General features: G+C 64.8%; 51 protein-coding genes (2 of these 51 cut by a window edge). 22 read left to right on the top strand and 29 right to left on the bottom strand.

Annotation, left to right across the window (positions count from 1 at the left end):
• The 4 genes from P8R42_02595 to P8R42_02580 all read left to right on the top strand — a co-directional run.
• Window positions 1-1,543 carry the 3' portion of a DUF3604 domain-containing protein gene (locus tag P8R42_02595; protein MDG2303537.1) on the top strand. The gene continues 359 nt to the left of window position 1, outside the view, so the window shows 1,543 of its 1,902 coding nt (coding positions 360-1,902); its start codon lies off the left edge, out of view; its stop codon occupies window positions 1,541-1,543.
• Window positions 1,544-1,552: 9 nt separating this feature from the next.
• A complete protein-coding gene (locus P8R42_02590) occupies window positions 1,553-3,118 on the top strand; it encodes a hypothetical protein (protein ID MDG2303536.1) in 1,566 nt (521 codons plus the stop codon).
• A gap of 42 nt (window positions 3,119-3,160) precedes the next feature.
• Window positions 3,161-4,330, top strand: coding sequence for an acyl-CoA/acyl-ACP dehydrogenase (locus tag P8R42_02585; protein ID MDG2303535.1), 1,170 nt, complete (start codon window positions 3,161-3,163; stop codon window positions 4,328-4,330).
• A gap of 195 nt (window positions 4,331-4,525) precedes the next feature.
• Window positions 4,526-5,290: an SDR family oxidoreductase gene (locus tag P8R42_02580; GenBank protein ID MDG2303534.1), complete on the top strand. Its 765-nt coding sequence runs from the start codon at window positions 4,526-4,528 to the stop codon at window positions 5,288-5,290.
• A 16-nt stretch (window positions 5,291-5,306) separates the two neighbouring features.
• Here P8R42_02580 and P8R42_02575 read toward each other — a convergent pair whose 3' ends face one another.
• Window positions 5,307-6,668, bottom strand: coding sequence for a glycoside-pentoside-hexuronide (GPH):cation symporter (locus P8R42_02575; protein MDG2303533.1), 1,362 nt, complete (start codon window positions 6,666-6,668; stop codon window positions 5,307-5,309).
• 176 nt (window positions 6,669-6,844) lie between these two features.
• Between P8R42_02575 and P8R42_02570 the strand changes: the two genes are divergently transcribed.
• Both P8R42_02570 and P8R42_02565 read left to right on the top strand, forming a co-directional pair.
• Window positions 6,845-8,344 carry a hydroxymethylglutaryl-CoA synthase gene (locus P8R42_02570; protein MDG2303532.1) on the top strand — a complete coding sequence of 500 codons (1,500 nt, stop codon included), beginning with the start codon at window positions 6,845-6,847 and terminating at the stop codon, window positions 8,342-8,344.
• The gene (locus tag P8R42_02565) at window positions 8,341-9,312 is read left to right on the top strand and encodes a diacylglycerol kinase family protein (protein MDG2303531.1); all 972 of its coding nucleotides are present in this window, start codon (window positions 8,341-8,343) and stop codon (window positions 9,310-9,312) included. The genes P8R42_02570 and P8R42_02565 overlap by 4 nt, the downstream gene beginning before the upstream one ends.
• 33 nt (window positions 9,313-9,345) lie before the next feature.
• Here the strand turns inward: P8R42_02565 and P8R42_02560 are convergent, their stop codons facing one another.
• From P8R42_02560 to P8R42_02465, 20 genes are all read right to left on the bottom strand, one after another.
• A complete protein-coding gene (locus tag P8R42_02560) occupies window positions 9,346-11,868 on the bottom strand; it encodes a TonB-dependent receptor (GenBank protein MDG2303530.1) in 2,523 nt (840 codons plus the stop codon).
• Between the two features lie 133 nt (window positions 11,869-12,001).
• A complete protein-coding gene (locus P8R42_02555) occupies window positions 12,002-12,730 on the bottom strand; it encodes an SDR family oxidoreductase (GenBank protein ID MDG2303529.1) in 729 nt (242 codons plus the stop codon).
• A gap of 47 nt (window positions 12,731-12,777) precedes the next feature.
• Entirely contained in the window at window positions 12,778-13,692 is a 915-nt protein-coding gene (locus P8R42_02550) for an amidohydrolase family protein (GenBank protein ID MDG2303528.1), read from the bottom strand.
• A gap of 19 nt (window positions 13,693-13,711) precedes the next feature.
• Window positions 13,712-14,719: a hypothetical protein gene (locus P8R42_02545; GenBank protein MDG2303527.1), complete on the bottom strand. Its 1,008-nt coding sequence runs from the start codon at window positions 14,717-14,719 to the stop codon at window positions 13,712-13,714.
• A 35-nt stretch (window positions 14,720-14,754) separates the two neighbouring features.
• Window positions 14,755-15,264 (bottom strand): VOC family protein, encoded by a 510-nt coding sequence (locus tag P8R42_02540; protein ID MDG2303526.1) that lies wholly within the window; start codon window positions 15,262-15,264, stop codon window positions 14,755-14,757.
• 4 nt (window positions 15,265-15,268) lie between these two features.
• The gene (locus tag P8R42_02535; GenBank protein ID MDG2303525.1) at window positions 15,269-16,321 is read right to left on the bottom strand and encodes a zinc-binding dehydrogenase; all 1,053 of its coding nucleotides are present in this window, start codon (window positions 16,319-16,321) and stop codon (window positions 15,269-15,271) included.
• A 43-nt stretch (window positions 16,322-16,364) separates the two neighbouring features.
• Complete coding sequence (locus tag P8R42_02530) at window positions 16,365-16,829, bottom strand: hypothetical protein (protein MDG2303524.1); 465 nt, start codon at window positions 16,827-16,829, stop codon at window positions 16,365-16,367.
• Window positions 16,826-17,803: a phosphotransferase family protein gene (locus P8R42_02525; GenBank protein ID MDG2303523.1), complete on the bottom strand. Its 978-nt coding sequence runs from the start codon at window positions 17,801-17,803 to the stop codon at window positions 16,826-16,828. Before P8R42_02525 ends, P8R42_02530 begins: the two co-directional genes overlap by 4 nt.
• Window positions 17,804-17,821: 18 nt before the next feature.
• Window positions 17,822-18,280 (bottom strand): hypothetical protein, encoded by a 459-nt coding sequence (locus P8R42_02520; GenBank protein ID MDG2303522.1) that lies wholly within the window; start codon window positions 18,278-18,280, stop codon window positions 17,822-17,824.
• A gap of 21 nt (window positions 18,281-18,301) precedes the next feature.
• Window positions 18,302-19,291: a hypothetical protein gene (locus P8R42_02515; GenBank protein ID MDG2303521.1), complete on the bottom strand. Its 990-nt coding sequence runs from the start codon at window positions 19,289-19,291 to the stop codon at window positions 18,302-18,304.
• Between the two features lie 24 nt (window positions 19,292-19,315).
• Window positions 19,316-20,095, bottom strand: coding sequence for a glucose 1-dehydrogenase (locus tag P8R42_02510; protein ID MDG2303520.1), 780 nt, complete (start codon window positions 20,093-20,095; stop codon window positions 19,316-19,318).
• Window positions 20,092-21,270: an acyl-CoA dehydrogenase family protein gene (locus tag P8R42_02505; protein MDG2303519.1), complete on the bottom strand. Its 1,179-nt coding sequence runs from the start codon at window positions 21,268-21,270 to the stop codon at window positions 20,092-20,094. Before P8R42_02505 ends, P8R42_02510 begins: the two co-directional genes overlap by 4 nt.
• Before the next feature lie 8 nt (window positions 21,271-21,278).
• Complete coding sequence (locus P8R42_02500) at window positions 21,279-23,222, bottom strand: FAD-dependent oxidoreductase (protein ID MDG2303518.1); 1,944 nt, start codon at window positions 23,220-23,222, stop codon at window positions 21,279-21,281.
• A gap of 4 nt (window positions 23,223-23,226) precedes the next feature.
• Entirely contained in the window at window positions 23,227-23,772 is a 546-nt protein-coding gene (locus P8R42_02495) for a hypothetical protein (GenBank protein MDG2303517.1), read from the bottom strand.
• A 17-nt stretch (window positions 23,773-23,789) separates the two neighbouring features.
• Window positions 23,790-24,569, bottom strand: a complete 780-nt coding sequence (locus tag P8R42_02490) for an SDR family NAD(P)-dependent oxidoreductase (protein MDG2303516.1) — start codon at window positions 24,567-24,569, stop codon at window positions 23,790-23,792.
• Between the two features lie 12 nt (window positions 24,570-24,581).
• On the bottom strand, window positions 24,582-25,727 hold the full coding sequence (locus tag P8R42_02485) for a MaoC family dehydratase N-terminal domain-containing protein (protein MDG2303515.1): 1,146 nt from the start codon (window positions 25,725-25,727) through the stop codon (window positions 24,582-24,584).
• Window positions 25,728-25,729: 2 nt separating this feature from the next.
• Window positions 25,730-27,391 (bottom strand): AMP-binding protein, encoded by a 1,662-nt coding sequence (locus tag P8R42_02480; GenBank protein MDG2303514.1) that lies wholly within the window; start codon window positions 27,389-27,391, stop codon window positions 25,730-25,732.
• On the bottom strand, window positions 27,388-29,754 hold the full coding sequence (locus tag P8R42_02475; protein MDG2303513.1) for a CoA transferase: 2,367 nt from the start codon (window positions 29,752-29,754) through the stop codon (window positions 27,388-27,390). Before P8R42_02475 ends, P8R42_02480 begins: the two co-directional genes overlap by 4 nt.
• A 26-nt stretch (window positions 29,755-29,780) precedes the next feature.
• A complete protein-coding gene (locus P8R42_02470) occupies window positions 29,781-31,229 on the bottom strand; it encodes a cytochrome P450 (GenBank protein ID MDG2303512.1) in 1,449 nt (482 codons plus the stop codon).
• Between the two features lie 68 nt (window positions 31,230-31,297).
• Window positions 31,298-32,794: a sigma 54-interacting transcriptional regulator gene (locus tag P8R42_02465; protein ID MDG2303511.1), complete on the bottom strand. Its 1,497-nt coding sequence runs from the start codon at window positions 32,792-32,794 to the stop codon at window positions 31,298-31,300.
• Window positions 32,795-32,920: 126 nt separating this feature from the next.
• Here P8R42_02465 and P8R42_02460 point away from each other — a divergent pair, with 126 nt between their 5' ends.
• The 7 genes from P8R42_02460 to P8R42_02430 all read left to right on the top strand — a co-directional run bounded on the left by P8R42_02460 (window position 32,921) and on the right by P8R42_02430 (window position 39,074).
• Window positions 32,921-33,937, top strand: a complete 1,017-nt coding sequence (locus P8R42_02460; protein MDG2303510.1) for an NADP-dependent oxidoreductase — start codon at window positions 32,921-32,923, stop codon at window positions 33,935-33,937.
• Between the two features lie 8 nt (window positions 33,938-33,945).
• Window positions 33,946-34,377 (top strand): nuclear transport factor 2 family protein, encoded by a 432-nt coding sequence (locus tag P8R42_02455; protein ID MDG2303509.1) that lies wholly within the window; start codon window positions 33,946-33,948, stop codon window positions 34,375-34,377.
• A complete protein-coding gene (locus tag P8R42_02450) occupies window positions 34,374-35,192 on the top strand; it encodes an SDR family NAD(P)-dependent oxidoreductase (protein MDG2303508.1) in 819 nt (272 codons plus the stop codon). Before P8R42_02455 ends, P8R42_02450 begins: the two co-directional genes overlap by 4 nt.
• A gap of 35 nt (window positions 35,193-35,227) precedes the next feature.
• A complete protein-coding gene (locus tag P8R42_02445; protein MDG2303507.1) occupies window positions 35,228-35,881 on the top strand; it encodes a helix-turn-helix domain containing protein in 654 nt (217 codons plus the stop codon).
• A gap of 13 nt (window positions 35,882-35,894) precedes the next feature.
• Window positions 35,895-36,290, top strand: a complete 396-nt coding sequence (locus tag P8R42_02440) for a hypothetical protein (GenBank protein ID MDG2303506.1) — start codon at window positions 35,895-35,897, stop codon at window positions 36,288-36,290.
• Between the two features lie 383 nt (window positions 36,291-36,673).
• Window positions 36,674-37,096 (top strand): hypothetical protein, encoded by a 423-nt coding sequence (locus tag P8R42_02435; protein MDG2303505.1) that lies wholly within the window; start codon window positions 36,674-36,676, stop codon window positions 37,094-37,096.
• A 109-nt stretch (window positions 37,097-37,205) separates the two neighbouring features.
• A complete protein-coding gene (locus P8R42_02430) occupies window positions 37,206-39,074 on the top strand; it encodes a DUF3604 domain-containing protein (protein MDG2303504.1) in 1,869 nt (622 codons plus the stop codon).
• Between the two features lie 82 nt (window positions 39,075-39,156).
• Here P8R42_02430 and P8R42_02425 read toward each other — a convergent pair whose 3' ends face one another.
• Window positions 39,157-42,546 carry a hypothetical protein gene (locus P8R42_02425; protein MDG2303503.1) on the bottom strand — a complete coding sequence of 1,130 codons (3,390 nt, stop codon included), beginning with the start codon at window positions 42,544-42,546 and terminating at the stop codon, window positions 39,157-39,159.
• A 200-nt stretch (window positions 42,547-42,746) separates the two neighbouring features.
• The gene (locus P8R42_02420; protein MDG2303502.1) at window positions 42,747-43,652 is read right to left on the bottom strand and encodes a hypothetical protein; all 906 of its coding nucleotides are present in this window, start codon (window positions 43,650-43,652) and stop codon (window positions 42,747-42,749) included.
• 49 nt (window positions 43,653-43,701) lie between these two features.
• Here P8R42_02420 and P8R42_02415 point away from each other — a divergent pair, with 49 nt between their 5' ends.
• Complete coding sequence (locus P8R42_02415; protein ID MDG2303501.1) at window positions 43,702-44,331, top strand: DsbA family protein; 630 nt, start codon at window positions 43,702-43,704, stop codon at window positions 44,329-44,331.
• A gap of 69 nt (window positions 44,332-44,400) precedes the next feature.
• Window positions 44,401-45,132 (top strand): hypothetical protein, encoded by a 732-nt coding sequence (locus tag P8R42_02410; GenBank protein ID MDG2303500.1) that lies wholly within the window; start codon window positions 44,401-44,403, stop codon window positions 45,130-45,132.
• A 107-nt stretch (window positions 45,133-45,239) separates the two neighbouring features.
• Here P8R42_02410 and P8R42_02405 read toward each other — a convergent pair whose 3' ends face one another.
• From P8R42_02405 to P8R42_02395, 3 genes are all read right to left on the bottom strand, one after another.
• Window positions 45,240-45,596, bottom strand: coding sequence for a hypothetical protein (locus tag P8R42_02405; protein ID MDG2303499.1), 357 nt, complete (start codon window positions 45,594-45,596; stop codon window positions 45,240-45,242).
• Window positions 45,560-45,982 (bottom strand): hypothetical protein, encoded by a 423-nt coding sequence (locus P8R42_02400; GenBank protein ID MDG2303498.1) that lies wholly within the window; start codon window positions 45,980-45,982, stop codon window positions 45,560-45,562. The genes P8R42_02405 and P8R42_02400 overlap by 37 nt, the downstream gene beginning before the upstream one ends.
• A gap of 133 nt (window positions 45,983-46,115) precedes the next feature.
• Window positions 46,116-47,396: an acyl-CoA dehydrogenase family protein gene (locus P8R42_02395; GenBank protein MDG2303497.1), complete on the bottom strand. Its 1,281-nt coding sequence runs from the start codon at window positions 47,394-47,396 to the stop codon at window positions 46,116-46,118.
• A 287-nt stretch (window positions 47,397-47,683) separates the two neighbouring features.
• Here P8R42_02395 and P8R42_02390 point away from each other — a divergent pair, with 287 nt between their 5' ends.
• From P8R42_02390 to P8R42_02375, 4 genes are all read left to right on the top strand, one after another.
• Window positions 47,684-48,589, top strand: coding sequence for an isocitrate lyase/PEP mutase family protein (locus P8R42_02390; GenBank protein MDG2303496.1), 906 nt, complete (start codon window positions 47,684-47,686; stop codon window positions 48,587-48,589).
• A gap of 96 nt (window positions 48,590-48,685) precedes the next feature.
• On the top strand, window positions 48,686-49,327 hold the full coding sequence (locus tag P8R42_02385; GenBank protein ID MDG2303495.1) for a carboxymuconolactone decarboxylase family protein: 642 nt from the start codon (window positions 48,686-48,688) through the stop codon (window positions 49,325-49,327).
• A 522-nt stretch (window positions 49,328-49,849) separates the two neighbouring features.
• Window positions 49,850-50,662 (top strand): coniferyl-alcohol dehydrogenase, encoded by an 813-nt coding sequence (locus tag P8R42_02380; GenBank protein ID MDG2303494.1) that lies wholly within the window; start codon window positions 49,850-49,852, stop codon window positions 50,660-50,662.
• A 141-nt stretch (window positions 50,663-50,803) separates the two neighbouring features.
• Window positions 50,804-50,989, top strand: a complete 186-nt coding sequence (locus tag P8R42_02375; protein ID MDG2303493.1) for a hypothetical protein — start codon at window positions 50,804-50,806, stop codon at window positions 50,987-50,989.
• A 194-nt stretch (window positions 50,990-51,183) separates the two neighbouring features.
• On the opposite strand, the gene P8R42_02370 is transcribed toward P8R42_02375, so the two are convergent.
• Window positions 51,184-51,891 (bottom strand): DUF3313 family protein, encoded by a 708-nt coding sequence (locus P8R42_02370; GenBank protein ID MDG2303492.1) that lies wholly within the window; start codon window positions 51,889-51,891, stop codon window positions 51,184-51,186.
• A 105-nt stretch (window positions 51,892-51,996) separates the two neighbouring features.
• On the opposite strand from P8R42_02370, the gene P8R42_02365 reads away from it, so the two are divergent.
• Window positions 51,997-54,084: an AAA family ATPase gene (locus tag P8R42_02365; GenBank protein ID MDG2303491.1), complete on the top strand. Its 2,088-nt coding sequence runs from the start codon at window positions 51,997-51,999 to the stop codon at window positions 54,082-54,084.
• A gap of 18 nt (window positions 54,085-54,102) precedes the next feature.
• On the opposite strand, the gene P8R42_02360 is transcribed toward P8R42_02365, so the two are convergent.
• Together P8R42_02360 and P8R42_02355 are read right to left on the bottom strand one after the other, a co-directional pair.
• On the bottom strand, window positions 54,103-55,218 hold the full coding sequence (locus P8R42_02360; protein MDG2303490.1) for an acyl-CoA/acyl-ACP dehydrogenase: 1,116 nt from the start codon (window positions 55,216-55,218) through the stop codon (window positions 54,103-54,105).
• Between the two features lie 9 nt (window positions 55,219-55,227).
• Window positions 55,228-56,397, bottom strand: coding sequence for an acyl-CoA dehydrogenase family protein (locus P8R42_02355; protein MDG2303489.1), 1,170 nt, complete (start codon window positions 56,395-56,397; stop codon window positions 55,228-55,230).
• A gap of 104 nt (window positions 56,398-56,501) precedes the next feature.
• On the opposite strand from P8R42_02355, the gene P8R42_02350 reads away from it, so the two are divergent.
• The gene (locus tag P8R42_02350) at window positions 56,502-57,182 is read left to right on the top strand and encodes a GNAT family N-acetyltransferase (GenBank protein MDG2303488.1); all 681 of its coding nucleotides are present in this window, start codon (window positions 56,502-56,504) and stop codon (window positions 57,180-57,182) included.
• A gap of 52 nt (window positions 57,183-57,234) precedes the next feature.
• Window positions 57,235-57,671 carry the start of a hypothetical protein gene (locus P8R42_02345; GenBank protein ID MDG2303487.1) on the top strand. It continues 1,366 nt past the right edge of the window, so only the first 437 of its 1,803 coding nucleotides appear in the window; the start codon lies at window positions 57,235-57,237; its stop codon lies off the right edge, out of view.

Here is a 57,671-nt window from a genome sequence, read left to right as displayed (position 1 = left end):
CGGTCACGACTCACCGATATGCATGGTCTACCGCCGGTGGCCGCGGCTCGCGTTCTTCATGATGAACTCTCGCAGTGCGGAAGGGGCGGACGCGACGCGCTTCAGCTTCTGCGGAGAGAACGACGAAAACTGCCTGAGTGCCGCGGCGACGCCGTGGAAGGAGACGATCGACGCAGCCGAAGAGGCCTACGACCGATCGGAGGAATGCTCCTTCACGAGTTTCATCGCGTACGAATGGACCGGCGCGCCGTTCGCCTCGAACCTCCACCGCAATGTGATCTTCCGAAACACCGACGTTCCGGCCCTCCCAGTAAGCTCGCTCGACGCGACCGTCGTGAGCCAGCTGTGGCGCGACCTCGATGCCAAGTGCACCCACGGGCGGAAGAACTGCGAGGTACTGGCCATCCCCCACAATTCGAACCTGAGCGGCGGACTCATGTTCGGAGACGAGGAAGAAACCGGCCAACCCTTCACGGCGGAGTACGTACGACTCCGGAAGCGAAGCGAGCCGCTGGCCGAACTCATCCAACACAAGGGCGACTCCGAGTGCCGCATGGGCGTCGGCACGAGCGACGAGCTGTGCAACTTCGAATTGCTCCCGTATGGAACTTTCGCCGGCAAGTTCACCGGCCTCGGCTCGGACGACCCCGACCCGACGAATTTCGTGCGAAACGCACTGAAGGACGGACTACTTCTCGAGGAACGCTTCGGGACCAACCCATATCAGTTCGGCCTAATCGGCAGTACCGACACTCACCTCGGCACGCCCGGCTACATCGATGAGACCGCGCACCCCGGGCACGGCGGCGCCGGAACCCCGGCCAAGGAGGGTGGCCCGAAACGCCTCCCCGACGACATCGAGTTCAACCCCGGCGGTCTCGCCGTCCTCTGGGCCGAGGAAAACAACCGGGACTCTCTCTTTGACGCCATGCGCAGGCGCGAAACGTATTCCACCAGCGGCCCGCGCATGGCCGTACGCTTCTTCGGTGGTTGGGGATACGACGCCGGTCTCTGCGACGCCGGCGACTTCGCGGCGCAAGGCTACGCGGGCGGGGTTCCAATGGGCGGAGAGCTACCGACCCCGGTCGGCTCGACGGCGCGACCGACCTTCGCGGTCGCCGCTCTCGCCGACCCCGGTACCCCCGAGGCACCTCCCGTTGCGCTCGAGCGGATTCAGATCGTGAAGGGATGGACGAAAGACGGCGCGACGCACGAGAGGGTCTACGACGTCGCGCGCGACGCGGCGGGCGGCGGCAGCGTCGATCCCCTCACCTGCGAGCGCTCCGGCACCGGCCCGAGCGCCCTGTGCGCCGTCTGGACCGACCCGGACTTCGACCCGGGCGACCGCGCCTTCTACTACGCGCGTGTTCTCCAAGGCCCGACCTGCCGCTGGCACACCTGGACGTGCAACGCAGCCGGTGTCCTCTGCGACGATCCGACCACGGTGACCAACGAACTCGAGCCCTGCTGCGACGAGAGCTACCCACGCACGATCCAGGAACGCGCAGTCACCTCACCCATTTGGTATTCTCCGCGCTCCTGAGGCTCTCCGATGGCTCGAGACCCGGCGAAGCTCCAGGATCGTTCCAACCTGATCATCTCGTCGATCCTGGCGGTCGGGTTCGGCGCCTATCTGTTCCTACATTTCGCCGAGCCCGCGCTTTCGATCACGTGGAGCTTCGCCCACCTCCATCGGCGCCCGTCTCTCCCCTGGATCGGTGCAGCGCTCGTCTTACTGTTGCCGCTCGCCGCCGCGTTGGCCTGGCGCCGCCCGCAGTTCCAACAACCACTCACCCCGCTCTCGCGCGGACAGATCCTCGGCGGCTTCGCCCTCCTGTTCTTCGCCCTTCTCGCGATGAGCATCTTCTTTCCGCAGGAACCTCACGCCGTCGACTCGGCGGAGTTCCTCTTCGGATCGAGTCAGCCCGGGTTCCAGTACAATCCGCGGTGGTACCTGAGCATCCGCACCTATCGGCTGCTGTCGACCGTGCTCGTGCCACCTCTCACCGCCGAACAGTTCGCGCGCGGCGTGAACGTGCTCCTCGGCGCCGTTGCACTCACGGCCTTCGCAGGCTGCGCCCGCCTGCTCGCCAAGACGCGCGGCGAAGCCATCGCGCTGACACTCCTCGTGTGGAGCTCCTTCGGCGTCTTGCAGATCTCCGTCGGCTACCTGGACATCTATCCCGTGCCACTCGCCGTCACCGGCATCTACCTGTGGCTCGCGTTTCGCGTACTGGAGGGCCGCACCCAAATCCTCTGGCCATTGCTGATCGTCGGGGTCGGTCCGTTCTTCTACATTGGGCTCATCCTGCTCGCGCCGTCTGCGCTCTTCCTTCTGTTCGACCGGGTCCGACGCGACAGCGGGATCCAACACGTATGGCGGCCGTGCCTTCTGACGCTCGCCGCGGCAATCTTCGCAACGGTGCCCGGCCACGGCTACCCGCTCGCGTGGGGCCCCTGGTACGCCGAAGCCTCCGAGGCCGCGAGCTGCTCTTGGGGCTATCAAGACGCAAGCTGCCTACTGCCGCTGGATTACATGCTGAGTTGGCCGCACCTCAACGAGATGCTCCATCTCCTGCTGCTCGTGGACGGGATCGGCCTTCTGCTCTTCGCCGTCTGCACCAGCTCGGAGCTCGTTCGCGATTGGCGCAAGATCGATCTCCGGGTATTGGTCCTGGGCTCGATCGCCGCCGGGCACTTCGCGTTCCTGCTCGTCCTCGACCCTCTCTTCGGCCAGTACTCCGACTGGGACGCCTACACGTACCCCGCCGTACCGATCACGCTTCTAGGAGGATGGGGGTTCCTCCTGTGGGGTCGTCGGAGCCCACGCTTCTTCGGCTTTCTTCTCGGCCTCGCCCTAGCCGCCGCTTCGGTCCACGGGCTGGCGCGCCTGAACGCGATGCACATCGACTACCACCGCCACTTGAAGGAATCCCCGTGTCACGTGAACTGCGGACCGCAGGGATCGTACTACGCCACCTGCCGAAACTGCACCTGGGACGGCACCCTGCTGCTGTGCGAATGCCGCACGCGCGGGGGGGAATGGCGCGAAACCGGAGCGATGCAGCACTGCAAGCGCGGCTTCATGAACAACGACGGCTTCCTGCGCTGCCAATAGAACGTCTGGCCCCGGACACCCGTCCGCCGCTATGCTCCGATGATGGATTTCGGCAGCAACGAGGAACTCGACCGCATCGATCGCGAGGCGCGCCGCCTCGCTGAGAACTTCGACGACGACTACTGGCGGGTCCACGATTCACAGCACGAGTTCCCGTGGGAGTACTACGACGCCTTTGCCCAGAACGGCTGGATCGGGGTTCTCGTTCCCACCGAGTACGGCGGCGCGGGGCTCGGCGTGCAGGCCGCCGGCACCCTCTTGCGCGCGGTCGCCTCGAGTGGGGGCGCGATGAATGCCGCGTCGACTCTCCACCTATCGATCTTCGGGATGGCCCCGGTCATCCATCACGGCTCCGACGAGATGAAGCAGAAGTACCTGCCGCCCACCGCGACCGGCGAACTCCACGTCTCGTTCGGTGTCACCGAGGACGACGCCGGAACAGACACCTCACGCATCCGCACGAGCGCGGTCCGCGACGGCGATCGCTGGATAGTGAACGGCAAGAAGGTCTGGAACACCAAAGCGCAGCAGGCGCAGAAGATTCTCCTCCTCGCACGCACCACCCCCCGCGAAGAAGGCAAGCGCCCCTTCGACGGCATGACGCTCTTTCTCGCCGACATGGACCCGAACCACGTCGACATTAAGGAGATCGACAAGCTCGGCCGCAACGCGGTGAACTCGAACGAGGTATTCATCCGCGACCTTCCCGTATCGTCCAACGACATCGTCGGAGAAGTGGGGCGCGGGTTCTACCACATCCTCGACGGCATCAATCCCGAGCGGATCGTCATTGCCGCCGAGGCAGTCGGGATCGGCCGTCGATCGATCGAGTGCGCCGCTCGTTACGCCAATGAGCGCATCGTCTTCGATCGGCCTATCGGCAAGAACCAGGCGGTCGCGCATCCGCTCGCCGATTCCCATTCGGAACTCGAAGCGGCCGACCTGCTCTGGCAGCGCGCGGCCTGGGCGTACGACAACGGGCAACCCGACGTTGGGGCACTTACGAACATGGCCAAGTTCCGAGCCGCCGAGGCCGGGTTTCGCGCTGCGGATCGGGCGCTACAAACCCACGGGGGCTTCGGATACGCCAAGGAGTACAACATCGAGCGCTACTGGCGTGAGGCACGGCTCATGCGCCTCGCCCCCATCTCACAGGAGATGGCACTGAACTACGTCGCCGAGCACGTACTCGGTCTACCCAAGAGCTACTGACGGAGACTCTGGCCGGCCGAGCGCTCTCACTGACACAGGGGGTGGTGTCGGGCCGGAGCGTCTTCGGGCCGTGCATGGCCGTCGAGCCACACCCGGGGGCCTCGGTGCGTCAAGCACTGATCAACCCTCCGCTGGGGCCCGGCGCGATCCTGGGCTATACGACCCGGACCAATTCCAACCAGGAGGGAACTCGCTATGGGCACATTCGCAATGACGGGCGGGGCGACCGGGATCGGCGCCGCGGTCCGGAAGCAACTCGGCGACGCCGGGCATCAGGTCATCGTGGTCGACATCAAGGACGCGGACATCATTGCGGACCTCTCGACTCCGAAGGGTCGCCAGGCGGCGATCGACGGAATTCGCGCTAGGGCACCGGACGGCCTCGACGGCTTCGTTCCGTGCGCCGGCGTCGGCCCCTCGGTCTCGCCACCCTCGCTCGTCACGAAGATCAACTACTTCGGAACGACGGTGCTCGTAGAGGCGATGAAGCCGCTCCTCGCCAAGAAGAAGGGCTGCATGGTCCTGATCTCGTCGAACTCCGCCCCGATGGGTTGCGATGCCGAGTACGTCGAAAAGTGCCTCTCCGGCGACGAGACCGCCGCCACGGCTCGCGCGGACGAAGTCGGTGACGGCCAGAACGCATACGGCGGCTCCAAGCTCGCGGTCACGCGGTGGATGCGTCGCAACTCCACGGCATTCGCGAAGGACGGCGTCCGCATGAACGCGGTCGCCCCGGGAATAACCAGAACCCCTCTCACGGATCACGTGATGGCCGACGAAAAACTCGGCGCCGCGATCAAGGGATTCGGCGACACGATCCCGACGGGATCCATGGGCGTTCCCGAGCAGCTAGCGAACGTCATCACGTTCATGCTGAGCCCGAAGGCCGACTTCATGTGCGGCTCCGTCGTGTTCGTCGACGGAGGCCACGACGCCATGCTCCGTCCGGACGACTTCTAGTGCACCGAAACGCTGCCTAGGCCGAGCGCCCGCGCATCTCCTCGAGAATTGCGGCGTGCTCGGCCTCCGTCAGCGAGAAGCTGCGGAAAAACCAGAGCCCCACGAAAAACAGCAGGAACGGAACGCCGCCCATCAGGAAGCGAATCGCGAACTTCGTACCCTCCGACTGCTCCGCGTTCGGCTCGAACCCCACCACCTGCAGCGTGACACCGACGGTGCCTACCATGACGCCGCCCGCCAGCTTTCCGACGAAGTTCCACGCCGCAAAGTACGCGCCCTCCTTGCGTTCGCCCGTGCGGTACTCGTCCACATCGATCACGTCGGCCTTGAGCGCGTAGCCCACAGTGCTCCCACAGCCACTCCCCACGCCCGCAACGAGCGCGGACCCGAGCATCAAGCCGATGCTTCCCTCGTGCAGGAAGAACAGTCCGCCGAAGCCCAGCCCCGTGAGCCCCATCGCCACGAGCCACAAATCGCGCTTCGGGAAACGGGAGCCCAACCAGACCCAGGCCGGAATCGAGACGAGGGCCGGGACCATGTAGGCGATGAGCATCTTGCTGAGGAGGCTCGGCTCCTTCACCACGTACGTCACGGCGTACGGAGCCAGCGTCCCGATGCTGCCGGTTCCGAGCTGGTCGAGAAAATAGACCAGGAGCAGAAGCCGAGCGTGCGGATTCGTCCACACGTCCCGCAACGAGCGACGGAGATCGCTGCCACCGCGATTTGCGTAGTCCGCTCTCTCCGCCGGAAGCGCGAGAACGGCCCAGACGATGAGCACGACCGTCGCGGCGCCGGCGACGAGCACCATCCAGAACGCGACCTCGCGCGGATTCACCGCGTCCTGCAAGAGCGCGGCGCCAAGCGCACCCGCCACGAACAGCCCGACTGTTCGTAAGATCTGACGCGCGCCGAAGACGCGGATCCTCTCCTTCGGCTCCTCGGTGAGTTCCGCACCCAGGGCCATCTGTGGGACGTCGAACAGCGTGTACGCCGTGTAGAAGAGTACCACCGAAACGCCGACCCAGACCGTGAGCCCCACCCCTTCGAGCGAGCGCGGCGGGGCCCACATGGCGAGGGCAGCGCCCGCGAGCGGAATCGCCGACGCGAGCATCCATGTCTTCCGTCGTCCGAGCCGGGACGACGTGCGATCACTCAGGCTACCGATGAGCGGGTCGGAAACCCCATCCCAGATCCGCGAGGCGAAAAAGATGAGACCGACCACCCCCGCCGCAAGGCCGAGGACGTCAGTAGCGAACTTCATGTACAGGATGAGAACCAGGCAGTAGAGAAAGTTCACTCCCATGCCCGGCAGGCCATAGAGAGTGAGCAACCCCCAGCCCAACTTCCGCGTACGATTGGGCGCGGGCGGTGACGTCATGCGAAGAACAGCTGATCGAGTGACTGCCACATCCGCACCGTACGGTACCCGCAGGCCTACCTAAGGACAACAGAACACCTGTTTCGGTGGCGGGCGGAAAGGGCCGTGCTACCTTGGGTATGGACTCGACGGAGCAGGTCACACCACCGTCGTCTACCCGAAGGGGAACCAAGATCATGACGTCCAGCCAGACTGCCGAATCCAACCGCGCCATGCCCGGCGTCAGCGGAATGAGTCTCTACGTGCCGTCTTTCCGAGTCGATCTGGAGCAGTGGTGTGAGTGGACCGACAACTCGTGGCCCAAGGTTCAGGCCGTCGTCGGCAAGAGCTTCCGCGTCCCCGCCCCGCATGAGAACGTCTACACCATGGCCGCCAACGCGGTCCTGCGCCTGATCGAAGAGAACGACGTCGATCCCTCGCGCGTCGGCTTCCTCGGACTCGGCACCGAGTCGAGCACCGACAACGCGGCCGGAGCCGTAATCGTGCGCGGCATGGTAGACGGGGCTCTCGCGGGCCTCGGCAAGGATCGACTGTCACGCCACCTCGAAGTGCCCGAGTTCAAGCACGCCTGCCTCGGCGGCGTTTACGCACTCAAGAGCGCACTGCGTTATGTGCGGACCGACGGGGCCGGCCGCCAGGCGATCGTGGTCTGCTCGGACATCGCCGAGTACGAGCGCGGCAGCACCGGAGAGCAGACCCAAGGCGCCGGGGCAGTCGCCTTCCTCATCGAAGACGACCCGGAGCTGTTCACGGTAGACCTCGACAGGTCCGGCAGCGCGTCCGACTACCGGGGCCCCGACTTCCGCAAGCCCTTCGCGCGGCACTGGAAGGACCAGTACGCCCGAACCGGTGACCGGATCGCCGACTTCCCGGTCTTCAGCGGCCCCTATTCGACGTTCTCGTATCTCGACGGCACGGTAACGGCCGTCGAAGAAATGCTCCGCCGCCTCGATGTCTCGGCCGGCGGCTACTACGCCGACGTAAAAGCCCTGTTCTTCCATCGGCCTTATCAGCAGATGCCGGTACAGGCGATGTCGTTCCTTTACGCCCGCGGGCTCGCCCGTGGTGATCACCACCACGACGAGCTCCGCACGCTGTGCGACGAAGCCGGCGTCGAGTACGACGAGGTTCTCCGCGAAACGACATCGTCGCCCGACCTTTTCGGAACACTCCTCGCCGATGGCCCGACGAACCCGTACGCCGCTACGAGCGCGATCGCCGCGCTTCTTCGAAAGAAAGCCTCGTTCCGCGAACTCCTCGAAGCCAAGATGAGCCTCGGCGACGCCGTCGTGCGCGACCTTGGTAATCTCTATTCGGCCGCGCTGCCCGCCTGGATCGCCGCAGGCTTCGAAGACGCGTGCGAGCGCAACCTCGACCTCGACGACTACCCCATGGTCGCCGTCGGGTACGGCAGCGGAGACGCCGCGGAATCGATGCCCCTCGCCGCCGCCCCGCGCTGGCGCACCGCGGCCGCACGGATCGGTGCTCGTCAGGCTCTTACCGGCGCGATCGATCTGAGCCGCGAGCAGTACGAAGCCCTACACGACGGGCGCAGCGTCGACGGACTCGCCGGACCCGTTCCGGGAACCTTTGCCATCTCACGGGTCGGAGAGACTCACGAACCCGCGTTCCAGGATCTCGCAGTCGAGTACTACGAGTTCGTTCCGCAGGCGTGACCGCGCCCACCCTCGCATACCGGGGTGCCGACGAGCCCGTACTGGTGATCCATCCCGAACGTCGGGAGGCGTTCGCTCGGGAGATCAGCACGAGCGGCTTCGGCAAGACCTTTCCCGGAGAAGCGCTCGAGACCCGCGGCGACGGTCTGGATGTGATTCGCATTCGTGACCTCCTCGAGTCGCGCGGCACCCGAGTCGTCATCGCCGCCGGCGGCGATGGCACCGTCTCTACCGTCGCGCGCGGCCTCCTCGAGATCCCCGACTACAGGCGGCCCAACCTCGCCATCCTCCCGCTCGGAACCGCGAACAACGTTGCGCGTTCCTTCGGACTCCTGTCGGTTCGGGTGGACGGCGCGACCGCTGCGCGTCGAACGCTCGCCTCGATCGATTCGGAGCACAGCCGTCGTATTGATGTCGGCGAAGCGAACGGAATCCCGTTCGTCGGATCGTTTGCCCTGGGAATGGATGCCGCGATCCTCCGGCTGCGAAACCGCCTTCGAGACCAGCTACGACTCAACGGCGCGTTGGGCGGCTATCCGCTCTATCTCGCCAGCACCGCGCTCCAGGGCATCGCCCACGCGAAGGTGAAGGCACGAACCGAGCTCGACGGCGTTCACTCCGAAGGACCGATTTACAACCTTCTCGTCACGAGCTGCCCGGTGTACGCCGGGGAGTTCCGATTCGGCGGGCCCGGGGGCGTGCCTCCCGGTGCTCTCGGTGTGCACGCGTTTCGTGGCCGTGCCCAGTACCTGAAGGCGTACGTCGCCGCTTGGCGCCGGCACGTGAATCACAACCGCGGACTGCGCACCTACGAACCAGAAACGACGCAACGCTGCCGCGAGCTCCGTGTGAGGCTCCCGGCGCCTGCAACGGCGCAGATCGACGGGGAGGAGATCCCCGCGACGGACGACTGGCAGATCCGGTTCCGGCCGAGCGCCCTTCGGCTGCTCCTACCGCCAACCGCCTGAGCAACACGCCCCCCCCCCCGGCGGCGCGGTGGGTCACGGATACCAGCGGTAACGCAGAGTCGCGCCGTAGGTGCGCGGGGGGCCGTTGATCGCGGCGAAGCCACTCACGATCGGCACGTCGAAACCGACCACATTGTAGCTTTCGTTCGTGAGATTCATCGTCCAAAAGGTGAGCTCCCAGGCATCGTCCTCGGTGCGGATGCCGCCGCGGAGATTCACGAGGTTCACCGGATCCTGAACCAGATTCTCGTCGAGATCCTGCCCGAGGTACGCGCGGTCGCGGTAGCTGTACTCCGCCCGCAGGAAGCCGAGAAGCGACCAATTACCCCATGGTGCATCGCCCAACGGCACCGTGAACTGCGCAAACGTCGACACGGTCCATTCCGGTGCGTTGTCGAGGGGCCTTCCGGTCAGGTCGGCGATGCAGCCCGTCGGTGCCACGAGATTCCCGGCCTCGATACGCTTCCCGAACTCCTGCGCGGAGGTACACGGCGCGCTGTCGAAGTCGGTGTAGCGAGCGTGCAGGTACCCGGTCCCGAAACCGGCTACGAGCATCGGATGTGGGATGAACAGCCCGTCGGTCTCGACACCGTAACTGGTCAGGCTGCCGGCGTTCGTCACCCGGAACGAGCTTCCGTCGAACGCCTGGGATTGGAAGTCGTCGTACCAGGTGTAGAAGAACGTTGCGTTGAAGGTGAGCATCCGATCGAACCACGCCGTACGAATGCCTGCCTCGACATCGGTCGCCTTCTCGTCGTCGAACCTGGTGTCCAGCCCGTCGACCGTTCGAAGCTGATTAAAGCCGCCCGATTTGAAGCCGCGCGCGATCTTCGCAAAGACCATCGCGTCTTCGGTCGGGTAGTACATCAGAGCGCCCATCGGAGAGACGTTGAAGACGCTGAAGCCCTCGTCGGCGAATCGGTCTGGGCCGAAGATGCCGGCATCCGCGGCCTTGAAACCCGAAATCTGCGTGCCCACGCGCTTCTTCTCTTCGTACGTGCCGCGCACACCGATCGTGACGTCCCACTGATCCGCGAGGTGGTACGTGCCCTGCCCGAAGAACGCGTAGCTCCACGTCTTGTGAACGTTCGTGTCGACGTTGAAGATCCGACCGTTCTCGTCCGGCTCGCCCAAATCCAGGAATAGGTCGCGAAGAGAATCCGACGCCTGAAACCACTCGCGAGAAATCCCGGTCTGACCGACGGTGTTGTCCTTCTGGTAGTAGAAAAAGAGCCCCGCAACGTACTCTAGGTCCTCTCCGTACGGCGACGTGACACGCAACTCCGACGAGACCTGCTCGAACTCCTCGTCGGTCTTGCTGAGGACCGCGTCGTAGCTTGAGAAGTCGCCGTCGAGGATGCTGAAGCTGCTGAACTGCCGATACGCGTTCAGCCAGGTGATAATATAGTCGTCGATATCGTAGTTCAGCTCGCCCGCCACGCCCCAGATCGTGAGGTCGTTCGTGCTCTTCTGGTCTGCATCGACGACACGATCGAAGGGATCCACGGGCGGCAGGGGGCGCCCCGTCGCACCTTCGAGACTGCCGATCCCGTCGATCTGCGACGCGAAGGCATCGGAAAAAACGACATCTAGATTCGGGAAGCCCTCGTAGGTCAGGATGTCGGCGACGCAGCACTTCGAGGATTCCGAGCCGTAGTCGCCCCAGAGGATCAACTCGAGATCGTCGGTGATGTTGAAGAGACCGCGCAGGCGAGCGCCGTTCCGGTTGAGATCGTTCACACCTCCACCGGACAGCAGCTCGTCGAAGGGACCGCGGTGTACGTAGTAGCCGGACAGCCGGAGCGCTACCGTGTCATCGAGGACCGGGATATTGATCGAGCCGCGGACCTGACGGTTCTGGTAGTTGCCGGCCTGGCCCTCGATCAACCCCTCCCAGACGTTCATGATCGGCTTCTTGCTCACAACATTAATCGCGCCGGCCGCGGTGTTCTTTCCGTAGAGAGTCCCCTGCGGGCCTCGCAGGACTTCAATTCGCTCCACATCCGCGAGATCCGTGATCGAGGCCGCGCCGGAGCGCCCCTGGAACACGCCGTCGATGAACACGCCGACGCTCGCGTCAATCCCCGCGTTGTTCCCGTCGCTGCCGATGCCTCGAATTCGAATCGCGGTGGAACGGGAATCCGTGACTGCGTTGATCTGCACGTTCGGAACGTACTGGGACATGTCGAGAACGCTGGTGAGCCCGGAATCTTCGATGAACTGACTGGTGAGGGCCGTCATCGAGATCGGAACATCCTGGATGTTCTGCGCGCGCTTCTGCGCGGTAACGACCAGCTCTTCGACTCCGATGCCCTCATTGCGTGATTTCGTCGGTGCGACGACTTCGATGCCGGGCTCCGGCTCATCGAAGCTGTGCGGCTCGTCGGCCGGAATCGGGTCGGTCCCCGCCTCTTCGTCCGCGGTGTAATCCGGCGCCCCGTCCTGCCCCTCGTGGTAGCTCTCACTATCCTGCGCGAAAGCGTGGGACGCGCTCGCGAGCGCGATTACCAGAGCGAAGGCGAGACTGGTGAGAACGGTCAGAAAGCGAAAGAACATGCAGGCTCCGATAGAGTGGGGTCGTGGGCGCCGCACATAGGGCACCGGACCGACGAGGGCGGGCGGGGTTCCAGTGAGGTTCGTCATATCCGCTGCATCGAGAGTCGAGCAACGCGAGTTTTTGTTTTAGAAGTCACGTAGCGGTCCAGCCGCCATCAACGTCGATGACGATTCCGCTTGCGTATCCACATGTCGCGAGAAAGTACGCGGCATCTGCTGTGTCACGCGCGGTCCCCGCACGCCTGGCGGGAATGCGATTCACCGTGTCTTCCCAGAACGCCGCGAGCTTCTCTTCTGCGAGGTTGTTCTTGATCTCCGTACCTTCGACGAGTCCCGGCGAGAGAACGTTGACGCGGATCCCCTTGGGTGCGAGCTCGACGGCGAGATTCTTCCCGAGCGCGTTCACGGCGCCGCATAGCGCTGCGCCGCCACTATACTCGGGAACGTACGCCTCTGCGGCGATTCCCGAGCAGAGAAGAATGGTGCTTCCCTCGGGCATCTTCGCAACCGCATGATGACAGCAATAGATCTGTCCAAAGAACCTGCCTTCGAAGAGAGCCTTCCATTCGTGCGCGGGAAGCCCGTCAATCGTGCCGAAGACCGCACCACCGGCGCACGTCACGAGGTGATCCACGCGCTCGAGTTGGTCGAAGAGGGCCTTCACCTCGGACTCCACGCTCATGTCCGCGGCGATGCCGATCGCGCCGTTGCCGATCGCCTTGGCGGCTCGACCCAGACGCTCCTGGGTTCTGCCGACCAACACCAACTTGGCACCTTCTTCAGCAAAACGTTCGGCAATGCCGAAACCGATTCCGGAACCACCGCCTGTGACGACCGCTACTTTTCCATCGAGCTTACCCATCCGTGCATCTCCTTGTGGGGCGCGTCAGCTGATCGTCGTGGGGCACGTCAGCTGATCTTCAGGAACTCGAGTGCGTTCTCGCGAAGCACTCGCCGCTGCGTTTCCTCCTTCACCGGCAGGTCGCGGAACTGTTCAACACACTTCCGCAGGCCGAGTCCGTTGGTGCCGAAGAGCACCTTGTCCCGGCCCCGAGAGCTGTCCATGAAACGTATCTGCCGCTCGTCGAGGCTACGCGGAAAATACGCCGAAATGTCGCCGTAGACGTTCGGGTGACGCCAGAGCATGGAGCACCACTCGTCCACCCAGGGCCAACCGGTATGAGAGAGGTTGATGCGAAGGTTCGGAAAATCGATCGCGACGTCGTCGACCAACATCGGCCGGCCCACGTCCGACGGAAGTACCTCCGCCGAATGGCCCACTTGCATCCCGACGGCAATGTCGAGCTCATTGCACTTTGCATAGAGCGGGTAGAAGCGGCGGTCGTTCGGTGCCATGCCGAATGACAAGGGGTGGAACCACACATACTTAAAGCCGTACTCGCGGACGCCCTTCTCGACGTCCTGCAGGCTCTCCTCGATGCGCCACGGGTTGTAGCTGGCCGCACCGATGATCCGGCCGTTCGACTCCTCCACAAGCTTCCCGACGTCATCGACCTCGTAGTCGAGGATCAGCTGATGGTGATGCCGATACGACCACATCTTGGTGGCGGTGATGACGATGTACTCGTAGCCGAGCTCGTCCATGTCGCGAACGAGCTCCTTCACCGACGCATGTCCCTGCAGCATCGAGGACATGGGATCCTTCTTCTTCGCCGACTTCTTGTCGTCAGGCGGCGACGCTGCGGCCTTGAAAGTCGTCCGCAGCATGATCTTGAACTCTTCGAACTCGAAGGGGTCCCCACCGAGGCTACGCTTCGCCTCGATCGGGTGGTTCATCACGTCGATTGCCAAGACCCGTTCCACTGAGAACTCCTTCCGCGCCTCAGTACCGGAACCGCGGCGACGGCGGCATGATCGAGTACTCGGCGCACCCGTACGCGCGCTCTCCGGTCTCTTCGACCTCGAAGTCGAAGAAGCCCTCGTAACAATCCATCCCGCACTCGGCGTCGTTCTCCCCGCGCATCAGGCCGTTCACCGTCTGCGCGTACTTGCGACCCGTTCGGACGTGAATGACTTCGCCGTCGGGGAGGGTGAACCGATAGCGGAAGCTCATGGCGGAGCGGCCGTCGTCCTCGAGTCGGACTTCACACGAGCAGTCCTGGATCGGCCGACTGCCGTTCGCGTCCGAAAGGAATCCGCCCACCGTGGGCGAGCCTGGAATCGGCGGCTCGTAGTCCGGGTTCATCCACCCAAAGGCGTTCAGGTGCTTGTCCTTGAACTGCACCGACGGCCAGAAGTGACCGAGGCTCTGCTGCCGTGTCACGGCCGGCTGCTCCCACGGCGTCTCGGTGCTGAACCGGAACGTCCAGGAATGGTCACGGTGCGCGAACGAGTTGATCTTGCGAACGCCCGGCCGCGGGCCTCCGCGGACTTCGAAGTCTCCCGTGCAGTGGAGGCCCTGCTCGTAGTGCCCGCCGTAGTACATCGCGCCCGAGAGCGGGTTCCCACCGGCACAATCCCGATAGTCGAACACCGGAAAGCGGGCTCGATAGGTGAGGTCGAAGCCGTACCGCGGGCCGTCGTACGTCATCCGCAGTTCTTCGAGCGGCTTCACGACCGTGTAGGTCATGTGCCCTTCGCTGAGCTTGTCGAAGGGACCGTTCGCGGCGCCGGCCGGTAGCGCGACCTTGTTCGCCCACGGCATCGGCACACCGTCGATCACGAGCATCGTGCTGAAGCGGACGTAGTCTCGGTTCGTACTTGCGTGGATATGATTCACGCCGAACACGTCCGCCTCGCGATCACAGATCGAGAACCAGAAGTTGTCGCTCCAGAGGCCGGTCTCGGCGTCGGGCGCTTGATGCAGATATTCGTCTTCCGGAGTAACCAAGTCCTGTTCCTTTCGTGGAAAATGCTGCGTGGAACTCAGCGACGGCTCTTCTGCTTGAGCTCCGTCATGAAATCGCGGGCCGCGGCGTCGAACCCGAGGATCTCGATCGTCGACGCCGCGGCCGAGTTACATTCGTAGTAGGCAAAATCGACGCGCATCCCGCCGGCGATCACGCCGTCGGCGGCCGGCTCGCCGAGTTCTCCCGTTAGACGCGCGGTCGTCGCGGCGAAGTCGGGCACCACAAAGGCGATGTGATGCAGCCCCGTCCCGCCCGCGTCCTGGAACTCACTGTGGATCGAGGTTCCGCCTGCCGGCTTCACCAGTTCGACCTGGGTCACACCAAAGAAGCCGAGGGAGATATCCAGCACACCATCCGACGGCCCGCCGCGATGACGACACCCCTCGCCCATCGCCACGCCTTCCATCCGCTCGAAGTACGAAACCCCGAAGGTACGGCCGAACCACGCCTCCGCCTCTTCGAGGTTGGGTACGACGTAGGCCACCTGGAAGAAGTGCGGAGCCAGATCTGTCAGTGCGCTCGCCATCGAATCAGAAGGGTCGTGCGATGACCTTCACGCAGCCGCTAGTCTTGTCTGCGGCCACCTTGAAGGCTTCTTCGAGTTGCTCGAACGTCATCACGTGCGTCACGAGGTCTTGTGCCGGAACCTTCCCGCTCGCCATCCAGTCGAGACACAGCTCGTAGTCGGCCTTGTGGCCGATCACGCCGTGGTTCAGACAGAAGAGCAGCTGGACGTCCTTCAGGATCGCCTGCCACGAGTCGAGCGGCACAAGGTCGTCCCAAAGACCGAGAACGACCACCTTGCTCGCCGGACGAACGATCTCGAGCGCCTGCCCCAGCGTGGGTGCGTGACTCCCGACGGTCTCGACGACGAGATCCGCACCGCGCCCGCCCGTCTCTTCGAGGAGCCGTTCGACCAGGTTCTCCGTGCCGCTCTCGACGATGACGTCGACGCCGAACTTCTTCGCGAGCTTCTTCTGCGCGTCGTACTTCGCGGTGATGATGACCTTCTCGGCGCCAAGTGCCTTCGCGGTCGCCGCCGCACAGAGACCGAGGACCCCGGCTCCGAGAACGACCACCTGCTCGCCACCAACGATGCCCGCGCGCCGAACGGCGCTCACCGAGCATGCGTACGGCTGGACGAGGGCACTGATGTAGGTCTCGATGCCGTCGGGCACGTGATACAGACCGCGCTCTGTGAACTTGAGGTAGTCGAAGAAGCCTTCAAGGCCCGGCGCCGCGATGTTCTCGCACTGCGTGAAGAGACCGGTCGTGCACTGTGAGCAGTATCCGCACGAACGGCTCTCGAACTGATCGACCGTGACACGGTCGCCAGGCTTCACCCGGGTCACGCGCGACCCGACTTCTTCGACGACTCCGGCGAATTCGTGTCCACCCGCTCCCGGCATCGGGAACTCCATGAGCTTCGTCGCCGGGCCGCCGCCCGTCCACCAGTGCAGATTGCTGCCGCAGATCCCGACGCCCTCGGTGCGGATGAGAACCGCATCGTCGCTGTCGATCTCGGGCTTCGGAAAGTCCTCGAGCCGAATCTTGTACGGCTCGACCAGTACTGCTCCGCGCATCGTTGCCATCATCTTCTCCGTTGCGTCTCTCTACGCTCTCGGCTCAATCGCCGCGACGCGCCGAGTCCTCTTGAGAGCTGAGCGATGCGAAGTCCGTCGCCTGCTCGGTAGGCGCGTGCTCGGTACGAGCACTCGCCAGGAAGTACTGCTGGAGTGACCGCAGCCGCTCCCCGTCGCCGTCAGCCCGGGCCCGCGTGGCGAGCCCGAGCAGCGCGCCATGAAGCGCGTGATTCTCGGCCAGAAGCTCCCCGAGCACAGCCTGGGGCGCCGGCGGACGTGGAGCCGAACCACCCAGCTCCGTAAGGAGAGTCCGAGCCGCGTCACTATCGGCCCGAACAGCATCGTTCGTCTCGGCCGAGATCGCTGCCGGTAGACCATCCAACAGCGCCGCAAGCACTTCAGCCTGCGTCTGCGCGCTCGGATCCTCCAAAGCCGGAAGGATCGTCTCGCGCACACATCGCGCCATTCCTTCGATCAACGTCTGCGTCGGAAGCGTGCGCGCCGTCATGACCCCACTCCAATCGCCTTGGCCAAGGACGGAACGGCTTGCTCTCCGAACGCGCCGATCTGAACCAGCCTGAGGTCGGACGTCCGGCCATCGGCGAAGGCGCGCAAACCCGTGAGCCCGACCAGCGTCGCCTTCAGCTGCTCGAGGGTCTCGTAGAAGGACACCCGCTCCTCATCGATCGCGATGCCGGACTTCTCGGTGTACCGCTTCGCCATCCCATCCGTGATGCTGCACCAGCCGGCCAGGTTCTCGAGTCGGGAGAAGGCGACATCCACCATGGGGTCGCCGATGAACGCGCGCTCCCAATCGAGAAGCGTGACGATCTTGCCGTCGCGCCACACGAAGTTTCCCATCCGAAAATCGTTGTGAATCAGCGAGAGCATCGGGGACTTCGGACGCCGCTCGTCGAGCCAGGCCAGGATCTCGCGAAGAAGCGGGTAGGGTCGGAGCTCGACGCGATCGAGGATCTCGCGACAGCGCTCGAGTTCGAGGGCTCCCGGATCCATCGCGTCCGTCGGCACGCCGAGAAAGTCGAGGCCGAGGGCCTTCCAGTCGAGGGTGTGCATCGCCGCCAGCATGTCGGTGAACTGGCGATGCATCTCCTGCCGGACATCATTCGGAATGGACTCGTCCCACGGGAGCGGGATCTCCCCCTCGACGAACTCCATGATGTAGAACCGCGTCCCGAGCACCTCGCCGGTGTCCTCGAGCCATAGGGCCTTCGGCACGGGCACACGAGTCGCCTCCAGCGCCCGCAGAATGCGGAACTCTTTCGACGCATCGTACGGCTCGAGCACGCCGCCCCGCGGCTCCCGCCGAACGACCAGATGCCCCTCACCGCCGCGCCACTTCGCGCGCGCACTCCACGTCTCGTACGAGAACCCGCCGGAGATCCGCGAGAGCTCGTGGACTTCCGCGGGCCCGTCGGTCTTCTCCGCGATGAAGCGGGCCAGTGCCTGTCTCATATCGCTCATTGTCTCACCGCCTTCGCGTCAGAACTCCAGCTTGCGCTCGTCGAACGTGATCAGCTTCTCGACTTCGACCTTCCCGATCACACGGCCGTCGGTGTCCATCTTGCTGATCCACGACTCGCGCGCGTCTGCTGCGATCTCGAGCCGATCGCACAGAGCCTCGAGGAACTTACGACGGAGCTCCGGCTGCTCTCCGAGTTCGACGCGGCCGACGACCGTCACGGAACCAAGCCCCGGCACGGCGAAGCAGGCCGACATGCGCGGATCCCGTTCCCACGCACGCGTCTTCGGGCGGTTCGCGGTCGTCGTGACGTAGAGGACGTCGTCGATCACGGCGTGGGAGACCCACACCCCAATCGTGTGACCGTCCTTCCGAGCGAACGTGACCACGCTGCCCGGCGCCTCCTCGATGACTTTCCACGCGTCGGCATCTTCCATCCGAAAGAAGTTGAGATCTTCCCAGGCTTCCTGCTCTGCCATGATGCTCTCCTTGTCTCCGCGTCAGGCCATCCAGCGCGGACTAACCGGCTGGATCGAGTACTCGGCCACGCCGTAGCCGCGCTCGCCGGTCTCTTCGACTTCGAAGTCGAAGAACGGCTCGTAACAATCAAAACGGTTCTCGAGGTCGTTCTCGCCGCGATCCCAGAGCTTCACCTGGCCGTGCTTGCGGCCGGTCCGGACGTGAATGACCTCGCCGTCCGGCATCGTGATCTCGTAGCGGAAGGCTGCCGCATCCCGACGATTCTCTTCGGTGAGGATCTCCGCGGTCGCGCCGAGGATCGGACGCGAACCATCCTTCGTCGAGCAGAACCCCCCCACCGGCTTCTCGCCCTCGGGCAGGCCCATGCCGCCGAGTTGCATGATGCCGAAGGCGTTGATGTGCTTGTCCTCCAGCTGGATGGAAGGCCAGAAGTGCGACGGGTAGTCGCCGTGCTCGGGCTCCCAGGGCAGCTGGTCTGCGAAGCGTGTCGACCAGGAATGATCGCGGTGCGACCAGCTGTCGAGTTTCCGGGTCTCGCCTTTACAAGGGCCGCCGCGAATCTCGAAATCGCCGGTGCAGTGCATCGCCTGCTCGAAGTGTCCACCGTAATTGTGGAAGCGGCCGAGCGGGTTCCCGTTCACACTGTCGTGGTAGTCGAAGATCGGGAAGCGGCCGCGGAACGTCTGGTCGAAACCGAAGCACGGACCATCGAACTGGATCCGGATCTCTTCGTGCGGCTTGATGACCTCGTAGGAGAGGCGACCGTCGGTCCACGGGCCCTGATCGACTTCGACGCCGAGGGGAACCTTGTTCCCCCAGAGCTGCATCACACCGTCGATGATGTAGAGCGCTTCGTAACGAGCGTATCCCTTGTTCGTCAGGTGGAAGTGATTGATGCCGAAAATGTTGGCTTCGCGGTCGACGACGCTGACCCAGAGGGTGTCGCCCCAGAGCAGATGCTGGATCTCCTGGGGACAGGCGTGTCGGTATTCGTCTTCTGGGTTCACCATTCGCTTAAATTCTCCAAGTACCGTTCACTTCAGCAGGTAGCCGCCATCGACCACGATGGTCTCGCCGGTGATGTACGAGCCGGCCGGGCTCGAGAGGTAGAGGACGGCGTTCGCGACGTCGTCCGTGCTCGCCCAACGGCCGCCGAGAGGCACGAGGTCCTTCGGGTCGCCGAGTTGGTTGGTGTCGATGATCTCTTTCGTTCCTGGAGTCGCGACAATACCCGGGGCAATCGCATTCACGCCGACGCCGTACTCCGCCAGCTCCAGCGCCGCGGACTTCGTCAGCATGATCACGCCCGCCTTGCTCATGTTGTAAGCGGCGACGCCGGGGCCCGAAGGCCGCAGGCCCTGAATCGATGCGATGTTCACGATCCGGCCGCCTTTACCGCCGTCGGCCATCGCCTGTCCGACCTTCTGAGTCGCGACGAACGCCGAGCGCAGGTTCAACGCGAGGACTCTGTCCCACTCTTCGAGCTGCAGTTCGAGGAAGCTCGCGAACGGGTAGATGCCCGCGTTGTTCACCAGGATCTCGGGAACCCCGAGTTCCTTCTGCGCGACCTCAAGCCACGCGTCGATCGACTCGACCTTGCTCATGTCACCGCCGACCGAAGCGGCCCGGCCACCAAGCGCCTTGATCTCTTCTGCGACCGTGTTCGCGGATTCCGCGGACAAGTCCTGCACGGCTACCGCCGCGCCCGCCTCCGCCAGACATAGAGCGATCCCACGTCCAATTCCTTGGCCTGCGCCGGAAACCATCGCAACCTTCCCCGCGAGGGAAAACCGTCGTTCTAAAGCCGTCGTCATCGAGTGCCTCCTGCTGGAACCGACTTGGGAAGGCCCAAGGCCCGTTCCGCAATGATGTTCCGCATGATCTCCGAAGTGCCGCCGCCGATCGTGTAGGCGCGTGCGTCGAGGTACAGACCCTGCCAACGCCCGCGGTCGAGCGCTTGCGGATTACCGCGGCCGATCGTCGCGTACGGACCCTGTAGATCCAGAGCGGTGTCCATGATGCCGCGTCGGAACTCCGACGCGGCGAGCTTGCCGATCGAGGACTCCGGGCCGAGCGCCGCTCCTCGGAGCTGCTTCGTGAGAACCCGGTAGCCCGTGTACTTGAGCGCCTGCTTCTGAATGTAAAGCTTGGCCAACTGTTGGCGGACGACCGGATCGTCGAGTCGGTCGCGCTGTTCGGCGAGGTCCCGCAGTCGACCGAGCGACCGCTCTAGCTCTACGACGCCGGACAGGCCGCTGCGTTCCGCCGAGAGTGTCGACCGGGCCACCGCCCAACCCGCGTCCATCTCACCCACGATGTTCGCGCGCGGGATGCGGACGTCTTCCAGGAAAATCTCGCTGAAGTGACTCTTCCCCGTGATCTGCCGGATGGGCTGAATGCGCACGCCTTCGCTGCGCATGTCCATCAGCACGTAGGTGATCCCGCCCTGACCGATCGGCTCCTCGCCGGTGCGCACCAACAGGAAGCACCAGTCGGCGATCGGACCGAGACTCGTCCAGACTTTCTGGCCGTTCACGACGAGCGCGTCGCCATCGACGACCGCGCGCGTGCGGAGCGAGGCCAGATCGGAGCCGGCACCCGGTTCCGAGAATCCCTGACACCAGATGTCCTCCGCGCGCAGGATCCGGGGCAGATAGTGCTGCTTCTGTTCCTCACTACCGTGTTGGATCAGAGCGGGGCCGAGGATGTTGATCGCGATCGTATTGATAAGGGCCGGCGCACCGGCGCGCGCCCCCTCCTCGGCGAAGATCACCTGCTGCGTTGGCGATGCCTCACGGCCGCCGCAGTCCTTCGGCCAGGCGAGTCCAACGTATCCCGCCTCGCACAAACGCCGCTGCCACGCGCGCGAGTGATCGACCGCCGCCGCCGGATCGGACGGAAGTCGTCCCACTTCGGCGAGGTTCTGCTCGAACCAGGCACGGAGCTCCGCGCGGAACACTGCGTCTTCTGTGGAGTCGTTGAGATCCATCGTATCGTTCAAATCAGGCGCGCCACACTGGCACCGTGCTGCGTTGCGTCGGCAATCTGTCGCGGCGCGAACGCCGAACCGACTAGATAGAGCTCGGGGACCTTGCCTTTGAGCTCGCGATAAAGCGAGTCCTCGCTCTGTGCGCCAAGGCTCAGAACGAGAGTGTCGACGTCGTCGATCGTTCCCTCGACCCCGGTGTGCGCGTTCCGCGTCCCGACGCGCCCGCCTTCGAAGGAGTGGGCACGCGTCGAGGGATGGATGACGACCCCGCCGGCGTAGAGGCGATGGAAGATCTCGCCCTGCGTGTAGCGGTCGATCTGCGAACCGGGCATCAGCCACTTCTGCACGATCTCCACGCGCTTGTTGTGGGAAGCGAGATGGTCGGCCACGCCGGGGGTGATCATGTGATCGTCCTCTGATGCGATCACGACATGGTCACCTACCGGCACGTCGCCCGAGAGCACCTCTGCGAAGTCGACCACGTTCGGACCGGAGAAGCTCGCGCGGCGCGGCGTGGCGCCGGTCGCGACGATGACGACGTCGGGTCGGTCTGCGAGCACATCCTCGCAGGACACGCGCCTTGCGCAGCGGACGTCGACGTCGAGCCGACGAAGCGCCCCCGCGAGGAAATCGGGGAAGTCCAGAAAGGCGGCGCGCCCGGGGGTCGACGCCGCGAGGCGCATCATCCCGCCAAGTTCTTCGGCCGCTTCGACCAACGTCACGCGGTGGCCTCGCGTCGCCGCAACGCGGGCGGCCTCGAGGCCGGCGGGGCCGCCGCCGATCACCCAGACCCGCTTCAGAGTCGCCGCGGGTTCGTCGTTCCATTCGAGCTCGTGACCGACCATGGGATTCACGGAGCACAACGGGGTCTTCACCTCCGCGTGGACGACCTTGCCGATACAGGTATTACAGCCGATGCACTTCCGTACCTCGGCGGTACGCCCTTCGCGGACCTTACGCGGCATCTCGGGATCCGCGATGAGCGCTCGCGTCATCCCGACGAGGTCGACCTGGTCTCGCACGAGGAGGTCGGCCGCCACCTCCGGATCGTTCACCCGACCGGCGTAGAGCACCGGAACCGCAACCGCCTCGCGAATCGCCGCCGCATGCGACGCAAAGCCTGCGACCGGAACGTGCACCGGAGAGATGTAGCTCGGTCGGCCGTACGTCGAGCCGACGTCGACGCTCAGGTAGTCGATCTCGCAGGCGGCGCAGATCGCAGCCGCCATTCTCTTCATGTCTTCGAGATCGTATCCGTCGTCGCGATACTCGTCGGCACAGATCCGAAGTCCCACGGCAAGGTCCGAACCGACGCGGGCACGCACGCCCCGAACCGCCTCGACGACGAAGCGAATCCGGTTCTCTTCCGACCCGCCCCACCGGTCCGTGCGCTGATTCGTGGTGGGCGAGAGGAACCACTGCGGCAGCGCCTCGTGCGCACAGTGAATCTCGACCGCATCGGCCCCAGCGTCACGAAACCGCTCCGCCGCGATCGCGTACGTCTCGAGGATCCACTCGATCTCATCCTCTTCGAGCGCGTGCGGGATCGTGTCCATGTTGAGCGTCATGGACGCCGGCGACGGACACATCAGCGACTGCAGATGCGTCAGCTGCATCACAGCCACGGCCCCGTGTTCATGCACTGCATCCGTGAACGCGCGCACACGAGACACGAATTCCGGGTGCTCGTACACTGCGAACGCTACCGCCCCGGTGCCTGGCAGAATCTCATCCGCCCGGCCCGGGGGCAGCGGCGTTGGCAGAAGCCACGTCTCGTTCCCGATCCACCCCGCCCCCCCACGCGCCCTCCGAACGTGATGCTCGATGAAAGGCGCATCCGGGAGTCCGTCCGCCCGACCCGAATTGATCGAGTAGGTCGTCTCTACGATCCGGTTCGGCACCCGCATGGGACCGATCTGGATGGGACGGAACAGGTGGTCGACAGCGGTCAAAGAACTACTCCGACTTCATCCCGATGTTCTTCCAACTCACGATCTTCTCAATGTCGAACTTGAGAGCGATTCGGTTGGGGGTGAAGAGCGATCCCGTGAAGAGCCCCTGCGCCTTCGGGCTCGAGTAGTACCGCTTGCCGTGCTCGATGCAGACCTTCTCTACGATCGCGCGGTCCTCGATGACTTCGGCCTTGGCCTTGATGGTCATGCCGCCACCGAACGGCAGGCCAAGTCCGTTCGACGAAATGCACAGGCCGGTGCGAGCGTCGCGGCGGAACGCGCTTGCCTTCACGCGCCCGTTCACACTCGTGCTCCAGACCTCACCGTCGATCAGGCAGTAGACGTGCACCGTGACCATCGGAAAGCCGACTTTCGTGAGATGCGTGACGAACATCTCGCGCCCCGCAACGAGGAGCTCCTGCTGCTCGTCCTTCGAAAGCTGCGTCTCCGGATGCTTGTTCGGGTCGCCCCACTTGTCCACGAGGTCGGGGTCGATCATCGCGAGCTGCTGCTCTTCGATCCAGTACGCCTTGTCCTTGTCTTCACTCATGTCGCTGCTCCTCCGTCTCAGGTGATGAGGTAGCCGCCGTCCACGACCAGCGTGGCGCCGGTAATGTACGAGCCGGCTGCGCTGGCCAGGAATGCGACCACGCCGCCGATCTCCTCCGGTCGCCCGACGCGGTGGAGGGGAATGCGCTCCTCGAGCTGCTCCTTCAAGCCGTCACCGAATGCTTCCTGCGTCCCCTCGGTCTCGATGCCGCCGGGGCAGACTGCGTTCACGGTGATATTGTCCGGCGCGAACTCGAGCGCGGCGGACTTGGTCATCATGTTGACGGCGCCCTTTGACGCCGCGTAGTGGCCAAGGCCGACGAACGTCGGGTGCATGGACTCGATCGAAGAAATGTTCACGATCGACCCACCCTTGCCGGCTTTCCGCATCGCGCGCGTCGCCTCGCGCGTGCAAAGCATCGCGCCGCGGACGTTCACGGCGAAGACCCGGTCCCACTCCTCGACCGGCATCTCCGCGATCGGGTTCGTCGGATATATCCCAGCGTTGTTCACCAGGATGTCCACTGCGCCGAGCTCCGCCACGGTCCCATCCACCATCGTGGCCACGTCGGCCTCGACCGAGACGTCACCCTGGATTGCAAGCCCCTTTGCACCCGCGTCTTTCACGAGTCCCGTCACGCGCTCGGCCTGCGCCAGGTCCAGGTCTGCAACCGCGACGTCCGCGCCGAGTTCCGCCAAACGCATCGCAATGCCACACCCGATTCCCGAACCGGCGCCGGTGACAATCGCCACCTTGCCGCGAAGAGAGAAGAGCTGATCGAGAACTTCGGGTCGCATGGCTGGGCCTCCTCAGGGGTTTCCGTCGGCGCCCGGGAGCAGAACGACGGCCTGACCGGTCGTCGTGATGTCCCCGCGCTGATTGATCGACCAGATGTCGCACCGTACGGCGTGGCGCTTGCCGTCCACGGGCTCGTCGAGGAGGAACTTCTCCCTCACCGTGCCATGGCACCAGCTCGTGTCCCCGAGCAAATTGAACGTCGGGTACTTCTGCGTGAGCGTGTAGAGGTGTCCGTCGTCGCCCATCCAGTTCTGGAGCATGTGGACGATCCAGCTGGTGCGCTCGTAGCCGGCTTCGTAGGCGCCCGGGAGACCGAGGATCTTTTGGGAGCGCTCGTTCGACCAGTGAATCGCGACCGGCGCCTCCGGGATCCCCTGCTCGTTGATGAACGGTAGACCCGGATGCTTGTCGAACATGTCGAACGCGAACTTGTGTCCGACGAACCAACCGCTCGCGCCCTGCCAGCTCTCGAAGGCGAACTTGCTGATCTGGGTCGTGGGTCCCTTCACGACAAAGGGGATCTCCTCCTCGAGTTGGACCTCTTCCCAGTGGAGCGTGTCGGCGCCGCGACGTTTCTCCTTGCGATAGTCGCCCTTGATGCGCTCGATGTCGTCGGGCGTGTACATCGGGAGTTCGCGCTTCTTGAGCGTGCTCGCCTTCTTCGCGCTCGAACGCTCAAACCGGTGCCACGAGGTATCGTACCGTCCGAGAGGCTCGCCCTCCGCGTCCACGATCTCGGTCTCGTAGTCCATGACCGCCGCGCGCCCACCGCCGAACTTGCTCGGGATGATCTCGACCTTGCGCAGGTAGCTACTCGAGTCGAGGACGTCGCCCTCACGCATCGAGCGGTTCCACTCGTATTTCGCGTCGCGCCAGATCGTGTGGCAGCCCGGGAAACCATCCGAAGCGCCATTCGAGCGCTCCATGTAACCGCTGATGCTTGCCGGCGCGATCCGCGCGCCGTGCCGAGTCGACTCGGCGTACTCGCGATCGATGTACACCGGATTGTCATCGCCACAACCCAGCGCGAACCGGTTTATGGTCTCGCCACTGAGCTTGAGCGGTCCACGGCGATGCATTGTCGAGCCCTTGCGCTCCACGCCGATGCGGGAACGTAGCTTCTCGACGCCCTCGTCGGTGATTTTTCCGAACGACAAACTCATCCTCCTTCCGCCGAGCCGGCTTCGGCCTCGAGCTTCGCTTTGATGTCCTCGACCAGAGGACCCTTCTGGATCTTCCCAGTCGGGGTTTGCGGCAGCTCGCTGACGATCTCCAGCCGCTCGGGGATCTTGTGCTTCATGACTTGCTTCGACGTGAGGAACTCCCGGAGCTCGTCCAGCGTTACGGCCGAGTCCCTCTCGAGTTCGAGATAGGCGCAGACGCGCTCGCCGAGCCGATAGTCCGGCATGCCGACGACGGCGGCCTTCTGAACACTCGGATGCGAGTGCAGGAGGTCCTCGATTTCCTTGGGGAAGATCTTTGTTCCGCCCCGATTGATCTGTTCCTTCTTGCGGCCCGCCATGTGGAGGTAGCCGCGCTCGTCGACGAACCCGAGGTCGCCAGTGAAGAACCACCCGTCGTCGTTCCGGGTCTCCGCCGTCCGCTCCGGATTTCGGTAGTAGCCGAGGAATAGCGTGGGGCCTCGGAAGGCGATCTCGCCGACCTCGCCCTGAGGCTGCTCGCGAGCGTGATCCGCGGCGAAGATCTTCAACTCGGCGCCGGGCACCGGCATCCCGACGGTCTCGCGGATGATCTCGTGCGAGTCGGTCGGCATCGTTCGGGTGTGCAGGATGTTCTCGCCCATCCCGTACATGTTCCCCACGCGCACGCCGAAGTGCTTCTCGATGTCCGCCATCAGTTGCGGCGGGCATTGCGAACCGCCGACGCCGACGCTGTTGATGCAGCTGGTGTCCGTCTTCTCGAAGTCCGCGTGATGCAGAATGCTAATGAGATGAGCAGGCGTGCCGGAGATCGACGAGACCCGCTCGTCCGCGATCAAACGCAACGTCTGGGACGGTGAGAACCTCTCGACCAGAACCATCCGCACCTGCCGCAGGAGCAGCTGGTAGGTGCTCAGATGGCCGAACGAGTGCGTCATCGGACTATTCGCCAGCAGTACGTCGTTCTTTGAAGACGGGTCGGCTTCGGTCTGCATGTCGGCGAAGCGCTTCAAAACCGACAGCATCGTGTTGTGCGTATGCAGGAAGCCTTTCGGCGCACCTTCGGTGCCGGACGTGAAGTTCAGATAGAAGACGTCGTCCGCGTGGACCGGATGAGCCTTCTCGTGGGCGGCCAGACCGTCCGTGCTCGCGAGAAGCTCGTCCCACGATAACGCCCCCGACGCCTCGCCGCGCACGACGACGACATGGTCCAACTGGGGCAGCTCCGGCTGCAGCGCCACGGCCGCATCCGCGTGGGCAAAACCGGCGTACTCTTGCGGCAGCAGGATCGCGCGGGAGTTACAGAACTCGAGCATCGATGCCATCTCGCGCTCGCGATAGACCGTGTGCATCGGCTGAATGACAGCACCGATGCGCGACAAGGCGATCTGTGAGACACACATCTCAATCCAGTTCGGCAACTGGACGGTCACGATGTCGCCCTTGCCGAGGCCGAGCCTCGTGAGACCCGCGGCGGCGCGCTCGGCCATCGCATCCCACTGTGAGAACGTGACGCGACGATCGCCTTCGATGAGCGCCACCTGATCCGGCGCCTTCTCGACGGCTTCGGCGAAATAGTCGTGCAGGGTTCGGTCGAGCCACAGCTCCTGCGAGACGAACCGTTCGCGATATTCAGGCGAGAACTGCGGGAACGCGGTCAATGGATCACCTCTTGGGCGACGAGCTCCTCGACTCGATCGGAACCGAGACCGAGGACCTCCTTGAAGACGTATTCGTTGTGCTCACCGACGCGGGGAGAAGGTCCCGTCAGGGCGTCCGGCGTTTCGCTGAGGTGCCAGGGCGTCCGGTAGACGGTCTCCCGCTCGCCTTCGAAGCTCGGCAACTCCTCGACGAGTCCGCGCGCCGCGAACTGCGGCCAGGTCGTCAGTTCTTCGATGCCGAGAACCGGCGCGACAGCGAGTCCGACCACCGCGAGTCGCTCGACCAAGGCGTCCCGCTCGTGGCCCGCGGTCCACGCGGCCAACTGCTCGTCGATCTCCGAACGCCTTGTGCGACGACCTTCGGCTGTAGCCAGTGTGGCGTCCATCGCCCAGGAGGGGGCTTCGAGAGCACCGACCAACGCGACCCACTCCTCGTCGGAGTCCACCGCCAGAGAGATCCAGCGATCGTCGCCCGATGTCGGGTAGATGCCGTGCGGCACCATCCGGTCGTGCTGATTCCCCTGCGGCCGCGTGGATGCCGACGGGTCGAACTGATGTCGCGCGAGCAGCGCTCCCGACAGCGTCGTCGCCGCTTCGATCTGCGAGAGATCAATGGCCTGCCCCTGGCCCGTGCGTTCGCGATGATGAAGTGCTGCGAGCGCAGACACGACCCCTTGAATTGCCGCGTTCGCATCCCCGAGGCCGATGACCGGCAAGCCGGTGGGCCCGGTCTCGGCGTACCCGATCGCGTTCTCGATCCCGGCGAATCCGGTCGCGATTGTCGCGAACCCGCGCAGGTGGCGCAGGGGACCGGTCTGTCCGGCCATCGCCATCGAGAGACCGATGATGTCCTGCTTCACTCCGCGCAGATCGTCGTACCCGAGCCGCAGACGCTCCATCACGCCCGCTGCGAAGTTGTCGAAGACTAGATCAGACTCCCGGACGAGCGAGAGTACCAACTCGCGGCCCTCCGGCTTCTTCACGTCGACCGACACCGACAACTTGCTGCGGTTCGCGTTGTGGAAGAACCGACGCGCGTGCTTCCAATGCCGCATGAAGTCGAGGCGGCCGGCGGTCTCGACCTTGATGACCTCCATGCCCATGTCGGCAAGGATCTGGCCGACCATCGGACCCGCCCAGTTGAAGCCGAACTCGACCGCGCGGTAGCCCGCGAGCGGACGCGTCCGCCGCGGACCGGGCACGGCCGGGACATCCTCGCTGCTCGAAGCGTCGACCGGCGCGATCTCCCCGTGCTCCCCGAGGCGCGGGATCGGCCCGAGCGAGTACGGCGTCTCAGAGAGGCGATACCCCATTCCGGGGATCCGCAAATCCGCGCCGCCCATCCGCGCCGTCGTCCAGAACTCACGTTCTTCGAGATGGCTGCTCGCAAGTACGTCCGGCGGTTCGTTGATGGGTCCGAGAACGAGATTGGCCTCGCGTGCCATGACCGCGAGTTCCGCTCTCGTGTGTTCGAGCAGCCAAGGGATGAAGTGCAGGTCTACTTCCTCCGCACGTTCAAAGCCGATCGCGACTCCGTCCTGAAACACCGGATCGGCCTTCGCCCACTCCGGATCGCCCATTAACTCGAGGAAGCCCGACCACTGCGCGCGCGTCTGTGTAGCGAGAAAGATGAATCCGTCGCCGCAGGGATAGAAGCCCGAGGGATAGATGCCCCCGTGACGTTCGAAGCCGCGCCGCATCCAATCGCCGCCGCTGCCGAGGATGAAGAGCGACATGCCTCCAGCGTAGTAGGCGAGGACGTCGGCTTCGGAGACGTCGATCCAGTGGCCGTTCCCGCTCTTGAGACGCGAAAGGAGTGCCGCGAGCACGGCCCCGGCACCGTGGAGTCCCGCCTGCAGGCCGGGGAGCTCCGCCGGAAACGACAGAGGCGTCCGCCCAGGCTCACCGAGGATCACGCTAATCCCCGAAGCTGCACACACGTTGATTCCCTGTCCGGGCATGCCGGCCCAGGGGCCCGAAGCGCCGTAGGGCGACAACTGAATCGAAATCAGATCCGCGCGCTCGCGACCGACGGCATCGATATCGACACCCAAGCGATTCTGCGCGGGCGACAGCAGGTTCGTCACAAAGACGTCGGCGTGCGACGTCAGGCTCGAGACGATCGCGTTGTCGGCGTTGGGCTCGCCCGTGAGACGCACGCTCTTCTTGCCAGCGTTGAGATAGCCGAACATCGCACTGGCTTCGCCGTCGATCGTGCCCTCGGGGAACGGTCCCCAGGTACGTGCGACATCCCCTTCGGCCGGTTCGACCTTCCAGACTTCGGCGCCCAGATCGGCGAGCACGCGCGTGCAGAACGGAGCCGAAACACCTTCGCCACACTCGACGATGCGGACGCCGTGCAAGGCGCCCCGGGTTGACGGACGAGCCCTCAGTGGCCCGCCCCCCAGGCGATCGAGAGGTGCTCATAGCCGCGCAGAAAGAAATGCGGGCGCAGCGCGGTCGGGCCGTCCGGGTCGAGGCGAATGCCGGGCAGACGCTGCGACAGGGTCTCGAGCGCGATCCGCCCTTCGAGCCGCGCGAGCGCCGCGCCGAGACAGAAGTGCACACCGCCGCTGAACGCGAGGTGCGACGCGCCGTTCTTGCGTCCCGGCTGGAACTCGTCGGGGTTCGGGAACTCGCTCGCGTCGCGATTGCCGCCGCCGTACAGGAGCTGGAGATGCGCGCCCTTGGGCAGCACGACTCCTCCGAGTTCGAGCTCTTCCTTCGTGCTCCGAAAGAGCCCCTGCACCGGGGACTCCATGCGCAGAACCTCTTCGACCGCGTCCGGCACGAGGCTCGGGTCCTCCGCCAGCGCCCGCCACTCGTCGGGCCGCTCGAGGTAGATCCCGACCATGTTGCTAATGAGACTCGTCGTGGTCTCATTCCCGGCAACGAGGATCTGCTGGAGCATGCTCAGGATCTCACCGCGCGAAAGCGGTTCCATCCCGTCCGCGCGCGCAGTGAGCAGGTCGCTCAGCATGTCGTCGTGCGGATTCTTCGCACGCTCGTCGAGCATCGCGTTCATGTAGTGCTGGAACGCGACCAGGCTCCGAGCGCACTCGATGTCCCGTTCGAGCGGAAGCGGCATGAGGCGCGCCGTGATGTCGTCGCTCCATTGCTTGAACTTGGCCACGTCCGCGGTCGGCACACCGAGGATCTCCGCGATCACCGTCAGCGGCAGGGGCACAGCGAACTCCGTCGCGATGTCCACGCGACCCGCGTCGATGAAAGCATCAACCAGACTGTTCGCCAGCTCGCGGATGTGCTCCTCGCGACCCGCGACGCGCCGCGGCGTAAAGGCCTTGTTCACCAAGCTGCGAAAACGGGTGTGGACCGGCGGGTCGTTCGTGACCAGAGTGTCTACCTCGCCCCAGCCCTCGGCGAGGACTGCCTTCACTTCGTCGGGGGTCTCGGTCCCAACCGTCACCGAAGCCGAGGAGGTGAAGCGCTCCGTGTCCCGCAGGATCGTCCAGATGTCCTCGTACCGGGTGACGATCCAGAGGCTGAAGGCCTCACTGAAGAAGACCGGCTTCTCGGCGTGCGCCTGCGCGATCGTCGGATACGGGTTCGCCAGCTGCTCGGGGCCCATCGGGGCGTACACGAACGGCGGAGTGCCGGCCTTCTCGGCCTCAGCGGTGCGATCGTCCTTCCCGTCTTGCGCCATGATCTCGTTCCCCCGGTCTGGCTCGATGCTGCGAGTCGATCGCTGCGGCTCCGTGCGCAGGGCGCGCGTGAGCGGCTGGAACCGACGAACAAAGCAACCCACCGGCCAGCGCGGCGAGCCTCGAAACACCGAGAACTCGGGGGCACGTGCGGATCGCCCGATGCGCAATTGCATCGACAATGCATCGCGGCATCGAAGCCCGATGCAGGCGTGCCGGGGAGGCGTCTTTACGACGCAGGTCGTCAATGAGAGGCGGGCGGCGGGATGCCGTACTTCTTCATCTTGCGAACGACCGACGACTGGTTGATCCCGAGGCGCGCGGCGACCTCGTAAGTCGATCGGCACTGCCGGGAGGACTCCACCAGGATCGACCGCTCGAACTCCTCGATCCGGGCTTTCATCGACGTCGGCGGAGCGTCGGCCGGGACCTCCGGCGACGGGGTCTCGGTCCCGTGCGTCTCGCTCCCAGACCGGTCCAGGACCTCGCGGACGTGCCGAAGACCGATCTCGCTGCCCTGGCAGGTCAAAACGAGGCGGACCAGGAGGTTCTTCAGCTCGCGGGCGTTGCCCGGGAGCGGATCTTCCATCAGACGGCGGACGGCCTCCGAGGCGATGACCTTGTCGGTGCTGAACTCCTGATTGTAGCGCTCCAGCAAGCTGTGGATCAGCGCCTTCAGGTCTTCTTTACGGTCCCGCAAGGGCGGTACCACCAGTGGAATCGTCTCGAGGCGATACAGGAGGTCGGCGCGGAATTGGCCGTGGCGAACCAGGTCGCGAAGGCGGCGATTCGTGGCCGCGATCACGCGGACGTCCAAGCGCCGCTGGCCGGTCCCCCCGACCCGCGTGAGCATCCGGTCGTCCAGGATCTTGAGCAACTTCGCCTGGGATTCCTTGGGCAATTCGCCGATCTCGTCCAGAAAGATCGTCCCGCCCTCGGCCGCCTCGAAGTAGCCCGTCTTGCCGCCGCGCACCGACCCGGTGAACGCGCCCGGCTCGTACCCGAACAGCTCGGATTCGACGAGGGACTCCGGGATGGCCCCGCAGTTCACCTCGATGAACGGCTTGTCCGCGCGACGACTCAGGCGATGGATCAGGCTCGCGAGAATGCCCTTTCCGACCCCAGTCTCGCCCTCGACCAGGACGGTGAGGTCGAAATCCGCAATCTGGAGGACCGTCGAGACGATGCCCTCCATGATGGGGCTCTTCACGACGAAGTCTTCGAAGCCGGCTCGCGTGAGCCGCTCCTGAACGACCGAGGGCCCCTCGGCCAGAGCTTCTTCGCCGAGATCGTCTTCGAGTTGGCGCTTCAGGTAGTTCAGTTGCGTGATGTTCCGGACGTTCAGAATGATGCTCTGCAGCGTCCCGCGCTCGCCGAAGTGCGGGCTCGCGGTCACGAGCATCAGCTCGCCCCCCGAGATGTTCACCAGCGTCGTCGCCGGATACGAGCCGTTGAGCACCTGAAGTGCAGCGGAATTCCGCGTCATGCCCGGCGCGCTGCGCATGTCGTCGATCGTGCGGCCGATCCACTTCGTTCGGTTCACACCCGTAATCCGCTCGAAGGCACCGTTCATTTCCAGGAAAGTCCCCTCGGGCGAGATCAGGCAAATCCCATCGTACGACGCCTCCATCACCGCGCCGAGCAACTGCTTGGATTGCAGTGCCTGCTCCGCGGTAGACGGATCGCTGGTCGGGACTTCGCTCTCGGCGGGAGCACCCCGGGAGGGGTCAGTAGGACGCACCAGCCGACTATGGAATCCCCACCGAATCGTTGTCAACGGTGGGAAAGCCGATTGACAGTCGAGGTCCCTTCATCGTAGTGCCGCCCGGTACCCGCGACCTCGTCGCCGCCCACCCCAGGATCCGAGATGAGTGAGAAAAACCTGAGAATCCACCTGCGCGCGCGGCCCGTAGGCAACCCCACAGAAACCGATTTCGAGTGCCGAGAAGCGCCGATTCCCCAAGCAGGGGAAGGGCAATTCCTGATTCAGAATCTGTATATTTCGCTCGACGCCGGGTTCCGGCAGTGGATGAACGAAGGCTCGGGCGACGAGTACATGCCGGCCATGGAAATCGGCGCTCCGGTGACCGGCTTGATCCTCGGAAAGGTGATCGAGTCGAAGAATCCCGAGTATACCACGGGCGAACTCGTCATGGGCCGCACCGCCTGGGAGAGCTATTCCCTCGCAGACGGCACCGACTACATCACCAAGCTCGAGGCCGACCCGCAGGTGCCGCTCTCCGCCTACATGGGCCTGCTGGGCGCGACGGGGCTCACCGCCTATTTCGGGCTGACCGACATCGGCAGGCCACAGCCCGGTGAAACCGTTCTGATCAGCACGGCCGCAGGCGCTGTCGGCAACGTCGCATGCCAGATGGCAAAGATCCTGGGTTGCCGGGTCGTCGGTACGACGAGCAGCGACGAGAAATGTAAGTGGCTCGTCGAAGAGCTCGGGATCGACGCCGCGATCAACTACCAAGCACCGGGCGGCATCGCAGCCGGACTCGACAAGCACTGCCCGGACGGTGTCGACGTGTACTTCGACAACGTGGCCGGCGACACGCTCGACCAAACCCTCGCGCGGCTCGCGCAGGGAGCTCGCGTCGTCCTCTCCGGCGCGCTCTCCGCGTACGATCAGGTCGAGCCGCCCCCCGGGCCTCGGAACATGTTCAAGGTCATCACCGCCCGCGCCCTGCTGCAGGGTTTCATGGTCACCGACCAGGTCGAGCGCTATCCCGAGGGCATCGGACAGCTCGGGGCCTGGCTCAAAGAGGGCAAGATCAAGAACGTCGAGCAGATGATCGACGGCGTCGACAAGACTGGCGACGCGTTCTGCCAAATGTTCCGCGGTGGAAACCGCGGCAAGCTCGTCATCAAAGCGTAGAGCACATCATGAGCGACGAGAACCTGCGCGACCGACTCGCCATCCAGGACCTCCTCGTCCGGTATGGGACGTCCCTCGATGCCAAAAACTGGGAGCGCTTGGCCACGTGCTTCCTCCCTGACGCCGTCGCCGACTACGGAACGCTCGGCGACCACAAGGGATACGACAAGATCGAGAAGATCTGTCGCAACGCCCTCGAACCGCTCGACGGATCACAGCACTTCATCTCGAACTTCGAGATCACGGTCGACGGCGACGTGGCAAAGAGCTGCTGCTATCTGATGGCGCAGCACATCCGGAAATCCGCACCGGGTGGACCCCACTTCATTCTCGCGGGGGTGTACCGCGACGACCTCGTTCGCACGAGCGACGGGTGGCGCATCAGTCGACGCGAACTCGCGACGACGTGGACCGAAGGCAACCCATTGGTGATCGGATGAAAGACCTCAAAGGCAAGAACGCAGTCATCACCGGCGGCGGTTCCGGAATCGGTCGCGGCATGGCCCTCGCCTTCGCTGAAGCCGGCATGAACGTCGTGCTCGCCGACATCGAAGTCGACGCGGCCGCGTCCGTCAAAGCAGAAGTCGAGAAGCTGGGCGTCCGGGGGCTCGCCGTGAAGACCGACGTGACCCAGGCAGATTCGGTGGAAGCTCTCGCCGACGCCGTCTACACCGAATTGGGCGCGGTCCACCTCCTGTGCAACAACGCCGGCGTCGTGGCGTTCGGCTCCATGCATGACCTCACACCCGCCGACTGGAGTTGGGTCCTCGCCGTGAACCTTCACGGCGTTGTGAACGGGATCCAATCGTTCGTGCACCGCATGAAGAAGCAGGACGGCGAGAAGCACGTCGTGAACACGGCTTCCACCGCCGGGATGTGGCCGCACCCCGGCCTCGCACCGTACGTCGCGAGCAAGTACGCCGTCGTCGGGATCTCGGAAACGCTTCGCATGGAAGGCGCCGACTACGGCCTCAGCTGCTCCGCCCTCTGCGCGGGGAACACCAACACGAAGATCGTGATGAGCGCCCGGAATCGGCTGCCCGAGTTCGGAGGACCCGAAGAGGCCGACAATCCCGCCGTTCAATCCATCATCGACGAAGGCATGGCACCGGAACAGGTCGGCCAGATCGTTCGGCAGGGCGTGATCGACGACCTCGAGTACATCTGGACCCACCCCGATATCCGCGAACTGGCCGATGCCCGGCTCGACGCCGTGCGCAATTCGCTCGACCAGGCCCAGAAACGAAACGCTTGATCGACCTGCCATCCGGAGTGTAGTCCCAACGCACTATGGGACGAGCTTCCTCCGTCCCGCGCGCCCGCGCCGCGCGTAGGCCCGCGGCCGAACGACGCGCCGAAATCCTTCGGACGGCGATGAAGGCATTCGCGCAGAAGGGCTACCGCGAGACCGGCACCGCGGACATCGCGCGCGAAATCGGGATCAGCGAGCCTACGCTCTACCGGTATTTCGACAGCAAGCGGGAGCTCTATCTCGAAGCGATCGAGCTCGGCTCCGGTGAGATCCTCTCTCGCTGGCACGAGATGGCGCGGGAGAGCGCCACGCCGGTAGACGCGCTCATCGGCCTCGGCATCTGGTACTTCGAGGACCTGCAGCGGGACACGTCGACCCTCATGCTCCGGGCTCGGGCAGAGATCGAAACCGAAGATCCCGAAGTGAACGAGAAGCTTCGTGCGCACTTTCTTGAGACCTTCGACTTCGTACTTGGCCTCTACCAGCAAGCCGAGAAGGCGGAACTCATCCCCGCCGGACTCGACCTACGTGCCCGGACATGGCTGTTCATCAGCCTCGGAAGTCTGATCGATCGCACCGAGCTCCTGGGCCTCCGCGAACGGCTCGACATGGCCGAAATCGGGCAGGTGATCACCGCGCTCGCGCCGGAACTCGCGCCGGCACCTCCGACCCACTCCGCGAAGGGACGCTGAGGCGGACGCCGCGATGCGGGTCTCGACCGCCCTCGCGCTCCTGTTCGTGCTCGGTTGCAGCTCCGCGGCGACCGACTCCACGCCGCCGGCCACCCCATCCGCATCGGACCCCGCGGCGAAACGATGCCTGTCAATCTCGCGGATCGATCGCAGCGAGATCGTCGATGACAGCACGATCCTGTTTCACATGCGCGACGGCGCGATTTGGCGAAACGCGCTGCCGCAGCGCTGCTACGGGCTCCGGATTCAGGGCGGCTTCGGCTACACGACGCCACTCGACCGGCTCTGCGACCTCGACCTCATCCAGGTACTCGGAGGTTCGCTGAGCGTGTGCGGCCTCGGACGCTTCGAGGCGTACGAGCACCCCTTGGGCGTCGAAGCCAACGAGTTCAACGCGCAACCGGACTAGGACCCTGACCCAAGATCGCTCACGACGACCTGCCGCCGATCCATCCTGGGTCAGGCGCCTAGTCCACCGGCGGCGGTGCGCCTTCCCTGCATCGAAATCCGCAATCGTGGCCCCGTGCACCTCGGCGAGGACGCCATCCCGCTCGCCCTCACTGACACTCGGCCAGTGTTTGGCCGAACAGCCCACGCTCGTGAGCGTGAGGGCCATCAGGAGGGCCGGCCCCTGTCGACGTCGCCATGTTCCGCGCATCGAATTCCCGGTTTCAGCCTATGTCACGTGCCCGCAACGCAAGGAAAGTGGCCTGCCTTCGACCGTTTCGCGTTTCGGCCGGGGTGCAGTACGGGGGACGCCGGACCACGGCGCCCCCGCCAAAAGGAGACCAGATGCGCACCCTAGCGACGAGATGGATGACGACCACTCTGGGATTGATCCTCCTCATGAGCCCCGGTGTTTCCGCTGCGGCGGCCGACGGTTGGACCCCTGCCGACTGGATCGACACCGAGACCATCGAGCTCGGCACGACCGCCCCGGGTGAAGAGCTCTACTCGTTCCCGGTCTGGCTCGTGGTGATCGACGGCGACGTCTACGTCCGACTCGGAAACCGCGCGGCCGATCAGGTGAACGAGAGCACGACCAAACCCTACATGCCGGTGAAGATCGCCGGACAGAAATTCGCCAAGGTCGAGGGCATCCCCGCTCCGGACAAAGCCGAGCAGGTCGAAGATCTCATGGCGGAGAAGTACTGGAGCGACCTCTTCATTCGCTTCTTCCCCCACCCACTGACACTGCGCCTGGAACCCCACTGAGCTTCAGCCCGGCTCCCGGCAAGCCGCCACAAACTTGACCGGGGCGAGGTAGCGGGGATCCACCCAAGCTCGCTTGACGAGCACGGAGAAACCGGAGCAACGTCCGGCCATGAACAATCGGCGGAAGGGACTTCTCACGATTCTGCTCCTCTTTGTGCTGTCCTCTTCGGCGACGGCGGTGGAGCAATGCTCCGAGAATCAACCGGAACGACAGGTCTTCTGGGGGGACCTGCACGTCCACACCGCCGTATCCATGGACGCGAACATGTTCGGCACCCGGGTTCGTCCGGACGAGGCGTACAAGTTCGCAAAGGGCGGAGCGATCCAGCTCGATCCCCGAATGCCCGAAGTGAAGCTCGAGCGCCCCCTGGATTTTGCGGCGGTGACCGACCACGCGTCGAACTTCGGCTCGGTTCACCTGTGCACGACGCCGACGTCCGAGGTCTACGACTCCGAGCAGTGCAAGGCGTACCGGGAACCGTACGACATGAACCGCGGCAGCCTCCGCCAGACCGTGCGTGACCTATTCGAACGCATCGGCGGCTCGCTCTCGTCCCCAGCCGTGTGCGGCGAGGACGGCGCCCGCTGCACCCAGGGCGCCTCCACCGTCTGGAAAGAGACCCAGGACGCGGCAGCGCGCCACGACGACCCAGCCCCTTCCTGCAAGTTCACGACGTTCGTCGCGTACGAGTACACCGCGACCCCGGAACTCACGAAAGTCCACCGCAATGTGATCTTCCGTAACGACAAGGTGCTCGATCTCCCCATCTCGTACGCCGACGAGCCGGACGCGATCAAGATGTGGAAGCGACTTCGCGCCGAGTGCATCGAGGCAGGGACCGGCTGCGACGTGCTCGCCATCCCCCACAACTCCAACCTCTCCAACGGCAACATGTTCGCGATCGACTACGGCGACGCCAAGACGAAGGAAGAACAAGCCGAGATCGCGAAGCTCCGCGCCTCGATGGAACCGCTCGTCGAAGTCATGCAGATGAAGGGCGACTCCGAGTGCCGCAATGGGATGTGGAACGTCGTCGGCGCGGACGAGCTCTGCGATTTCGAGAAAATGCGTCCGAAGGACACACCCGATTGCGAAGACGGCACCGGGAAGGGAGCGCTCGCGGGCGACGGCTGCGTGTCCCGACGTGACTTCGTACGGTACGCGCTGACCGAAGGCCTCGCCGAGGCTGACCGGATCGGTGTGAACCCCTACGCGTTCGGCCTGATCGCGGCCACCGACATCCACGACGGCACGCCCGGCACGGTCGAAGAGTCCCGCCTCGACCTGCGGATGAGCCGGCCGAGCGGACAACCGGGGATGAATCCCGGCGGGATCGCGGCCGTCTGGGCCGAGGAGAATTCCCGAGAGTCGCTGTTCCGGGCCATGCGCCGACGCGAGACGTACGGCACGAGCGGACCTCGCATGAGCGTGCGTTTCTTCGGCGGTTGGGATTACCCCAAGGAACTTTGCAAAGACGCCGCTCTCGTGAAGAAAGGCTACGCGGGCGGCGTCCCGATGGGCTCCGACCTTCCCCCCGCGCCCAAGGCCGCCAAGGCACCGGGCTTCGTCGTCTCGGCGCTCCGCGATCCGGGAACCGACGAACATCCGGGCGGCAAGCTGCAACTCATTCAGATCATCAAGGGCTGGATGGGCGACGACGGCAAAGTCCACCAACGGGTCTTCGATGTCGCGGGTCGTCCGAAGAACGGGGCCAAGGTAGACACGGCCACGTGCAACCCGATCGGCACCGGAGCCGACTCCCTTTGCCGCGTATGGGTCGATCCCATCTTCGACCCGAAGAAGAGAGCGGTCTACTACGCCCGCGTCGTCGAGAATCCCAGCTGCCGTCAGACGGGCTGGGCATGCAAGGCCGCACCGCGCGATGCGAAACCTGCATGGTGCACCGACGGAAGCGTGTCCCTCACCACCCAGGAACGCGCCTGGACCTCCGCGATCTGGTACGCGCCCACGGGCTGAAAGTCCGCAACGCAACGCAAAACGGGGGGGCCGGACACGATGTCCGACCCCTTGTTCCGTTGGAACGCGAAGAGATGCGCTCCTATTTCAGGAGACTTCCCGTGCGAGTCACGAACGCCCACGACGCGGACCCGTAGGCTCCCGGCGGCGGAGCGGGCACCGCCGGACAGACGGCCGGAGCCGGCGTCTGCTTCTCCCCGAAGAATCGAACCGTATTGTCGAACTTGAACTCGGGATCGCGCGCCGTCGCCGCACTGCACCAGATGTCGCCGGTGCCGAGTTGCAGACGAATCCCCATCTCGTCCTGCGGGGCGTTGAGCAACTCGTAGAGACCGTTGCCCTTCCCCTTCACCGTAAGCTTACCCTGGATGACTTTGACGGTCGTGATCGGTCCGTGGACCCCGTTCTTGTCGAGGTACTTGTAGCCCGGCGTGCCCGGATTCCCGGTGCGCTGCCAGTTCGACGCGGGCAGAGTCAGCGTCATGACGTCCGTCAGAGCGCCGCCGACTTTGTAAACTGTGACCACGGCACTACCCCCGCCACTACCACCGACTGTCGGATCGCCGTCGCTTCCCCACGGTGCCGCTTCGACCCCGCTCGGGAGCGCGCCCTTCTTCGTGGACTTGAAGGACAAGCGGCGTTTGTTCGCCGTGATCGGCGGCGTCGCATCATCCCGCAACTGGAACGTAGTCGCCCGAATCGGGGCTTCCGCCGCAGGCGGCGTAGCCGTCGGCGTAGGCGTGGGAGACGGCGTCGGCGTAGGTGCCGGCGGCGTGCTGCCCGAGTCGGCCGGGTCCGAGCCCGCGTCGATCTCGTCGCGATCGAAGAAGCCGTCTTCATCGCGATCGACACCTACGCGCGTACCGGAACCCGGCGGTACGCAGGTGTACGTCAGTTCCTGACCGGCCGTCTGCGCCTCGGCGCGAAGTGTCGCATCGCCGAGGATCTGACCCTGCCGATCCATCTGGAAGTTCCCGCCCGGCAGGCGGACCGCGCCGCGGCCCTCGCCGGCGATCGTGCCCTTCACCACCACGTCACATTCACCCACTGCCGCCCGCGCGATCATGAGACTGATCCGCGTGTCGACGGCGAGAGCACTCGAGTCCGCAAGAGTGATTTGCTGACCCACGATCGGTTTGTGGTCGGTATCGAAGGCCAGACTAAAGGCCTCGAGGCTTCGCTGCTCGATGTCGTTGATCGAGAACAGGGGGCTTGAGAGGAAGCGGAAAACCGTATCGACACTGCCATCGTGCAGGAAGCCGGAGGCGCGGACCTGGGGGCCGGTGTGCGGGAACGAACCGCTGACGATACCCGTCGGCGACATTCCGAACATTCCGACCTTCTGATACATGTTGCGCATGTGCGCGACCTTGAAGGACTGAGTTTCGCCGTCGAACGTCGAGAACCCGTCCGCGCCGAAGAAGCCCTGCGCCGGGCTCAACGTGTGACAACCGTCACAGTTGAAGACGGAATCCGTCACGCGGCCGAAGAACAGATTTCTCCCCTGCTGCTCCTGTGTCGTAAGGGAGTTGTCGAGGGCGCGAATCGGATTCGGCGGCAACTCCACCGTAAGAATGAAGTCCGCAAAAGCCTGCATCTGCGACGTCGAGAGCTCCGCCGAACGACCGACCAGGCCCACGAACGCGGGATTGAACTTCTTGAAGGCCCCGTCCTCATCGAAGACGTTGCCGCCGGGGTCGTTGCCCGCGGTCCGATCGCCGCGCCAATGCATCGAGCCGTGCGTCGACATGCCCCGAAGGGTCTGCGTCGTCATCGGCCCCTTCAGCGGATGGAAATCCTTGAACCCGCTGATGACCGGGATCCGGAGAGGCAACGGGTTGTTCAGGATGTCGGCCTCGTCCGGGTTGCCGAGGTCCCACGACAGGCTGTCGAAGTCAGCAAAGATGTGACACGACGAGCAGGACGCCTCACCGTTGCTCGAGGTCTCGTTCGCGTCGTACAGAAGCGGTCGTCCGTCGACGACGGACGCCGGCTCCGGGCTGAAGATCGACACGTGATCGATCTCCGAGTTCGAGATCGTGTCGATGACCGAGATCGAGTTGTCGAACCGGGTCAGCGCGTACAGCCGATCGTTTGCCTCGTCCAGGACGAGCCCCGTCGGACCACCGCCCGTCACCGGGATATGGCTCGAACTGCTGGGCACGAAGGTATCGTTCTCCAGCTCCGTCGTGTCGAAGATGCCGATCTTGCTCGAACCGAAGGCCGCCACGTACAGCGTGGCCCCGTCGGCGGAGATCGCCATGCCGAGCGGGGTCGCAAGGCTGTTCTCCTTGGTGCCCGGAGCGCTCGGCACCACGGCATAGTTGATGTGCTTGTTCAGATGCCGAGGCATGACGGCCGCACCGTCGATCACCGTGATACGGGCCTCGTGGAGATGGCCGCGAACACTCGTGCTGCCGAAGAAGGCGCCCGGCCCTTCGAAGCGGACCTCGTTTCGCGCCTCCGTGTTCGTGACGTAGAGCTTGCCGCTCGTCGGGTGGACGATCGCGTTCATGTTGATCGTACCGACGCCGGAATGCTCGACGCCGCTCGCGACCGGCGGAAAGACCGTCGCATCGATGCCGAAGAAGTCGAAGTCGGGGAGATCGAAGCGGATCGCGGCGCTCCAATCGCGAGCGAGCTCATCCTCCCAGTCTCCGGTGACGGCGTTCTGGCGGACGATGAGTCCAACCTCCGGACCCGTAACGAAACCGGCGTGCTGATTGGGCGCAGGGAGGCCACCCGGCATCAGGGTCCCGCCGACATTGCACGAGCCCACACCCGCGCCGCCGTTGCAGACCGTTCCCTCGCTCAGAGCTGTCGTCCGATTGCCCGAATGGAAAACGCCGACCCAGACGGTGTCCCCATCGGTGGCCAGCGGACGGGGCGTGTCCCCGAAGAACGTGAGAACATCGACTTCGTCGCCACCCATGCCGGCGCCGAGGTTCGTTGCATCGAAGATCCAGACGTCGGTACGTCCAATGCTCTTGGTGGTCAGCAGCGGATCGCTCGGATTGTTCTGCCCGCGGTGAGCCGCGGAGATGAACGCGACGTTGCCGCCGCCGCCGGCGAACACCATGTCGCGCGGCTCGTCACCGACGAGAAGCGTACGCGTGACACGTGGGGGGTTCGAGCTCACGTCCACGACGCTCACGCTGTCGGAGAGGTGATTCACGACCCAGACTTCCGAGTTGCTTCGCGCGGCAACCGCGACCGGCTCCATGCCGACCACGACCGACCCCGAGTGGACCAGCGTTCCGCCCGACACGTCGAAGATCTCGAGGCGATTGTCGGGCGTATTCGTCGCGAAGACCGTCGTCCCGTCGGGCGAGATCGCGAGCGGGCGCACCTGCCCCGACTCGAAGTTCACAAACTTCTGCGCCTGCGCTGGGTTCGGCAACAGGAACGCGAGAGTCGCGAAAACCAGACAAACACCTCTCGACGAGGAAGAGCGGATCCGATCGCAAAGCATTCAGGTTCCTCCAACCCGGCCGCGCACTATCCCAAAGAGTGGATGGGGACGCACCGGTCACTATATCATGCCCGATAGCACACTCGCGGGGCAAGGAATTTTCGGCGAGGATGTCATCGAAAACCCGGCTAATCCGGCCTCTTTCCCGCCGGCTCCCCTAGGACAAGGAGTGTCGGATCGACTCGGCCGCCTCGGGGGCCCTAGAGGACCCCGCCGAACCAGATTCGGCCATCGAACGACTGCCGGAAGATCCCGTTCGACCCAACCCCGACGAAGTTGTTCACGTGGAAGGTCACCGCGTGGAAGGACTCGGGGGTGGTCATGCCACCGGAAAAGAAGGTCTCGCCGTCCCGCGACGTGTAGGACGTACCCGAGTTCCCCATGAGCACGAAGATCCCGAGCTCATAGAGGACCGTGTTGATGTTTTTCACATTCCGGATCGAGACGTCTTCCCAGGTCTCGCCGTCCTCGGAGCGAAGAACGCCACCGCCCGAACCCACCGCCAGATAGTAGCCGCCGCCGTAGGCCACGTCCGCGAGATCCGACTCGATCTCGAACTGCTCGAACGTCCACTCGACAGCATCGCGCGAGGTCACGAGAGCACCGGCGTCGCCAACCACCACGAAGAGCCCGTTCCCCCAGGCCACTCCGAGCAGATCCTCACCCGTGTGGCTGTCGGCGGTCACCCAGCTCTCGCCGTCGAGGGAGACCAGAAGAGCGCCACCGTCGCCCACGGCGACGAATCGACCTCCACCGAACGCGACGTCCTGAAGGACGTTCTCCGTCGGGGACTCTGCACGGGCCCAGCTCCTCCCACCGTTGATCGAGGAGACGATCGAGCCGCGGCTACCCACCGCGACGAACCGATCCGCACCGAACCCGACGCCGCGAAGCGTGCCGCCGACGACGGAGTCCTGCCCGTCCCAGCCCCCCCCGGTGTCCGAGGTGAAGACCCCACCATTGACCCCCACCGCGACCAGGCGTCCATTGCCGCTCACGACACCGAACTGCGTGGGGCCAACGGCCGGTGCACTCTCTCCTCCACCACCGCAGCCCAGGATACAGAGCGCGGCGACGACCAAGCCTCTTTCGACAAATCGCTTCATTGGGGAACCTTGAAAATGACAGCAGAAATGGGCATGTCTCGCAATCAACGTGAGCCTCGTCCGACTAATCGTCTACTCCGACTACCTCTGTCCGTGGTGCTACAACGCCAGCGTCCGGCTGCGGCGCCTCGAGGAGGAAATGTCCTCAGATCTCGAGATCGTGTGGCGCTCCTACCTGCTGCGCCCGGAACCGAAGGCACGCAATGTCGAGAAGTTCCGCGCCTACACCCAATCCTGGGCCCGACCGGGAGAGGAAGAGGACAGCGGCACCTTCCGGCCCTGGGCGAGCGACGCCCCGCCGCCGACGCACAGCGTGCCCGCCCACGTCGTCGCCAAGGCCGCAGCGACGCTCGACCCAGAGTCGTTCCACAAGATGCACGACGCTCTCCTGCGGGCCTACTTCACCGACAATCGCGACATCAGCGACGAATCGGTGCTCGAGGCCATTTGGAACGAGCAGGCCTTGCCGCGCGACGCCTTCGCCCGGTCTCAAAGCCCAGAGATCCTCGCAGAGACGCTCGAGGATTTCGCGGAAGCGCAGAGTCTCGGCATAACGGGCGCTCCCGCAGCCCGACTCGAAGGAAACGAAGCCTTCCTGACAGGCGCCTTGCCGGTTCCGATGTATCGCCGGTGGATCGAGCGACAGATCGCCGCGCGCAGCACCCCCGCGACCCACTGAGCCGACCCCTCTTCCTCCCGACCCCCGGATCCTGCTAGCATCGGTGCCGGCTCAATCGGTGGAAACGTGATGATGGAACAGTCGGTGATCTCCCGCCTGCTCACCTGCGTGGTGTCGATCGCTCTCGTAGCGATCCCTGCGCGAGTTGCGACCGCCCAAGGCTATGGGCCGTTCCTCGAGGTCTCCAAGACCGAGACGGGATTCAGCATCGAGGCCGAGGGCGCGACGCTCCCGCAGGTACTCTCGGCGATCGGCGAGGAAGCCGGATTCAAAGTGCAGGACTCGGGTGCCGAGCGCCCGCCGATCGACGAGTTCCAGGTCCGCGACGCAACGCTCGAAGCGACGCTTCGGCAGCTCCTGGGTACCTCGAACCACCTCATCGTCTATCGCGGAGGCACGAACGAGAAGATCGAGGCCGGCAGCGTCGAGAAGATCATTCTGCTGAGCCCCAGCAAGCGCGTGCGCGCGGCCGACCGACCGGCGTCATCTCTCGCGGGCCCCGAGGTCCAGCCACGAGAACAGATCCCCATTCGCGCTGCCGACGCTCCGCCTGCCGACTCCGGCGCCGAAATCACCGACGACGATCGGCAACGCGAGGAGCAGCTCGTCTACGGCGAGGCGCTCCAAGAGGCGGAGCGCCTGATGGTAGAGCAGCTCGGTGTCGATCCGAGCGATTTTGCCGGCATCGAGCCCGGCGTCGCATCCGGCCTACCCCCGGCGATTCTGCAACAATTGAAAGACACGGCCCACGCGAACGACGACGCGATGCTCCCTCCAAGCGCAGTCGCACCGGTGGACTGACGCGCCGGGGCGCCTCCGCAAGCACGGCCGCACGAGCCTCGGCCTCGCGATCTCAAAGCGCTTCGCAGAGCTCATGGGCGGCGAAATGTGGGGGAGAGCGAAGTCGGTCACGGATCGGGAAGGCACGTCGCGAGGAGCTCGGCCGTCCCGGACACCACCGTATCTTCGGGTGCACCGCCGCGGATCCATTCGTATATGGCCTGCAGATGATCCGGAGTGAGCTCGACGACCCCATTACCGCAAACCTCGGTCGGACAGCTCGCCGGGGCCGCGATCTTCGCCGCTTTGTACAAGCCGGACTCGTTCTTCTTCACGACCCCACCCGCCTCGACGCAGAACCACTCGTTCTCGACGCGCCAGTGCACGCGCACGAGATCGTTCGGGCCACCCAGCTCCCAGGGCCAGTTCTCACCCTTGGCGACGATCTTCAGCTTGCCACCGTTGCCACCCGGCTTGAACAACACGGTGCGAATGCGCTCTGCGTTTTGTCCACGTACTTGTAGCCGCTCGTACCGGCCGGATTCCCGAGTCCCTTCCAGCTGAGCGGGTCCAACTGAATCAGCTCCGTGCGTCCGGCACCGACACCGTTCTGCCCTGTCCGCTCGACGAGCAGGGCCGAACCCGCCACGGCGGGATCATGCGTCGGGTTGAGCAGAATCTCGTTCGACGCGCTGAAGATGAACTTGTGCTTCGCCGGGTCCTTGCGCGTGTCCACCAGCACCGACTTCGCGCCGATGCCGGCCTGACTCTCGTGCGCGGCCGCGGGAGCGAGCCACGGCGGGGCCAGGAGGACGACCAAAAATGGCAGTAGCGCGAGGGCTCCGACGGTGTCTGAGCACGAGATTCGCATCGATGGCTCAGTACGAAAACCGCCCCCTGGGAGGAAGGGGGCCTGCTCTAACGGCCGAAATGCGGCCCCGGCGCCTCGCCATCATGGCGCCGAGCGGAGCGGGACAGCCTGCGTCCCGCTCCGCTCGAAGCAATCAGGTGCGGCTCGCGATGTACTTCGCGTAGCCGTCCGCGAGCGCTCGCAATTCAGGGTCCGCGGCGAATTTCGGCTCGAACTGCTTGCGAGCCTGCTTACGCTTCTCGGGGTAGTACTCGGTCGGCCAGAAGCCTTCGTGGGGCTCGTACGACTTCAGGACGTTCCGAGCCACTGTGGCCTTGTGCACCTCATCGACGCCATCCGCGATCCCCATCGTCGGCGCTGCCGCGTACATCGCCTGAATCGGCGTGAGGTTCGTCGTGCCGAGAGATCCCAGGATGTGCAGCGCGTTGAAGGAGACCTCCCGTAGCACTTTCGCCATCGTGAACTTCACGGCGGCGATGTCCGTCCGGGTCTCCTGCGTGCTGGTGTTGTCGATCTTCCAGGCCGTCTCGAGAACGAAGAGGCGGAGCATGCGAATCGAGGCGTAGGAGTCGGCTATCTTCTGCTGCACCATCTGGTGCTCACCGATGGTTTTTCCGTGCGACTCGCGGCTAAGTGCGCGCTCACACATCATGTCGAAGGCGAGCTTGCATTGGGCGATCGTGCGCATCGCGTGATGGATCCGACCACCGCCGAGTCGGCGTTGCGCGAGAGTCCGCGCTCCGTCTTCCGGGCCGAGGAGGTGATCGAGAGGGATGCGCACATCGTTGTACTTGATGTGATTGTGCGACCGCGGCTCGGGCATGATCTCGACGCCCGGCGTCTTGCGCGGCACCACGAACATGCCATTCGTGCACATCACAAATAGAATGTCGGCGACGCGACCCGCGCTGGTGAACCACTTCTCACCGTTGATGATCCACTCGTCACCGTCGCGCTCGGCAAATGTCTTGAACAGCCGCGGATCCGAGCCACCTTGCGGCTCGGTCATCGAGTACGCCGACCATATCTCCTGGTTGAGCATCGGCTTCAGCCAACGCTCCTTCTGCTCATCGGTGCCGTACGCGGCGAGCATCTCCATGTTGCCGGTGTCGGGCGCGGCCGCACCGAAAATCTGCGGAGCCGAACCGTACCGACCGAGGATCTCGTTCAGGAGGCCCAGTTTGAGCTGGCCGTAGCCAGGCCCGCCCAGCTCCTCGTCGAGGAAGAGCGCCCAGAGGCCCTGCGCCTTCACCTGATCCTGGAGCGGCTTGACCAGCGCCTTGATCTTCGGGTCCTTCGACCGCACGGCGTAAGGGAAGATCAGATCGAGCGGCTCGACCTCTTCACGGCAGAACTTCTCGACCCAATCGAGCTTCTCCTGGAACTCCGGCTCAGTGGAAAAATCCCAACTCATTCGTTCGCTCGTACTTTCTCGTCGGCAGTGGACGGCTGCTGGCAGGCGAGCGGCTTCCGCGCGGACCGCCGCGCTCGGCTTCCAGCTTCTTTCTGAACTCTGGGGTGATCTCGAATCTCAGCCGACGGGAGCCCGCCGACGTGGATTGGATACCTTGGAGGAACAGCCTCCTGCTGTCCAGATCAGTGCGGTTTCCGGCGCATTCCCGGGCTCTGCGGTCGCGGGGAGGCAGCGTGGGCGTCCGAGGGGCCGTTTCTCACCGAAGGGGCTCGGCCGTATAACGACGCATGAGCTTCTTCCCAAAGCGCCACGCGAGCGGCGAAACTCTGCGCGAGATCCTCGAACGTGGCTCGCTGGTGCGCGCTCCCGGCTGTTTCGACGCGCTGTCCGCCCGGGTCGTGGAGCAGGCCGGGTTCTCCGTGGGCTTTCTCGGCGGGTTCTCCGTGGCCGCCGCCCGGCTCGGCCTGCCGGACGTAGGCCTCCTCAGTTACGGCGAGATGGTCGAGCAGGCGCGTGACGTCTGCGCGGCGACCTCACTGCCGATCATCGGCGACGCCGACACCGGGTACGGCAACGCGATCAACGCCGAGCGGACGTTGCTCGGCTGCACCCAGGCCGGCCTCGCCGGCGTGATGATCGAGGATCAGCAGTGGCCGAAGCGATGCGGACACACATCCGGCAAGTCGATCGTCGATAGGCAAGAAGCACTCGCTCGTGTCCGCGCCTGCGTCCGCGCCCGCGAGGAGCAGAAGCTCGACGTGCTGCTCATGGCGCGAACCGACGCCAACGCGACCGACGGCTTCGACGAAGCGCTCTGGCGCGCGCAGGCCTTCGCGGATGCCGGGGCCGACATCACCTTCCTCGAAGCGCCTTCGAGCGTCGAGCAGATGGAGCGATACTGCCGGCTCGTACCAGGCTGGACCACCGCGAACCTCGTCGAGGACGGCAAGACGCCCTGGCTCGAGCCAGCGCAGCTCGAGGAGATCGGATACTCGATCGTACTCTACCCGGTCGCGCTCCTCCTCCACAGCGTCTTCGCCCTGCGCGCGGCCGCCGACGGCCTCGCAGGCGGCGTGTCCGACGGCAGCTCACGCGTGAAGTTCGACCAGGTCCGAGACCTTCTCGGTTGGGACGAGTACGAACGAAGACTGCAGAGCATCGAAGCCGACCCGAACGACACAAAGAAGCCCTGAGGCGGAAGCAGCCATCCTGCGCCGCGAACACTCGACTCCGAAGAGGACCGGGCCTGCGCCCGTCCCCCCAACCAACCGACCGAAAGGAAAACGATTATGCCTCGCCTCCGCCAAGTCGCGAAAGCCGACGCCCATGACACGGCCAAGACAATGTACGAGCTTCTCTTCGGAGGCCGAGACCCGGTCGAATCTCCGGGCACCGCGACCGGAACCCCCGGCAACTGGTGGACCGTCTTCGCCGGCGTGCCGGACTGCTTCGACCACACCCTTCAGGGCTTCGCCTTCTACCGAAACCCGAACCGTGAACTCTCACCGCAGCTCCGCGAGCTCGCGCAGACCCGCACGGGCTACGCACGCGGCAGCCAGTTCGTATTCTCCCAGCACTGCAAGGCAAGTCGTGAGGTCGGCCTCAGCGAGGAGCAGATCGCGTCCCTCCCTGCCTGGAGTGTCGCGTCGTGCTTTTCACCGATCGAGCGCGCGGTTCTAGCTTACACCGACTGTCTCGTACTCGAAGGCGGCCGGGTTCCGGATGCCGTGTTCGACGCGCTCCGCGCGGAGCTCAACGACACCCAAATCCTCGAGCTCACGTACATCACCTGCACGTACGACATGCACGCGACGATGTGTCGGGCGCTTCGCCTCGAGTACGACGACGTGGACGACCGGGTGACCGAGGTCGCAGCCCCCGAGGGCGCGTCGATGGACGTCATGGCCGCGGTAGCCGACGTCGACGAATGATGGAGGCCCTGTAGGAGGGCGTCTCGCCGAACTACTTCTACACCGAGGCGGCTCACGTTCGCCCGTCGGGACACCGTTCCGTTCGTAGGCTAGGCAGCGTTCATGGATCGTCCGAGGAGGGGCGCGCGTCTCGTCTCGGGGCCCTGCTCGATTGTCTTTCCTGTGACCGAGGCGAGATGCCCGAGAGCCACCACCCGAACAAGCGCACGAAGTCCTTCACGTAAGAATCGGTTCCGTTCGACCGAGGTGAGGAGCGCCCCGCTGCACCGGAGAGAGCGCCGGGCCGACTCCGAGACGTGGGCTGATGCGCACGACCGGGACAGGGGAGCGCCGAAGATCAGGGCGATCCACCGAAGGCACCCCCGACCAGGCGCGACAAGAGTGGCGATTAGGGAAACCGCCGAGATTCAAGAACTTCCCTATCGATCCCGCGGAGGGAAATGAGAAGTTAGACGACCCGGCCTCGACTGCTAAATGATCGGCGCCCAATTTGAGACACTGAACCCCAATCCGAGGACTCCCATGGCCAACCCTTTCGACTATTCCGGCAAACGAATCGTGATCACCGGTGCCTTCTCAGGCGTAGGCGCGGCCACCGTGAAGCTCCTCGCCGAACTCGGCGCGAGCGAGATCGTCGCGCTCGACATCAAGAAGCCGGACGGGCCGATCACGTCGTTCATCGAAACAGACATGGGCGATGCGGCGGCCGTCGCCGCCGCCGCCGCTCAGATCGACGGACGCGTCGACGTCCTTTTCAACAACGCGGGCGTCTCCGCGGTCCTCGGTGCCGAGAAGGTCATGTGCATCAACTGGCTCGGCCTGCGTCAGCTGTCGGTCGCGCTCCTGCCGAAGATCCCCCAGGGCGGCGCCATCGTGAACACCGCGTCGATCGCCGGCGGACAGTGGCCCACGCATCCTGATGACGTCATGGAGGCGATCGCCGTCGAGGGACGCGACGAGTCGCTCGCGTGGTTCAAGAACCACGCCGAGCTCGTGGGTGACGGATACGCCTTCTCGAAGGAGTGCGTGCAGGTCTACACGATGAAGAGCGCCAAGCAGACCCTGGCCTGCGGAGTCCGCACCAACAGCGTCTGCCCGGCCCCGATCGACACGCCTCTCCTGCCCGAGTTCAGCGCCTCGATGACCGAGAAGACGATCAACTGGACCGTGGAGCAGTGCGGCGGAAAGATCGCCACGCCGGAAGACATCGCCATGCCCCTTGCCTTCCTCGGCAGCGAGGCCGCGCGCTACGTGAACGGCGTGAATCTCAACATCGACCGCGGGTTCAGCTCCTTCATGACGACGGGCCAAGTCGACTTCACCGGGCTCGCCTGAGTCCCCCTCCGCAACTCGGCCGACCCGAGGGCCGATGTGACCGATCCGGGCGCGGCCCATCGCCTCGCCATCCTCGGTGAACTTGACCGCATTGGAAGGAAGATTCGTCACGACCTGCCGAACTCACCCGAGAAGCCCGCGATGCCAAGCCCGACGAAGCAGGGGAGCGTCGCCATGCAAGCCGCCAGAGTCGTGGCCCTCCGCCACTCGACCCCGGACGAGCCGCGTCGCGAAGTAGGCACCAACCCCTTACGCGAGAATCGACGTGAGCTTCACGATCAGAAGACTCGGAACGATGGAGACTGCGACGATCCGCAGGAGGAGTGACAGCCGGTGTGCGATCTACGGCAGGCATCTCTCATGCAGCGTCGCGGTGGCAACTCGATCAAAGTCCCGGTTGGTCGCGGCAGGATTCGTCGTAGGCAGAGAAGCGAGCCTTCCTGCGAGAACGATCAACCGAGTGGGGCATCGACTTGAATAGCGCCTGCGATGCCGAACGCCATAGTCCGGGCGAATGAACCTCAGTTTGCAGTGACGGATACCGCTTTCAGCGCGCGCGCCTCATCGAGGGCTTCCCGAAGCTGCCGTGCCCAACCGCTGAACACGCGGCGGAGATCGCTCCAATTGCTGACGGGCGAGCTGTAGTAAAGGCCTCCGGCGCCCGCGCCCGGGGACTGGACCGCTCGGCGATCGGCGATCCGAGCGAGGGTCGCACCGGTCACGGAATCGTGGAGTTCGGCGACGAGGGTGAGTTCCCCTGCCGACTGAACGAAGACCCAGCTCGTGCCCGTCGTCGACTGCGGCGGCGCCTTCACGACGAGGTCGATCAGCTCGGCCTCGAGGGAGAGCACGTCGGGTCCGGTCTGGTCTACGAGCTGATACGAGCTCTTCGCCAACTCCTCAGCGAACGCCTCGTAGAAAAGCTTGTCCGCCCGCGCGATCTCCTCCTTCGTCAGCGGGAAGTTCGCGCGGCTCCGGTCGTACTGGTTCCCCTTCGGTGGGCTCTTGTAGGAGATCGAAACCAGGTCGAGCTTGACCTTGTCGTAGCTCGCCAGATCCGCGCCCGGCCGAAGGTAGGCCGCCGCCATGCGTGCGTCCTTCACGCGGTAGAGCCCGTCCACGGTGACATCGCCGGGATCGAATAGAGGGGGCGACGGGACTTTCTTCGTGCCCGCGCACGCAGCCAGCACCAGGAATCCTACGACGAAAATCGAGCGACGAATTACCAAGGGACCTCCTCCTTCGACCGCAAGAGTGGACCCCACCGGCCCGTTTCGCAACGGGTTCCTCGGTCGAGCGCTCCGGCTCTGCGCCCGCTATAAAGAGGCGCTCCCTTGCCCCACGCAATCGTCAAAGAAGAACTGGAACTGCTCGCTCAGGTCCGCGAACGCCTCGAGGCTCGCGCCGCGCGCGGCGATGACAACCGTAACGCCGCGGCGGAACGGAGGATTCACACCGAGCTCGAGCGGATTCGAGAGGTCATGCGATCCGGCGAGGAGGACAAGGACCGCTCGTCGCTCCTGGAGCAATGGCATCATCAGTCGGCTCTTCTAGAACAGCTGCGTAGTGCCCGCGCCGTCCAGCCGGTGAACCCCGACGTCCCGTACTTCGGACACCTCCGACTGCGCGAGGAGGGCCGCGAGTGGGATCTCTGCCTCGGACGGACGAGCTGCGTCGAGGGGGGGCTGCGAATCGTCGACTGGCGCGACGCGCCAATCGCGAAGCTCTTCTACACCTACCGACAAGGCGAGGACTACGAGGAGGAGATCGCCGACCGCGAACGCGAGGGCGAGATCGTCACCCGGCGGATGGTCGCGATCGAGCGCGGGGAGCTCCGGCGCATCCAGGCTCCCGAGGGCGACTTCTCTCAGAATCCCGAGGTCGACGGTGACTGGGCACATCGCGAGCTCGCAGCGCCTCGTCTCGCCGGTGGCGAATCGGCGGCGCTCCGCGTTCAGGGGACGGATGCCGCCGAGGCACGCCTCGGCGGTGGCGGCCCGAGCGGGCGCCCCGCGGATCGCCACCTCCCCGAGATCACCGGGCTGATTGATCCCGAGCAGTACGGACTGATCAGCCGACCGTCGGCCGGCTTCCTCATCGTGCGCGGTACCGCCGGCTCCGGAAAGACCACGGTCGCCCTCCATCGCGTCGCCTTCCTGGCGTACGACGATCCACGCATCGACGGGCCCGACACACTCGTGGTGATGTTCTCGCGGGCGCTCCAGAAGTACGTGAGTCATGTCCTGCCGTCGCTCGGCCTTCACAACGTCGAGCCGCATACCTACCGCAGCTGGGAGCGCGGCGTCTGCAGGCGTCACTTTCCGCGACTGCCCGGGAAGGAACGAGACGACACCCCCGCGGTCGTGACACGTGCGAAGCTCCATCCGCTCATGGGCGCGGCGCTCGCCCGCCACGTCGAGCGCACGCCGGGTCGCTCCAGCCCCGAACAGGCCGTCGAGGATTGGGCGTCCGTCCTGACGAACCGCGACCTGCTCCTCGAAATTCGCGACGAGCTGGGCAACGATTCGTTCTCGAACAACGCGATCGACCGCATCGTCGAATGGAACGAGAAGCACGTCGGCACCGTGCACGACTTCCTCGCCGGCGAGGAACCCAACGCCGAGCTCGATGCCGAGGACGACGCCCTACTACTCCGCGCCTGGCAGCTGCGGGTCGGTCCCCTGCAGGGCAAGGGGCGCCGACCGCTGCGCTTCCGACATATCGTGCTGGACGAGGTGCAGGATTTCTCACCGCTCGAGGTTCAGATTCTTCTCGGGTGCCTCGACCCCAAGGGCAGCATCACGCTCGCCGGGGACACGCAGCAGCACGTCATCGAGAACAGCGGCTTCACCTCCTGGGCCGAGTTCATGGAGCACCTCGGCGTCGACGGGCAGGAAGTCGAGACGCTGAAGATCAACTATCGCTCGTCCGCCCAGATCTCGAAGTTTGCCTTCGACGTCCTCGGAGACCTGCGCGAAGACGACGAACTTCCGCCCAGCAGCCGCCAAGGACCGCCCGTCGAGATGTTCCAGTTCACCGACACGGGCGCGTGCGTCTTCTTCCTCGCCGATGCCCTCCAGGCCCTTTCCGACGCGGAGCCGATGGCCACGGTCGCGCTCATCACGCCGTCACCGGAGATCAGCGCCCAGTACTACTCCGCGCTCGCCCGTAGCGAGATTCCGCGCCTCCGCCTCATCCGCGAATACGACTTTAGCTTCAAAGCCGGCATCGAGATCACAGAACTGGAACCCGTAAAAGGGCTCGAGTTCGACTACGTCATCCTCCTGGACGTCAACTCCGTCCACATGCCCGAGACCCCGCGCGCCCGCCGCGGCCTCCACGTCGCCGCCACCCGCGCCATCCACCAACTCTGGGTCATCAGCACGGACAAGCCCTCGCCGATTCTTGCGGACGTACTTTAGTCTCGGCTCTTCCCACTCCTACCGAGCAAGCTCGGCGCCGATTCGGTCGAGGTGAACGGCGGCGCCGCCTAGGGTGAGTTCCAGGACCTTGGTCCAGCGGAAGTAGCGGTGCAGGGGGTAGTCGGTGTCGACGCCGATGCCGCCGTGGAGATGTTGGGCGGCGTGGGCGACGCGCTGGCCGGCATCGGCGGCCCAGTACTTTGCGATTGCGAGTTCGGTTGCGGCGTCTTCGCCGGCACCCAGACGCCAGGCCGCCTGGCGCGAGGTCAGGACGATGCCCTGGGTGTCGACGTAGGCATCCGCGGCGCGCTGCGCGACCGCCTGGAAGGTCGCGATCTTCTGACCGAACTGTTCCCGTTCGGACACGTGCGCAGCCGTGAGGCGGAGCGCCTTGTCGGAAACGCCCGCCTGCATCGAGCACGTGCCGGCGATGGCTCGATCGATCATCCAGTCGACGATCGCCTGGCCCTTGTCCGCCTCACCGAGGACGTCAGCTTTCGCCACGAGCGCACCATCGAGCGTCACCGCCCACTGCGGTTCGTGGCTCGTCGTCTCCACCCGCTCGAGCGACACTCCCGACGCCGCCGGGTCGACCAGGAACACGGTCACGCCGCCGTCGGTCGAGGCCGGAACCAGCATGCGCTGCGCCGCACTCGCGAACGGTACGAACCACTTTTCGCCATCGAGGCGGTAGCCCTCCCCTTCGGGAACGGCCTTCGTCGCGAGAACAGCCGGAACGAACGGCTCACCCGGCTCGAGTAGCGCGCCGGTCAGAACCACGTCACCGGCGATGACTCCGGGCAGGTCGCGCGCACGCTGCGCATCCGAACCGAATTCGGCGAGCGGCAGCGCGCCCAACATCACGGTCGCTTGATACGGAAGCGGCGCAACGGCACGGCCGATCTCCTCCAACAGCAAGCAGGCTTCGAGCACGCCGAAGCCGCCCCCGCCGTCCGACTCGGGCAGAGCCACACCGATGAGTCCCGCCGATGCCAACTCGGCCCAAACGTCGCGAGCGAACCACTCATCGCTGCGCTCGATCGCACGGAGGCGATCCGGGGGCAGCTTCTCTTCCAGGATTTTGCGCGCGAGTTCTACAATCGCACTCTGGTTCTCGTCGAGAGTCAGATCCATTCTACACTCCTACATGCGCGGAACGCGCGGCATCCCCAGGCCGAACAGACAGACGAGGTCACGTTGGATCTCGTTCGTACCGCCGCCGAATGTGAGAAAGAGCGTGCCCTGGTAGGCGCGTTCGACGCGCCCGCGCAGCACCGCGCCGCGCGAGCCCAACTTCAAATACCCGGCCGGCCCAAAGACCTCGAGAAGCGAGCGATACGCCTCACAGAAGAACTCCGTGCCGTAGACCTTCGTCACGCTCGAGTCCGCCGGATCGAGCTGCGCCGCCGAAACGACCTTCCAGTTGATGAGCTTCAAATACTCGAGCTTGGCCCGCACCTTCGCGAGATTGCTTCGAACCCACGGCTCGTCGATCACGCGCGTGCCACCCGGCCGATTCGTCTCTCGCGCCCAGGCAACGGTGTCGTCGAACACCTGCGCGATCATCCCCGGAGGACAGATCGCGACCCGCTCGTAGTTGAGCTGGTTGGTGATGAGCTTCCACCCACCGTTCTCCTCGCCCACGAGCGCCGAAGCCGGCACACGCAGATCTTCATAGTACGTCGAGGTGGTTCCCGACTTCACGATCGTGCCAATTTCCGTCCAGGAGAAACCCTTCGCGGAGGTCGGGACGGCGAAGATAGAAATCCCTTTGTGCTTGGGAGCATCCGGATCCGTCCGCGCCGCGAGCCAGATGTAGTCGGCGTAGCCGGCGAGGCTCGTGTAGATCTTCTGACCGTTGATGACCCACTCGTCTCCGTCCCGCACGGCACGCGTACGAAGGGAAGCAAGGTCGGTGCCGGCGTTCGGCTCGGTGTAGCCGATTGCGAAGTGGAGCTCGCCCGCGAGGATGCGCGGAAGGAAGAAGTCCTTCTGCTCTTGATTCGCGTAGGCCATCATCGTCTGCGCGACCGCGTTGATAGTGAGAGCCGGAACCGGCGCGAGCGCCCGCCACGACTCGTCGTAGAAGATGAACTGATCGACGATGCCGCGACCCTGGCCACCGTATTCCTTCGGCCACCCGAGCCCGAGCCAGCCGTCGCGGCCCATCTTGCGCACTGCCTCGAGGCAGTGCGGCCCACCGGTATTCCCCGCGGCGACCTCCGTCATCACTTCCTCGGTCATCAACTCCCGGAAGTACTGACGAAGTTCGCGACGAAGGGCGTCCTGTTCCGCCGTATACGCAAACTGCATCTCCGAACGGTACGGAAGGAGCGACCGCACGTCGAGCGCGGCTGGTGGGCGCTAGTGTGCCGCGCTAGTACCGGCTCGGACAATGCCATATGCCGGAACCCGAGATGGCTTCCGAAGACCATGGCGACCGCGAGGACCCCCTGCGGTTCACGGAGAAGTGGCAGGAAGAACTGACGCTCGACGACGGCACCAAGATCAGGCTGCGACGGCTTCGCCAAGGAGATCGACCCGCTCTCGTAGCGGCGTTCGACCGACTCTCTCCCGAATCTCGCTACTGGCGCTTCTTCACCTCGATGCCGCGCATCCCCGCGCATGTGCTAGACGGCCTGATGCAGGCGGACGATGACCACTTCGCAATCGTCGCGACAGGCGTCACCGAGGGAACAGCGGAAGTCGAGGGCTACGGCATCGCGCGGTTCGCACGCCTCTCCGACGCACCCGATACCGCGGAGGCCGCCGTCACCGTCGTCGACCAGATGCAGCGCCGGGGCCTCGGCTCACGGCTCCTCTCCTGCCTCGTCGAAGCCGCACTCGAACGCGGCATCACGAAGTTCCGCGCCGAGGTCCTGCGCAGCAACGCAAAGATGAACGCGCTGCTGCATGAGTTCGACGAGAACGCACGCCCCATCCACGTCGACGGTCCCATGGCGGTCTACTTGGTCGAACTCGGCAGGGAACCAGCGGGGCCGCTCTTCCGATTGCTGAACCTCGCCGCCAAGGGCGTCCAGGTCGTCGTCCGCCACCTCCCCGGCATGCACCATACACCCGGCAAATACCCCCGTTGACCACGCAGCCTTTCGCATGCGGCCGTTCGCACTATCGTTCAAGACCAAACTAATGGTACTTCTGAGCCTCGAGGGACTTTTAGTGCATCGGCACGAAATACATCCGGTATCCGCATCGCGCATACTCACCGCAATCGGGATCCTCGCTGCATCGACGTGGCTCGGCTGCGGAGACGGGTCATCGTCCGGCACGAGCGCCGCGCCGGTGGTCGATCCTCCGACGAATCCCGAGCCGCCGCCGACGACTCTCCCCGTCGAACCACCTCCGGGGACCGGCTGTGACGCCGGCGTCGCGTTCGACGGAACGTTCGACGCGATCCAGACGATCGTCTTCGAACAGCACGGATGCACACAGGAGGTCTGCCACGGCGACGCAGCCGCCGGCGGCCTCGCCCTCTCGGCCGACGTCGCCTACGACAACCTCGTCGGCGCGCCCGCAACGATCGGTGGAACCCGAATCACCTCCGGCAGCGCGCGCCAGAGCGTTCT

The sequence above is a fragment of the Candidatus Binatia bacterium genome (genome assembly GCA_029243485.1).
In the GTDB taxonomy this organism is placed as follows: Bacteria; Desulfobacterota; Binatia; order UBA12015; family UBA12015; genus VGTG01.
The sequence above is the reverse complement of the archived record's forward strand: the minus strand, read 5'-3'. Positions and strand labels throughout refer to the sequence as shown.

Bases quoted from the DNA above. Each gene is read 5' to 3' on its own strand.
- P8R42_02590 (MDG2303536.1), top strand. From the start codon at position 1,553: ATGGCTCGAGACCCGGCGAAGCTCCAGGATCGTTCCAACCTGATCATC.
- P8R42_02585 (MDG2303535.1), top strand. From the start codon at position 3,161: ATGGATTTCGGCAGCAACGAGGAACTCGACCGCATCGATCGCGAGGCG.
- P8R42_02580 (MDG2303534.1), top strand. From the start codon at position 4,526: ATGGGCACATTCGCAATGACGGGCGGGGCGACCGGGATCGGCGCCGCG.
- P8R42_02575 (MDG2303533.1), bottom strand. From the start codon at position 6,668: ATGACGTCACCGCCCGCGCCCAATCGTACGCGGAAGTTGGGCTGGGGG.
- P8R42_02570 (MDG2303532.1), top strand. From the start codon at position 6,845: ATGACGTCCAGCCAGACTGCCGAATCCAACCGCGCCATGCCCGGCGTC.
- P8R42_02560 (MDG2303530.1), bottom strand. From the start codon at position 11,868: ATGTTCTTTCGCTTTCTGACCGTTCTCACCAGTCTCGCCTTCGCTCTG.
- P8R42_02555 (MDG2303529.1), bottom strand. From the start codon at position 12,730: ATGGGTAAGCTCGATGGAAAAGTAGCGGTCGTCACAGGCGGTGGTTCC.
- P8R42_02540 (MDG2303526.1), bottom strand. From the start codon at position 15,264: ATGGCGAGCGCACTGACAGATCTGGCTCCGCACTTCTTCCAGGTGGCC.
- P8R42_02535 (MDG2303525.1), bottom strand. From the start codon at position 16,321: ATGCGCGGAGCAGTACTGGTCGAGCCGTACAAGATTCGGCTCGAGGAC.
- P8R42_02530 (MDG2303524.1), bottom strand. From the start codon at position 16,829: ATGACGGCGCGCACGCTTCCGACGCAGACGTTGATCGAAGGAATGGCG.
- P8R42_02525 (MDG2303523.1), bottom strand. From the start codon at position 17,803: ATGAGCGATATGAGACAGGCACTGGCCCGCTTCATCGCGGAGAAGACC.
- P8R42_02520 (MDG2303522.1), bottom strand. From the start codon at position 18,280: ATGGCAGAGCAGGAAGCCTGGGAAGATCTCAACTTCTTTCGGATGGAA.
- P8R42_02515 (MDG2303521.1), bottom strand. From the start codon at position 19,291: ATGGTGAACCCAGAAGACGAATACCGACACGCCTGTCCCCAGGAGATC.
- P8R42_02510 (MDG2303520.1), bottom strand. From the start codon at position 20,095: ATGACGACGGCTTTAGAACGACGGTTTTCCCTCGCGGGGAAGGTTGCG.
- P8R42_02505 (MDG2303519.1), bottom strand. From the start codon at position 21,270: ATGGATCTCAACGACTCCACAGAAGACGCAGTGTTCCGCGCGGAGCTC.
- P8R42_02495 (MDG2303517.1), bottom strand. From the start codon at position 23,772: ATGAGTGAAGACAAGGACAAGGCGTACTGGATCGAAGAGCAGCAGCTC.
- P8R42_02490 (MDG2303516.1), bottom strand. From the start codon at position 24,569: ATGCGACCCGAAGTTCTCGATCAGCTCTTCTCTCTTCGCGGCAAGGTG.
- P8R42_02470 (MDG2303512.1), bottom strand. From the start codon at position 31,229: ATGCAATTGCGCATCGGGCGATCCGCACGTGCCCCCGAGTTCTCGGTG.
- P8R42_02460 (MDG2303510.1), top strand. From the start codon at position 32,921: ATGAGTGAGAAAAACCTGAGAATCCACCTGCGCGCGCGGCCCGTAGGC.
- P8R42_02455 (MDG2303509.1), top strand. From the start codon at position 33,946: ATGAGCGACGAGAACCTGCGCGACCGACTCGCCATCCAGGACCTCCTC.
- P8R42_02450 (MDG2303508.1), top strand. From the start codon at position 34,374: ATGAAAGACCTCAAAGGCAAGAACGCAGTCATCACCGGCGGCGGTTCC.
- P8R42_02445 (MDG2303507.1), top strand. From the start codon at position 35,228: ATGGGACGAGCTTCCTCCGTCCCGCGCGCCCGCGCCGCGCGTAGGCCC.
- P8R42_02440 (MDG2303506.1), top strand. From the start codon at position 35,895: ATGCGGGTCTCGACCGCCCTCGCGCTCCTGTTCGTGCTCGGTTGCAGC.
- P8R42_02435 (MDG2303505.1), top strand. From the start codon at position 36,674: ATGCGCACCCTAGCGACGAGATGGATGACGACCACTCTGGGATTGATC.
- P8R42_02430 (MDG2303504.1), top strand. From the start codon at position 37,206: ATGAACAATCGGCGGAAGGGACTTCTCACGATTCTGCTCCTCTTTGTG.
- P8R42_02425 (MDG2303503.1), bottom strand. From the start codon at position 42,546: ATGCTTTGCGATCGGATCCGCTCTTCCTCGTCGAGAGGTGTTTGTCTG.
- P8R42_02420 (MDG2303502.1), bottom strand. From the start codon at position 43,652: ATGAAGCGATTTGTCGAAAGAGGCTTGGTCGTCGCCGCGCTCTGTATC.
- P8R42_02410 (MDG2303500.1), top strand. From the start codon at position 44,401: ATGATGGAACAGTCGGTGATCTCCCGCCTGCTCACCTGCGTGGTGTCG.
- P8R42_02400 (MDG2303498.1), bottom strand. From the start codon at position 45,982: ATGCGAATCTCGTGCTCAGACACCGTCGGAGCCCTCGCGCTACTGCCA.
- P8R42_02395 (MDG2303497.1), bottom strand. From the start codon at position 47,396: ATGAGTTGGGATTTTTCCACTGAGCCGGAGTTCCAGGAGAAGCTCGAT.
- P8R42_02390 (MDG2303496.1), top strand. From the start codon at position 47,684: ATGAGCTTCTTCCCAAAGCGCCACGCGAGCGGCGAAACTCTGCGCGAG.
- P8R42_02385 (MDG2303495.1), top strand. From the start codon at position 48,686: ATGCCTCGCCTCCGCCAAGTCGCGAAAGCCGACGCCCATGACACGGCC.
- P8R42_02380 (MDG2303494.1), top strand. From the start codon at position 49,850: ATGGCCAACCCTTTCGACTATTCCGGCAAACGAATCGTGATCACCGGT.
- P8R42_02375 (MDG2303493.1), top strand. From the start codon at position 50,804: ATGCCAAGCCCGACGAAGCAGGGGAGCGTCGCCATGCAAGCCGCCAGA.
- P8R42_02360 (MDG2303490.1), bottom strand. From the start codon at position 55,218: ATGGATCTGACTCTCGACGAGAACCAGAGTGCGATTGTAGAACTCGCG.
- P8R42_02355 (MDG2303489.1), bottom strand. From the start codon at position 56,397: ATGCAGTTTGCGTATACGGCGGAACAGGACGCCCTTCGTCGCGAACTT.
- P8R42_02350 (MDG2303488.1), top strand. From the start codon at position 56,502: ATGGCTTCCGAAGACCATGGCGACCGCGAGGACCCCCTGCGGTTCACG.